Source organism: Roseomonas sp. CCTCC AB2023176 (genome assembly GCF_042259275.1).
Classification (GTDB): domain Bacteria; phylum Pseudomonadota; class Alphaproteobacteria; order Acetobacterales; family Acetobacteraceae; genus Roseomonas.
This window is the reverse complement of the sequence record NZ_CP170086.1, coordinates 3429104-3483850: the sequence shown is the minus strand read 5'-3', so window position 1 is coordinate 3483850 and position 54747 is coordinate 3429104. Positions and strand designations below refer to the sequence as shown.

At 72.1% G+C, this 54747-nt stretch carries 55 protein-coding genes, 3 tRNA genes, 1 pseudogene and 1 riboswitch (2 of these 60 only partly in view); of the genes and pseudogenes, 29 read left to right on the top strand and 30 right to left on the bottom strand.

Going from position 1 to position 54747, the window contains the following annotated elements; genetic code table 11:
* The 6 genes from ACE7GA_RS17435 to ACE7GA_RS17410 all read right to left on the bottom strand — a co-directional run.
* Nucleotides 1-257, bottom strand: partial view of a CpaE family protein gene (locus ACE7GA_RS17435; RefSeq protein ID WP_376089149.1) — the beginning only. 541 nt of this gene lie to the left of the window's left edge; only the first 257 of its 798 coding nucleotides appear in the window; its start codon is at nucleotides 255-257; the stop codon falls past the left edge of the window.
* A gap of 422 nt (nucleotides 258-679) precedes the next feature.
* Nucleotides 680-961, bottom strand: coding sequence for a hypothetical protein (locus tag ACE7GA_RS17430; RefSeq protein WP_376089146.1), 282 nt, complete (start codon nucleotides 959-961; stop codon nucleotides 680-682).
* 4 nt (nucleotides 962-965) lie between these two features.
* Nucleotides 966-2510 (bottom strand): type II and III secretion system protein family protein, encoded by a 1545-nt coding sequence (locus ACE7GA_RS17425; protein ID WP_376089143.1) that lies wholly within the window; start codon nucleotides 2508-2510, stop codon nucleotides 966-968.
* On the bottom strand, nucleotides 2507-3370 hold the full coding sequence (gene cpaB, locus ACE7GA_RS17420; RefSeq protein ID WP_376089140.1) for a Flp pilus assembly protein CpaB: 864 nt from the start codon (nucleotides 3368-3370) through the stop codon (nucleotides 2507-2509). Before cpaB ends, ACE7GA_RS17425 begins: the two co-directional genes overlap by 4 nt.
* Nucleotides 3371-3373: 3 nt before the next feature.
* On the bottom strand, nucleotides 3374-3865 hold the full coding sequence (locus ACE7GA_RS17415) for a prepilin peptidase (protein ID WP_376089137.1): 492 nt from the start codon (nucleotides 3863-3865) through the stop codon (nucleotides 3374-3376).
* Between the two features lie 104 nt (nucleotides 3866-3969).
* Nucleotides 3970-4158 carry a Flp family type IVb pilin gene (locus ACE7GA_RS17410; protein ID WP_376089134.1) on the bottom strand — a complete coding sequence of 63 codons (189 nt, stop codon included), beginning with the start codon at nucleotides 4156-4158 and terminating at the stop codon, nucleotides 3970-3972.
* A 291-nt stretch (nucleotides 4159-4449) separates the two neighbouring features.
* Here ACE7GA_RS17410 and ACE7GA_RS17405 point away from each other — a divergent pair, with 291 nt between their 5' ends.
* From ACE7GA_RS17405 to ACE7GA_RS17395, 3 genes are read left to right on the top strand one after another with little or no spacing between them, the layout of a single operon-like run.
* Complete coding sequence (locus ACE7GA_RS17405) at nucleotides 4450-5781, top strand: pilus assembly protein TadG-related protein (protein ID WP_376089131.1); 1332 nt, start codon at nucleotides 4450-4452, stop codon at nucleotides 5779-5781.
* 4 nt (nucleotides 5782-5785) lie between these two features.
* Nucleotides 5786-6190 (top strand): TadE/TadG family type IV pilus assembly protein, encoded by a 405-nt coding sequence (locus ACE7GA_RS17400; RefSeq protein ID WP_376089128.1) that lies wholly within the window; start codon nucleotides 5786-5788, stop codon nucleotides 6188-6190.
* Nucleotides 6191-6206: 16 nt separating this feature from the next.
* Entirely contained in the window at nucleotides 6207-6614 is a 408-nt protein-coding gene (locus ACE7GA_RS17395; protein ID WP_376089125.1) for a TadE/TadG family type IV pilus assembly protein, read from the top strand.
* A 126-nt stretch (nucleotides 6615-6740) separates the two neighbouring features.
* Here ACE7GA_RS17395 and ACE7GA_RS17390 read toward each other — a convergent pair whose 3' ends face one another.
* Nucleotides 6741-7733 (bottom strand): Gfo/Idh/MocA family protein, encoded by a 993-nt coding sequence (locus ACE7GA_RS17390; RefSeq protein WP_376089122.1) that lies wholly within the window; start codon nucleotides 7731-7733, stop codon nucleotides 6741-6743.
* Nucleotides 7734-8770: 1037 nt separating this feature from the next.
* Nucleotides 8771-9028, top strand: a riboswitch (cobalamin riboswitch).
* 64 nt (nucleotides 9029-9092) lie between these two features.
* Here ACE7GA_RS17390 and metE point away from each other — a divergent pair.
* Nucleotides 9093-11405, top strand: a complete 2313-nt coding sequence (gene metE, locus ACE7GA_RS17385; RefSeq protein ID WP_376089119.1) for a 5-methyltetrahydropteroyltriglutamate--homocysteine S-methyltransferase — start codon at nucleotides 9093-9095, stop codon at nucleotides 11403-11405.
* A gap of 60 nt (nucleotides 11406-11465) precedes the next feature.
* Here metE and ACE7GA_RS17380 read toward each other — a convergent pair whose 3' ends face one another.
* From ACE7GA_RS17380 to ACE7GA_RS17370, 3 genes are all read right to left on the bottom strand, one after another.
* Entirely contained in the window at nucleotides 11466-12134 is a 669-nt protein-coding gene (locus tag ACE7GA_RS17380; protein WP_376089116.1) for a transposase, read from the bottom strand.
* A gap of 253 nt (nucleotides 12135-12387) precedes the next feature.
* Nucleotides 12388-13398 (bottom strand): cysteine synthase A, encoded by a 1011-nt coding sequence (locus ACE7GA_RS17375; protein WP_376089113.1) that lies wholly within the window; start codon nucleotides 13396-13398, stop codon nucleotides 12388-12390.
* A gap of 103 nt (nucleotides 13399-13501) precedes the next feature.
* Complete coding sequence (locus ACE7GA_RS17370) at nucleotides 13502-14140, bottom strand: peroxiredoxin (protein WP_376089109.1); 639 nt, start codon at nucleotides 14138-14140, stop codon at nucleotides 13502-13504.
* A 125-nt stretch (nucleotides 14141-14265) separates the two neighbouring features.
* Between ACE7GA_RS17370 and ACE7GA_RS17365 the strand changes: the two genes are divergently transcribed.
* Nucleotides 14266-14844 (top strand): L-2-amino-thiazoline-4-carboxylic acid hydrolase, encoded by a 579-nt coding sequence (locus ACE7GA_RS17365; protein WP_376089106.1) that lies wholly within the window; start codon nucleotides 14266-14268, stop codon nucleotides 14842-14844.
* A 229-nt stretch (nucleotides 14845-15073) separates the two neighbouring features.
* Here the strand turns inward: ACE7GA_RS17365 and ACE7GA_RS17360 are convergent, their stop codons facing one another.
* Nucleotides 15074-16516 (bottom strand): D-amino acid dehydrogenase, encoded by a 1443-nt coding sequence (locus ACE7GA_RS17360; protein WP_376089103.1) that lies wholly within the window; start codon nucleotides 16514-16516, stop codon nucleotides 15074-15076.
* A gap of 145 nt (nucleotides 16517-16661) precedes the next feature.
* Here ACE7GA_RS17360 and ACE7GA_RS17355 point away from each other — a divergent pair, with 145 nt between their 5' ends.
* Together ACE7GA_RS17355 and ACE7GA_RS17350 are read left to right on the top strand one after the other, a co-directional pair.
* On the top strand, nucleotides 16662-17387 hold the full coding sequence (locus tag ACE7GA_RS17355; protein ID WP_376089100.1) for a Crp/Fnr family transcriptional regulator: 726 nt from the start codon (nucleotides 16662-16664) through the stop codon (nucleotides 17385-17387).
* 11 nt (nucleotides 17388-17398) lie between these two features.
* On the top strand, nucleotides 17399-18466 hold the full coding sequence (locus tag ACE7GA_RS17350; RefSeq protein WP_376089097.1) for a sensor histidine kinase: 1068 nt from the start codon (nucleotides 17399-17401) through the stop codon (nucleotides 18464-18466).
* Nucleotides 18467-18570: 104 nt separating this feature from the next.
* Here the strand turns inward: ACE7GA_RS17350 and ACE7GA_RS17345 are convergent, their stop codons facing one another.
* From ACE7GA_RS17345 to ACE7GA_RS17305, 9 genes are all read right to left on the bottom strand, one after another.
* Nucleotides 18571-19773 (bottom strand): HWE histidine kinase domain-containing protein, encoded by a 1203-nt coding sequence (locus ACE7GA_RS17345; RefSeq protein WP_376089094.1) that lies wholly within the window; start codon nucleotides 19771-19773, stop codon nucleotides 18571-18573.
* Nucleotides 19770-20579, bottom strand: coding sequence for a cache domain-containing protein (locus tag ACE7GA_RS17340; RefSeq protein ID WP_376089091.1), 810 nt, complete (start codon nucleotides 20577-20579; stop codon nucleotides 19770-19772). Before ACE7GA_RS17340 ends, ACE7GA_RS17345 begins: the two co-directional genes overlap by 4 nt.
* 1079 nt (nucleotides 20580-21658) lie before the next feature.
* Nucleotides 21659-21735: transfer RNA gene (locus tag ACE7GA_RS17335), tRNA-Met, on the bottom strand.
* A gap of 44 nt (nucleotides 21736-21779) precedes the next feature.
* Complete coding sequence (gene mnmA / locus ACE7GA_RS17330) at nucleotides 21780-22910, bottom strand: tRNA 2-thiouridine(34) synthase MnmA (protein ID WP_376089088.1); 1131 nt, start codon at nucleotides 22908-22910, stop codon at nucleotides 21780-21782.
* 2 nt (nucleotides 22911-22912) lie between these two features.
* Complete coding sequence (locus ACE7GA_RS17325; protein ID WP_376089085.1) at nucleotides 22913-23632, bottom strand: TenA family protein; 720 nt, start codon at nucleotides 23630-23632, stop codon at nucleotides 22913-22915.
* Nucleotides 23629-23958, bottom strand: coding sequence for a ferredoxin family 2Fe-2S iron-sulfur cluster binding protein (locus ACE7GA_RS17320; RefSeq protein WP_376089082.1), 330 nt, complete (start codon nucleotides 23956-23958; stop codon nucleotides 23629-23631). The genes ACE7GA_RS17325 and ACE7GA_RS17320 overlap by 4 nt, the downstream gene beginning before the upstream one ends.
* 45 nt (nucleotides 23959-24003) lie before the next feature.
* Nucleotides 24004-25221: a cysteine desulfurase family protein gene (locus tag ACE7GA_RS17315; protein ID WP_376089079.1), complete on the bottom strand. Its 1218-nt coding sequence runs from the start codon at nucleotides 25219-25221 to the stop codon at nucleotides 24004-24006.
* Nucleotides 25218-26318 carry a cysteine desulfurase family protein gene (locus ACE7GA_RS17310; protein WP_376089076.1) on the bottom strand — a complete coding sequence of 367 codons (1101 nt, stop codon included), beginning with the start codon at nucleotides 26316-26318 and terminating at the stop codon, nucleotides 25218-25220. The genes ACE7GA_RS17315 and ACE7GA_RS17310 overlap by 4 nt, the downstream gene beginning before the upstream one ends.
* Nucleotides 26315-26971 carry an Rrf2 family transcriptional regulator gene (locus ACE7GA_RS17305; protein WP_376089073.1) on the bottom strand — a complete coding sequence of 219 codons (657 nt, stop codon included), beginning with the start codon at nucleotides 26969-26971 and terminating at the stop codon, nucleotides 26315-26317. The genes ACE7GA_RS17310 and ACE7GA_RS17305 overlap by 4 nt, the downstream gene beginning before the upstream one ends.
* Before the next feature lie 319 nt (nucleotides 26972-27290).
* Between ACE7GA_RS17305 and ACE7GA_RS17300 the strand changes: the two genes are divergently transcribed.
* Nucleotides 27291-27959 carry an alpha/beta hydrolase gene (locus tag ACE7GA_RS17300; RefSeq protein WP_376089070.1) on the top strand — a complete coding sequence of 223 codons (669 nt, stop codon included), beginning with the start codon at nucleotides 27291-27293 and terminating at the stop codon, nucleotides 27957-27959.
* A 163-nt stretch (nucleotides 27960-28122) separates the two neighbouring features.
* Here the strand turns inward: ACE7GA_RS17300 and ACE7GA_RS17295 are convergent, their stop codons facing one another.
* Together ACE7GA_RS17295 and ACE7GA_RS17290 are read right to left on the bottom strand one after the other, a co-directional pair.
* Nucleotides 28123-28461 carry a hypothetical protein gene (locus ACE7GA_RS17295; RefSeq protein ID WP_376089067.1) on the bottom strand — a complete coding sequence of 113 codons (339 nt, stop codon included), beginning with the start codon at nucleotides 28459-28461 and terminating at the stop codon, nucleotides 28123-28125.
* Between the two features lie 72 nt (nucleotides 28462-28533).
* The gene (locus ACE7GA_RS17290; protein WP_376100332.1) at nucleotides 28534-29649 is read right to left on the bottom strand and encodes an anhydro-N-acetylmuramic acid kinase; all 1116 of its coding nucleotides are present in this window, start codon (nucleotides 29647-29649) and stop codon (nucleotides 28534-28536) included.
* A gap of 88 nt (nucleotides 29650-29737) precedes the next feature.
* Here ACE7GA_RS17290 and tyrS point away from each other — a divergent pair, with 88 nt between their 5' ends.
* Together tyrS and ACE7GA_RS17280 are read left to right on the top strand one after the other, a co-directional pair.
* The gene (gene tyrS, locus ACE7GA_RS17285; RefSeq protein WP_376089064.1) at nucleotides 29738-30961 is read left to right on the top strand and encodes a tyrosine--tRNA ligase; all 1224 of its coding nucleotides are present in this window, start codon (nucleotides 29738-29740) and stop codon (nucleotides 30959-30961) included.
* Nucleotides 30962-31078: 117 nt separating this feature from the next.
* Nucleotides 31079-31405 (top strand): NIPSNAP family protein, encoded by a 327-nt coding sequence (locus ACE7GA_RS17280; RefSeq protein WP_376089061.1) that lies wholly within the window; start codon nucleotides 31079-31081, stop codon nucleotides 31403-31405.
* A 6-nt stretch (nucleotides 31406-31411) separates the two neighbouring features.
* Here ACE7GA_RS17280 and ACE7GA_RS17275 read toward each other — a convergent pair.
* Nucleotides 31412-31486 (bottom strand) — tRNA-Val (locus tag ACE7GA_RS17275).
* 109 nt (nucleotides 31487-31595) lie between these two features.
* Here ACE7GA_RS17275 and ACE7GA_RS17270 point away from each other — a divergent pair.
* The 3 genes from ACE7GA_RS17270 to ACE7GA_RS17260 all read left to right on the top strand — a co-directional run bounded on the left by ACE7GA_RS17270 (nucleotide 31596) and on the right by ACE7GA_RS17260 (nucleotide 33981).
* A complete protein-coding gene (locus ACE7GA_RS17270; protein WP_376089058.1) occupies nucleotides 31596-32474 on the top strand; it encodes an N-formylglutamate amidohydrolase in 879 nt (292 codons plus the stop codon).
* Nucleotides 32475-32680: 206 nt separating this feature from the next.
* Nucleotides 32681-33463: a lytic transglycosylase domain-containing protein gene (locus ACE7GA_RS17265; protein ID WP_376089055.1), complete on the top strand. Its 783-nt coding sequence runs from the start codon at nucleotides 32681-32683 to the stop codon at nucleotides 33461-33463.
* A gap of 143 nt (nucleotides 33464-33606) precedes the next feature.
* Complete coding sequence (locus ACE7GA_RS17260) at nucleotides 33607-33981, top strand: cytochrome P450 (protein ID WP_376089052.1); 375 nt, start codon at nucleotides 33607-33609, stop codon at nucleotides 33979-33981.
* A gap of 6 nt (nucleotides 33982-33987) precedes the next feature.
* On the opposite strand, the gene ACE7GA_RS17255 is transcribed toward ACE7GA_RS17260, so the two are convergent.
* Nucleotides 33988-35439: an amidohydrolase family protein gene (locus ACE7GA_RS17255; RefSeq protein ID WP_376089049.1), complete on the bottom strand. Its 1452-nt coding sequence runs from the start codon at nucleotides 35437-35439 to the stop codon at nucleotides 33988-33990.
* Between the two features lie 285 nt (nucleotides 35440-35724).
* On the opposite strand from ACE7GA_RS17255, the gene ACE7GA_RS17250 reads away from it, so the two are divergent.
* Together ACE7GA_RS17250 and ACE7GA_RS17245 are read left to right on the top strand one after the other, a co-directional pair.
* Complete coding sequence (locus ACE7GA_RS17250; RefSeq protein ID WP_376089046.1) at nucleotides 35725-36015, top strand: hypothetical protein; 291 nt, start codon at nucleotides 35725-35727, stop codon at nucleotides 36013-36015.
* Between the two features lie 186 nt (nucleotides 36016-36201).
* Nucleotides 36202-37227: a hypothetical protein gene (locus ACE7GA_RS17245; RefSeq protein ID WP_376089042.1), complete on the top strand. Its 1026-nt coding sequence runs from the start codon at nucleotides 36202-36204 to the stop codon at nucleotides 37225-37227.
* Between the two features lie 68 nt (nucleotides 37228-37295).
* On the opposite strand, the gene ACE7GA_RS17240 is transcribed toward ACE7GA_RS17245, so the two are convergent.
* The 5 genes from ACE7GA_RS17240 to ACE7GA_RS17220 are packed head-to-tail and all read right to left on the bottom strand — an operon-like array spanning nucleotide 37296 to nucleotide 43339.
* Entirely contained in the window at nucleotides 37296-37817 is a 522-nt protein-coding gene (locus ACE7GA_RS17240) for a YaiI/YqxD family protein (RefSeq protein ID WP_376089039.1), read from the bottom strand.
* A 41-nt stretch (nucleotides 37818-37858) separates the two neighbouring features.
* Nucleotides 37859-39496 (bottom strand): hydantoinase B/oxoprolinase family protein, encoded by a 1638-nt coding sequence (locus ACE7GA_RS17235; RefSeq protein WP_376089036.1) that lies wholly within the window; start codon nucleotides 39494-39496, stop codon nucleotides 37859-37861.
* Complete coding sequence (locus tag ACE7GA_RS17230; protein WP_376089033.1) at nucleotides 39493-40446, bottom strand: hypothetical protein; 954 nt, start codon at nucleotides 40444-40446, stop codon at nucleotides 39493-39495. The genes ACE7GA_RS17235 and ACE7GA_RS17230 overlap by 4 nt, the downstream gene beginning before the upstream one ends.
* Before the next feature lie 11 nt (nucleotides 40447-40457).
* Complete coding sequence (locus ACE7GA_RS17225) at nucleotides 40458-42551, bottom strand: hydantoinase/oxoprolinase family protein (protein ID WP_376089030.1); 2094 nt, start codon at nucleotides 42549-42551, stop codon at nucleotides 40458-40460.
* A complete protein-coding gene (locus tag ACE7GA_RS17220; RefSeq protein ID WP_376089027.1) occupies nucleotides 42548-43339 on the bottom strand; it encodes an SDR family oxidoreductase in 792 nt (263 codons plus the stop codon). Before ACE7GA_RS17220 ends, ACE7GA_RS17225 begins: the two co-directional genes overlap by 4 nt.
* A 114-nt stretch (nucleotides 43340-43453) precedes the next feature.
* Between ACE7GA_RS17220 and ACE7GA_RS17215 the strand changes: the two genes are divergently transcribed.
* From ACE7GA_RS17215 to ACE7GA_RS17150, 14 genes and pseudogenes are all read left to right on the top strand, one after another.
* Complete coding sequence (locus tag ACE7GA_RS17215) at nucleotides 43454-44422, top strand: 2-hydroxyacid dehydrogenase (protein WP_376089024.1); 969 nt, start codon at nucleotides 43454-43456, stop codon at nucleotides 44420-44422.
* 57 nt (nucleotides 44423-44479) lie between these two features.
* Nucleotides 44480-44917: pseudogene (locus ACE7GA_RS17210) on the top strand (flavin reductase family protein); the annotation flags it as partial.
* Between the two features lie 280 nt (nucleotides 44918-45197).
* Entirely contained in the window at nucleotides 45198-46181 is a 984-nt protein-coding gene (locus ACE7GA_RS17205) for an ABC transporter permease (RefSeq protein WP_376089021.1), read from the top strand.
* Nucleotides 46178-46657, top strand: coding sequence for a hypothetical protein (locus ACE7GA_RS17200; RefSeq protein WP_376100577.1), 480 nt, complete (start codon nucleotides 46178-46180; stop codon nucleotides 46655-46657). Before ACE7GA_RS17205 ends, ACE7GA_RS17200 begins: the two co-directional genes overlap by 4 nt.
* Before the next feature lie 20 nt (nucleotides 46658-46677).
* A complete protein-coding gene (locus ACE7GA_RS17195) occupies nucleotides 46678-46881 on the top strand; it encodes a hypothetical protein (RefSeq protein ID WP_376089018.1) in 204 nt (67 codons plus the stop codon).
* The gene (locus ACE7GA_RS17190) at nucleotides 46878-47456 is read left to right on the top strand and encodes a nucleoside 2-deoxyribosyltransferase (protein ID WP_376089015.1); all 579 of its coding nucleotides are present in this window, start codon (nucleotides 46878-46880) and stop codon (nucleotides 47454-47456) included. Before ACE7GA_RS17195 ends, ACE7GA_RS17190 begins: the two co-directional genes overlap by 4 nt.
* A 93-nt stretch (nucleotides 47457-47549) precedes the next feature.
* A tRNA-Ser gene (locus tag ACE7GA_RS17185) sits at nucleotides 47550-47640 on the top strand.
* A gap of 43 nt (nucleotides 47641-47683) precedes the next feature.
* Nucleotides 47684-48718: a peptidoglycan-binding protein gene (locus tag ACE7GA_RS17180; protein ID WP_376089012.1), complete on the top strand. Its 1035-nt coding sequence runs from the start codon at nucleotides 47684-47686 to the stop codon at nucleotides 48716-48718.
* A 159-nt stretch (nucleotides 48719-48877) separates the two neighbouring features.
* Nucleotides 48878-49747, top strand: a complete 870-nt coding sequence (locus tag ACE7GA_RS17175; protein WP_376089010.1) for a DUF3365 domain-containing protein — start codon at nucleotides 48878-48880, stop codon at nucleotides 49745-49747.
* A gap of 22 nt (nucleotides 49748-49769) precedes the next feature.
* Nucleotides 49770-51122 (top strand): serine/threonine-protein kinase, encoded by a 1353-nt coding sequence (locus tag ACE7GA_RS17170; RefSeq protein WP_376089007.1) that lies wholly within the window; start codon nucleotides 49770-49772, stop codon nucleotides 51120-51122.
* A 99-nt stretch (nucleotides 51123-51221) separates the two neighbouring features.
* Nucleotides 51222-51593: a hypothetical protein gene (locus tag ACE7GA_RS17165; protein WP_376089004.1), complete on the top strand. Its 372-nt coding sequence runs from the start codon at nucleotides 51222-51224 to the stop codon at nucleotides 51591-51593.
* A gap of 21 nt (nucleotides 51594-51614) precedes the next feature.
* The gene (locus ACE7GA_RS17160) at nucleotides 51615-52106 is read left to right on the top strand and encodes a metallophosphoesterase family protein (protein ID WP_376089001.1); all 492 of its coding nucleotides are present in this window, start codon (nucleotides 51615-51617) and stop codon (nucleotides 52104-52106) included.
* Entirely contained in the window at nucleotides 52103-53860 is a 1758-nt protein-coding gene (locus ACE7GA_RS17155) for an ABC transporter transmembrane domain-containing protein (RefSeq protein ID WP_376088998.1), read from the top strand. The genes ACE7GA_RS17160 and ACE7GA_RS17155 overlap by 4 nt, the downstream gene beginning before the upstream one ends.
* Nucleotides 53861-54109: 249 nt before the next feature.
* A complete protein-coding gene (locus ACE7GA_RS17150) occupies nucleotides 54110-54571 on the top strand; it encodes a nuclear transport factor 2 family protein (RefSeq protein WP_376088995.1) in 462 nt (153 codons plus the stop codon).
* A 9-nt stretch (nucleotides 54572-54580) separates the two neighbouring features.
* Here ACE7GA_RS17150 and ACE7GA_RS17145 read toward each other — a convergent pair whose 3' ends face one another.
* Nucleotides 54581-54747, bottom strand: the 3' portion of a protein-coding gene (locus tag ACE7GA_RS17145) for a S1C family serine protease (RefSeq protein ID WP_376088992.1). 790 nt of this gene lie beyond the right edge of the window; 167 of the gene's 957 nt are visible here — the last part of the coding sequence; its start codon lies off the right edge, out of view; the stop codon is at nucleotides 54581-54583.

Here is a 54747-nt window from a genome sequence, read left to right as displayed (position 1 = left end):
CGCTCGAGGAAAAGCGCGTCCACCCGTTGCGGGTCCTCCAGCGCCACGCGGAGCCCGCTGCCGCACCGGACGCCGAGCATCACGCCGGCCGTGCCGCCGCGGAGGTGCAGGTCGAGGATGCCGACATGCGCGCGGCCGGCCTCGGCCAGCTGCAGTGCGAGGTTGATGGCGACCGTCGTCGTGCCGACGCCCCCCGCGCACCGGTGACGGCGATGACTCGTCCCCCCGCGCCTCGCCGGCAGACTTCGCGTCGCCAATCACGTGCGGCGCGAGGAAGCGCGCGACCGCGTCCTGCCGCAGCGGCTTGTAGAGGTATTCCGTCACCCCGGCCTCGTGGATGAGGCGGCGATAGAGCCCGAGGTCGAGCGACTCGCCGATGACGAGGACCCGGACATCCGGCGTGCAGACGCGTGCCAGGGAGTCGAGGGCGGCCAGCGGGTCGCCGATGCCCGCGATGTCAACGAGCAGGATCCTCGGCGTCGCCTCGTGCTCCAGCGCGCGCGCCGCGTCCCGTGCATTGCCGCGGCGCAGTTCCATTCCCGCGCCGAGGTCGAGCAGCCCGCCGCGGAGGGCCACCTCGCTCTCATCGTCCTGGACGAAGGCGAGGAAGGCGGCCCGCGGACCACCCGGGGGCGCCGCGACCCGTGTCACACCGGCCTCGGCCTCGATCAGCCGGGGATCAACGTGCATCGGGCGCCCCCGGCGGCGGCGTGGCCGTGTTGCCGCCGCGACCGGAGACTGCCGGCAGCGGTCGCAGCCGGTCCTGGTTCAGGCGCGTCACCGCGGCGGCGCCCGTGGTCCCGTTGCCGCCCGGCAGGACGGCCCCGTGCTGAAGGTCACCCGGGTTCGCCAGCATGGCCCGCAGGTTCACGTCGTTGATCCCGGTGGCCTGCCATGTCCCCGGGCGCGAAAAGTCGTCCGTGCAGGCGCCGAGCAGCGGCAGGAGCAGGAGCCAGCGCATGGCGTCAGTCCAGGATGAAGCCGGCATCGAGGCGCGCCCGGATCGGCTGCGCCGCGACGCCGCGCGCCACCTGCCGTCGGTTCAGGATCCGGTCGAGGTCCGAAGCGGGGCGAAGCCCGTCCGTCGGGGCCGCGAGTTCGCGCGGGTTGTCGGCGGGGCGCACGAGGTAGGGCGTGATGATGATGACCAGTTCGGTCTCGTCGCGCCGGAAGCGATCGGACCGGAACAGCGCGCCGAGGACCGGGAGGTCGGCGAGGCCGTTGACGCCGTTGTTCGTGCCCTGCGTGTTGCGTTGCAGCAGGCCGGCGATGGCGAAGCTCTGGCCGCTGCCGAGTTCGACGCTCGTCTCGGCCCGGCGGACCCGCAAGGCGGGGATGCGGACCACCCCGGAGCCGAGGGGGACGGAGATCGAGCCGTTGTCCGACAATTCGCTTACCTCCGGGCGGACCCGGAGGTTCAGCCGCTCGGGCCCCATCACCGTCGGGACGAAGGCGAGCGACACGCCGAACTGCTTGAACTCGATGGTAATGGAATTGCTGCTGTTGTTCGCGGCGACGGGAACGGGGAACTCGCCGCCGGCGAGGAAGCTCGCCACCTCGCCGGACTGCGCCGTGAGGTTCGGCTCCGCGAGGATGCTGATGAGCTGATCGGAGGCGAGCGCGTCGATCACGCCGTTGATGTCGAAGCGCGATGACCGGAGTGCGCCGGCGATGACGCCGCCCGCGGTCTGCCCCGAAAGCCCCTGCGTCAGCGCGGTCGCCGCGCTTGAGACGCCCGCGGTCTGCAGCCCCAGCACGAAGCTGCTGCCATCCGAGGCGAGGGCGCGCCAGTTGAAGCCGAGTTCCCGCGACACGGTTCGCGAGACCTCCGCGACCCGAACGCGCAGGTTGACCTGGATGGAAGAGAGGAGGCCAAGGTTGTTGATGACGCTTCCCTCGCCCGCCGCGGCCCGGGCGATCGCCTCGGCGCGCTGCGCATCCGCCGCACTCGGGACGTTGCCGGACAGGACGAAGCCGTTGCGGCCCGCAGCGGCAACGGTGACGCCCTCGGCGCCCCGCACCATGCGGCGGATCATGCTCTCCACGGCGGCGGCGGAGGGCGGCGCGGCCGGCGGGGTCGCGGGGGACGCGGCACCCGCATTGCTCGCGGCCGCCGCGAGGGCGCTCGGCGAGACCGTCACGTCGTACTGCGCGACCGGGGTCCCGTCCTCGGCGGTCGCCACCACCGTCGTGCGTCCCGCGGCGACGGCCATGAGGAAGAGGCTTGTCGGGGAGGCCGGCTGCACCCGCGCCACGCGCGGGTCGGCCGCCAGGACCGTGAGGGCGGGGCGGGGCAGGTTGACGAGGCGGCCCGTGCCCGCCTCCAGCGCCACCGGCGCCGGGATCACCGCGACCTGGGGGGCTGACGCCGGGACGGCTACGCGCTGCAGCTCGGGGAAGGGCGCGCGCGGCCCGGCTGGAACCGGCGGCAGGGCGGGCTGCGCGAGGGCCGCGCCGAGCGGCAGCACGGCGCTGGCCAAGGCGAGCGCCTGGCCAAGTCGAGCGTTCATCGGAACACCACCTCCCTGTTCTCCTCACCCTGGATGACGCGCATCCGGGCACCCTGCGACACGCTGGAATTGGCGAGGGCCTGGGACACGTCCGCACCGAAGACCGGCCCCGCCGCGACCGCATCCGGCGCCTGCGCCGCGACCAGGACCTCCATGGACCGCACCGTGATCGAGAGGCGCCCGAGGCGGCTGGCCACCGCCACCCGCTCCGCCTGCTCGGCCGTGACCTCCAGGGTGACGGTCCGCGCGATGCGGTTGACCGCGTCCGTGCCTGTCGCGCCCTGTGTGAAGGACTGGTCCACGGCAATCACGCGGGCGTCGGCGAGCACGGTCTCGCCCACCACGCGGCGGGACAGCGGCGCGTCGGAGGCGTTCAACTCCTGCGTCAGGATCACGTCGACCTGGTCGCCCGGCCAGATGAGTCCGGCCGTCCCGGTGACTGCGTCCACGCCGATCGAGATCGCGCGCCGGTCGGCCCGCAGCACGGCCGCGAGAAAACCGCGGTCGCGCGGGCGCAGCACGTCGCCCCTCGTTAGCGATGCGCCGGGATCGACGTAGCGCCGGAGGAGTGCGCCGCGCAGGTCGGCGCGACCGTCCTCGAGGACCGCGTCGAGGGGCACGAGGTCGGGTGAAACCTCGCGGACGACGAGGTCCTCGTCCTTCAGGAGGGTCCCTACCGGGAGCGCCCGTGCGGCGACGAGGACGCGGCGGCGTGCGGGGGGCGGCGCGGCCGGCGGCTCGGCGGCGGCGACCGGCTCGGCACGGCGCGGCTCGTTCGCGGCGAAAAGTTGAAGCCCGACCGCGCCGATGCCGATGGCGCTGGCGAGGAGCGAGAGCAGGATGAGGATACGAAGGTACATGGCTCAGCCCTTCGTCAGGATGGCGAGCGCCCCGCCGGCCGCGATCGCGAGCGCGTACGGAAGAGGTCCGCCGCGCCGCATGCGGCGGGCCTCGATCCCTGCGACGCGGCCGAGCAGGCCACCAGCTGGTGCGGGGACCGCGACACGTTCGCGCAGCGCGAGGTAGGCCAGCCCGATCAGGCCGCCCGAGATGGCAGTTGCGAGGAGGAAGTCCCAGACGACTTCGATCGGCAGTGCGGCGGTGACGGCGGCCGCCAGCTTCACGTCACCGCCGCCAAGCGCGCCGCGAACGCACAGCACGGCAAGGGCAGCGAAGATGGCGAGCGATGCGGACGCCGAGAGCAGGGCCTGCTCCCAGCCCCGCGGGGTCTGCAGGAGGACGGCGCAGCAGAGGATGGCAACGCTGATCCAGTCGGGGATCAGGCGCGTCGCGACGTCGCGCCACGCAGCGTAGGAGAGCAGCAGCAGGACCAGGCCTTCCGGTGCGTCGACCAAGGAACTCCTCCGCTGCGGGGGGGGCGACGAGGGCCGGCGACGTGCCGGCCCTGCATCGGCGATCGGGGCCCGCGGCCGGGTAGCCGGGCAATGGGCCGTGGCAGTCAGCCGGCGGTGCCGGTCAGGGTCAGCGCGTTGATTGCGCCCTCCAGCTTCGGCTTCAGCACGGCAGCAAGGCCGCCGACGGCGACGACGATGCCGGCCGCCAGAACGGCGTACTCGGCGGCCGTGACACCGCGACGGTCGTGGACCGCGGCGCCGACGATGGTCTTGATCTGCTTCAGGAGTACCATTGTCCGATCTTCCCCAAGGACGTGGACACATGGAGCGGCTGCCGCGTCACGATTGATGCCCGGGCTGATCACGCTGCGTTGCATCGCCCTTACCCCGTCGCGTGATCGCCGCTCCGTCGCCTGCTTCGAGCAGTGCGACGCTTTTTGATTAGGCCCATCGCGTCGCGAACGCATGCCGAGTTTCGTGCTGGACTGTCCGCACGTCCTGACGATCAGCCAGACATTCCCTGACATTTTGCCCACTACAATGGCGTGCCGTTTTCTCCGTAGTGGTTCCGCAAGGACCATGTCGTGAGCCGCGCCATCCGCCCCGGACCCGCACCGACGCGCCCCGCCCTGCCGGCGCGCCCGGCGGCCCTGCGGTTCGGCCGCCGGGGCAGTACCTCTGCCGCGGTGGCCGTCGCCCTCACGGTTCTCGTCGGCTCGACTGCCCTCGCGGTCGACGCGGTCCGCTGGTACCTCGCCCGGCGCAACGCCACGACGGCGGCCGACCTCGCGGCGCTTGCCGGATCCGCGGCGTGGGAAGCAGGACGCGACCCCGTCGCCAGCGGCGCCTCCGTGGCCGCGCGGAACGGCTTCGCCCAGGGTGGTGGCACGAGCGTCGTCGTGAATGCACCGCCCCGGTCGGGCACCTACGCGTCCGTCGCGGGGGCGGTGGAAGTCCTGGTCTCGCAGCCCCAGGCGAAGTCGCTTGCGGCCGTCATCATGGCAGGCGCGCCGACGATCCGGAGCCGCGCCGTCGCCACCGCGACGACGGATGAGGAGGTGTGCCTCCTTGCCCTCGGCGGGGGCCTCGAGCTCGGCGGCAACAGCACGGTCAACGCGCGGCGTTGCGCCCTGGCGAGCAACGCGGCCGCGCCGGGCGGGATCAGCGTGGTCGGTAGCGCCCGGGTGCGCGCGGCGATGCTGACGACGACCGGGACCTGCTCTGGCTGCGCGAGCGGCGATGTCTGGACCGACGACACGCGGACGCAGCGGCCGACAACGATCGGCAGCCGTCCCGTTCCGATCACCGATCCCTTCGCGTCGCTCCGTTCCTGGACGCCGTCGCCGCCGTCGGGCTGCGCCAACCTGAGCTTCCAAAGCCGGCGTCTCACGCTCTCTCCCGGTCAGTCCATCTGCTCGTCGCTGACGGTCGGCCCGAACGAGACCCTCACGCTGCAACCCGGCATCTACTACCTGCGGAACGCGGACCTGACTGTGCAGGGGCGGATCGACGGCAATGGCGTGACGATGGTCCTGACCGGCGACCCCGACCGCGTTGGCACGATCCGGATCAACGCGCAGAGCACCGGGACGCTCAGGGGCCCGGCCAGTTCGCTCATCCCCGGCCATCCCGAGGCGGCCGGCCTCGTCCTGTACCGGGACGCGCGCGCCACGAACAACGGGCCGCAGAAGGAGGTTCAGTTGAACGGTGGCTCGACGATGGACATCATCGGCGGCGTGTACCTCCCGACCTCCGACGTCGTCGTGAACGGGAACAGTGCGATGGGATCGACCTGCTTCGCCATCATCGGCTACCGGCTCTCGCTCTCCGGGTCCTCCGACACGATGGTGGACGTCTCGGGATGCGCGGGGTTCACGCCGTACCCCCGCATCCGCACGGTCCGACTGGTGGAGTAGGCCGATGCGTTTCTCGGACCAACGCGGCGTTGGTGCGATGGAGTTCGCCGTCGTAGCGCCCGTGCTACTGATTCTCATGGCGGCGGCGCACGACGTGGCGACGGCTGCCGCGGCCTCGATGCGGCTCGAAGCGGCTGTCCGGATCGGCGCGCAGCGGGCACTGGCGGGCCCTGGCGACACCGACGCCATCCGCGATGCCATCGTCACGGCGGCGCCCGGCCTCTCGACGGCGCAGGTCTCCACGCCCGCCCTGGCCTGCGAATGCGCGGGCGCCGGCGCCACTTGCGGGGCGGCCTGCCCGTCGGGTGAGCGACGCTTCCTCACGCTCAGCGCGCGGCAGACCCTCTCGCCGCTGCTGTTCCGCCGCTTTGGCGAAGCCTCCGGCAATGCTGTCGTCCAGGTCCGCTGACCCGAGGCGCAGCCGCATGCGGGTCGGCCGGCACGGCACCGTCACGGCGGAGTTCGCGCTGATGCTGACCGGGCTGCTGCTACTGCTCTCTGGGATCGTGGAAGCGGGCCGCTATTTCCTGACACTCGGCTCCGTCCGGACCGCCACGGCGGACGCCGCTAGGCTTGCGGTGATCCGCGGGTCGGCGAACATGGTCGCGGGCAACGCGCCCTGCGCCGGCCTGTCGGGCTCGCTCGCCCCGGCGACGTTCGGCGCACCTGCCATCATTGCCCAGCAGCTTTCCGCCACCCTGTCCGGCTGCACGACGACGGGCGGGGTGACGCGCGTGACCGTCACGCTGTCCTACGCCTATGGGCGCATGTTGCCGCTGGTGCCGCTCGGGCCGGCGCGGATCAGCGACAGCACGGTCGCGGTCTTCTACTAGGCCCTGCGCCGAAACACTGAGATTCGCAGGACCTGTTCCGCCCATATCCCCGACCCGCCAGGAAGACTGGGTAGCCGAGGTTGGGCTTCCATTGAACCCTGACAGGTCTGCGTCGGAAGCGGAGTATCAGAAGGAGTTGCCGGCGAGGATGGCCTCGACCACCTCCTGCACCTCCAGCGCCTCGCGCAGCGTCGCGAGGTCCTGCGGCGCACCGCGAGTCATGGCCGCGACCTTGTCGAGCTGGCGGCGGAGAACGAGCGGCCGCATGCGCTCGTTCGGCAGCGCGTCCGGCGCAGGTTTCCAACTGCCGCCCTCGCGTCGCTCGGCCACCGACCAGTCCCGCAGGCGGATCGCGCCCGCCGTGCCGGAGAGGGTCCAGGCGTTGGTATCATCCCGATCCGTTCCTCCGACCCGGCCCTGAAGCGTGACAGGCAGCGGGCCGGCGGTCAGCCGCGCGATGATCGCCGTCTCCGCGCCCTCTCCGGCGGGGTATTCCGCCCGGGCCTCCTCCAGCCGGATCGGGCCGAGCAGGCGGCGGGTCAGGAAGAGGAAGTGCGACACGACCTCCCGCGTGAAGCCGCCCTCGGTGCGGCGGGACAGCCACGCCGCGGCATCGCGCTGCCAGCCGCGCGGCCACGCCGCGAAGCCGACTTCGATGTCGAGCGTAGCCTCCTCGCCCGGCACTCCGCCGTCGCGCCACGCGCGGAGCTGCTCGACGGCAAGGGAGGAGGCCATCGGGAAGTTCACCGCGGCCCGCGCGCCCTTGGCTTCCGCCCACGCGACGAAGTCCCGGGCCGCCCGCGTGTCGTGCGACAGCGGCTTTTCCAGGAACACGGCGCGGCCGGCGTCGAGGGCGGCGCGAGCGAGCGGGAGATGGGCCGCCGGCGGTGCGGCAACGTAGAGGCAGTCGCAGGCCCCGATCACCGCTTCGGCCGAGCCAAGCATGGGCACCACGCCTGTCACGTCAGCGAGCCGCGCGGCCGTCGCGGGCGAGGGGTCCCACACCGCGGCGGGGCGTAGCACGCCGGGGTCGTGGTCCAGCGCCGCGCGCAGCAAGCGCTCCCCCATGATCCCGAAGCCGACGATGCCGAGCCGAACCGCGCCGGAGCCGTTCTGCACTGTCCGTGCCTTCCCCTTCACTGCCGCGCGCCTTCTGCAACGCGGCGCGCGGCGGCGCCAGACGCGGCGGTCCGGGGTTCCTTGCGACCCGGGCGCGCGGAGAGCGTATGCCCCGTCGCCCTCTCAAGCGGAGTCTTGGTTAAGCAGAAACAGGTTTGAGCAGGGATTGGCGGTCTTGCGCGCCCGCGTCGCGGCAGGTCCCCGAAGCTGTCGGCCTTCGATCGCCCCCATGACGACGACACCGGGTGTGAAACCGCAAGTCCGGGCGTGGCCGAAGGCGGCCCTGCCGGGTGTTGGCGACCCAAGGCGGAACGCGGAACTCCTCGGTCGGCCCCGACGCGTCGGCGCATTCGGCGCCGGAAGTAGCCGCGAGGAGCGTCAGCGGTCGCAGGAGCCAGCGCGACGTCGAGGTGGTGGATGGGCGGCTCCGCGATGATCAGCCGCTCCTCCCCCGCGATGAAGGGCCGCCGCACCGGGGCAGGCCGATGCCCGTCCGAACCGGGCAGGAAGCCGCTGGACCGGTGCAAGATGGAGAAGAAGGTCGGCGTGTCGATCCGCCCGTGCGACACATGCCTCGCGCCCATGCCCCATCATCCTGGCGCAGGCCCAGGGTTCGGCTTGGAGAGACTTCAGGAGAGCGGGTCCCGCCTCCGTCGGCATCGCGATCGCGACAGGCGCCCCGCCGCTTCCAACGCGACGGAAAGGCGTTCGCGAGCACGGGCCGCAGCAGGATCCGGTTCGGGGGCGCGTCGCAGGTCAGCGCGGCCGTGACGTCCTCCTGCCCGCACCCGCTGCGCGACCGCGGGGCCATGTTCCGCCGATCGCGAGCATGAGGTTCGGCAGCCCCGGCCCCAGCACCGCGAAGGCGGCCATCGCGCAGACACCAGTAAGGCCGTTCCGGCGCGCGTTCAGCGCAGGGCGACCTGCCGCACGTCTCCGGCAGGGTCGTCCCGCGCGGGAAGGTCGCAGCAGGGCGTGGCCGCGCCTGCGGCGCGTACCGTCGGAAGACACATCTTGCTCCCACACAAGATATAAATATATCCTTATGATGCGTTGGTCCCGCGCGAGCGGGCGAAGAGGGAACGCCGTGCGGGGCGGGCCGGGGATTGTCCGGTCCACCCCTAGTCGGCGGCTGCCCCAGCAACTGTCGGCGGGAAGCCGCCGGCTCGTCCGTCCCCCGTCCGGGGGGCGGCCCACTGCGCGGCCAGCCGCGCGGGAAGGGAGGGCCGGCGACGAGGGGCGGCAACGCCCGGCACCCGCAAGCCAGGAGACCTGCCGACGCCGTGCACCCTGCCCGAGGCAGGGGCGCGCCACCCCGAACGGCCGGGCTGGGTGCACCGGGCGTAGGAGATCCGTGCGATGACGATCGCCGCGAACCTCGGCTGGCCCCGCATCGGGCCGCGCCGCGAACTCAAGACCGCCCTCGAGGCCCATTGGGCGGGGGATACGGCGGAGGCCGACCTCCTCACTACCGCTGCCGCACTCCGCGCGGGAGCGCGGGCGACCCAGGCGGGCCTGGGGATCGGTCACGTTCCCTCGGGCGACTTCGCCCTCTACGACCATGTCCTGGAGACGGCGCTCGCCTTCGGACTGATCCCGGACGGCTATGGCTGGTCCGGCGAGGGGCCTGCCTCGCTCACCACGCTCTTCGCGCTCGCGCGCGGGGCCCGCGGATCGGAGATCGAGCACGCGGCGGGCGTCGCCCCGGACGCCCCCGCGCTCGAGATGACGAAGTGGTTCGACACGAACTATCACTACCTCGTCCCCCGGCTGTCCGACGCGACGAAACCGCGCCTCCTCGAGAACCGATGGGCCGCAGCGGCCCGCGAGGGGCTGGCGGAGGGCTGCCGGACGCGCCCCGTGCTCCTCGGCCCGGTGTCGCTCCTCCTCCTCTCGAAGCGGGGGGACGGCGGTGATCCGCTCGACCTCCTGCCGCGGCTCCTGCCGGCCTACGCCGAGGCGCTGCGCGGCCTGGCCGAGGCCGGCGCGACATGGGCTCAGGTGGACGAGCCCTGCCTCGTCACGGAACTGTCGTCGCGCGCGGGGGAAGCCTATGGCGTCGCCTTCGACGCGCTGGCGACGGCGGCGCCGGGTTTGCAGATCCTGCTTGCGACCTATTTCGGTGGTCTTCGGGAGAACCTCGGGCTCATCGCCTCGCTCCCCGTCGCGGGCCTGCATCTCGACCTCGTCCGCGCGCCGGACGGCCTCGACGCCGCGCTGGAGGCCTGGCCGACCGGGCGCTGGCTCTCGCTCGGGCTCGTGGACGGCCGCAACGTCTGGCGGACGGATCTCCGCGCGGCGCTCAAGACGCTGCAACGCGCGGCGCCGGGGCGAGAGCGGCGGCTGATGGTCGCCCCGTCCTGCTCGCTCCTCCACATCCCGCTCTCCCTCGCGGGCGAGACGGCGCTGGATCCCGCCCTGCGGCAACGCCTCGCCTTCGCGCGGGAGAAGCTCGCGGAGGTGCGGACGCTCGCGCGCGCGCTCGACGAGGGCGAGGGCGCCGTGGGTGCGGCGCTCGCCGAGAGCGATGCCGTGCGGCGGGAGGTCGCAGCGGATGCCCGGCTGCGCGACCCCGCCGTCGCCGCCCGGCTCGCGGCGGTGACGCCGGACATGGAGCAGCGCCGATCCCCCTACCCCGTCCGCGCCACCGCGCAGCAGGCCCGCTTGAACCTCCCGGCCCTGCCGGTGACGACCATCGGTTCCCTCCCCCAGACGGCGGAGGTGCGGCGCCTGCGCGCCGGGCTCGCCCGCGGCGCGCTGACCGGCGCCGCCTACGACGCGGAGATCCGGCGCCTGACGGCCGAGGCGGTCGCGTGGCAGGACGCGGTCGGCGTGGACGTGCCGGTGCACGGCGAGTTCGAGCGCAACGACATGGTGAAGTACTTCGGCGAACGCCTGTCCGGCTTCGCCTTCACGAAGGGGGGCTGGGTGCAGTCCTACGGCTCCCGCTGCGTCGCACCGCCGATCGTCTGGGCCGACGTCACGCGCCCGGCGCCGATGACCGTGGAGATGGCGGCCTATGCCGGGTCGCTCACCCCGCGCCCGATGAAGGGAATGCTCACCGGGCCGGTGACGATGCTGCAGTGGTCCTTCGTCCGCGACGACCAGCCGCGCGAGACCACGTGCCGCCAGATCGCGCTCGCCCTCCGCGACGAGGTGCAGGACCTCGAGGCGGCGGGCATCGCGATCATCCAGGTGGACGAGCCCGCCTTCCGGGAGGGCCTGCCGCTCCGCGCCGCCGATCGTGACGACTATCTCCGCTGGGCCGTCGCCTGCTTCCGGCTCGCGACCTCCCCCGTGCGCGACGACACGGCGATCCACACCCACATGTGCTACGCGGAGTTCGGGGACGTGATCGGCGCGATCGCGGCGATGGATGCCGACGCGATCTCGATCGAGACGGCGCGGAGCGGGATGGGGCTGCTGCGTGCCTTCGAGGTCTTCGACTACCCGAACGAGATCGGGCCTGGCGTGTGGGACATCCATGCGCCCCGTGTGCCGTCGGTCGACGAGATGGTCCGGCTTGCCCGGCAGGCGACCGAACGGATCCCGCTGCGGCGGCTCTGGCTCAACCCCGATTGCGGCTGCAAGACGCGGGGGTGGGGAGAGGTCCGTCCCGCCGTCGAGAACCTCGTCGCCGCGGCACGTCAGCTCAGGGCGGAACTCGCCTGACGCGGACGGGGCCGTCCTCCACGGGCGGCCCCTCCGGCGAGGCGGACGGCGGCACGGCACTCAACCCCCGCGCCCCCCCCGAGCGGTCACGCGGGGATGCTGCGCGACCGGATCGACGGGACGCCCATGCGTCTTTCGGCTGACCGGCGACGGTGCGGCTGCCGATGGGAGGCAAGTGGACGTGGTAGCGCTGTTCGGTCGCCCGGCGTGGCTGCGGCGATGGTCCCCGCTCCATCGCTTCCACGGCAGGCGGCCGGGGTGCCCCAAGGCGCGTAGCGTCTCGTCCCGCCCGGACGCTGCGGCGGTTCGCCTACTCCACCGCTTGCCGCTCCGTCGCCGGGGGCACGACCAGATCGGCCTGTCGTTGCCCTCTGCGTCGATTATCAGGTGGAGCTTGCGCCAGACCCGGCGCCCCGCGGCCGCGTGTTTGCTCACCTTCCACTTGCCCTCACCCAGCACCTTCAGCCGCTTGCGGTCGATGACACGGTGCAAATGCCCACCCCGGCCGCGGCAGGGAACCGTGATCGTGAGGCTCCTCTGCTGCCGTGGGAGCGCGCGGTAGAGCGGCGCCGGCTCGTCGAGACCCGCCAGCCGGATGAGGCTCCCCGCCATGCCCTGTGCGTCTCGCAGCGGCGGCTGGTAGAGCAACTCTCCGCGTCGGCGCCGCCTGGATCGCCGCGTCCACGAAAACCCCGGGACGGCCACGTCGGCCCGCACCTGCCGATGCATGCCAGGCCAGATGGCGCGATAGCCTTGCGGTCAGGTCACCGCGCACGACCAGCCCTCGGTCGTATTCTCGCCAGTTCCTCGCCTGGTCGAGAGCCTTCGGGCATCCGCCCTTGGTCACTGCCTTGCCCATCCAGGACCACCCGCGAGGCTGATGCAACAAGGCCGCCTCTTCGTGACGCAGGCAGGCTTCGGAAAGCGCGAACGCGTTCTCGCGCGGGTGACAGCCGATCTGCTGCGGCCGAGACGGTAACCTTCAAGTCCTGATCCAACTCGGAACCGGCAGGCCTTTCTCCCGCAGGAAGTCGGGGTTGAAGAGCTTCGACTGGTAGCGGGCTCCACCGTCGCAAAGGATCGTCACGACGGTGTGGCCGGGGCCGAGTCGCTTCGCGACGGCGACCGCGGCAGCGACGTTGATGCCGGCGGAGCCGCCGACGCTGATGCCTTCCTCGGACAGGAGTTCGAAGACGTATTTCAGCGCGTCCTCGTCCGAGACGCGGACGGCGTCGTCGATGTGCGGGCGCGCGGGTTCGAGGTTGGCCGGGACCTTCGAGGCCTGGCCGATGCCTTCGGTGATGGAATTGCCCTCGGCCTTCACTTCGCCGGTCGTCGCCCAGGCGTACATGCCACTGCCGTGCGGGTCGGCGAGGACGATCCGGACCTTCGGACTGCGGGCCTTCAGCGCGGCGGCGACGCCGGCGAGCGTGCCGCCGGTGCCGCAGGCGCAGGTGAAGGCGTCCACGCGGCCGTTCGTCTGGTTCCAGATCTCGGGGCCGGTGGTGGCTTCGTGGACCGCGCGGTTGGCTGGGTTGCCGAACTGGTCGGCCCAGATCGTCGGACCTTTCGCCGATTCCTCCTCGGCGATGCGCCGGGAGAAGTTGGTGTAGTGGTCGGGGGACGAGAGCGGGGCGGGCTTCACCAGACGGAGGTCGGCGCCGATCATGCGGAGGTAGTCGAGTTTCTCGCGGCTCTGCGTTTCCGGCACGACGATGATGCTGCGCCAGCCCCGCGCGTTCGCGGCGAGCGCCAGGCCGATGCCTGTGTTGCCCGCGGTGCCTTCGACGACAGTTCCGGGCTGCCAGGGCGTGAGGACGCCTCGCGCCACGGCGTCGCCGAGGATGCCGATGGCGGCGCGGTCCTTCACGGACCCGCCGGGGTTCATGAACTCGGCCTTGCCGAGGATCTCGCAGCCCGTCTCCTCGGAGGCACGGCGGAGGCGGATCAGCGGGGTGTTGCCGACGGCAGCCCAGAAATCCTGCGCGATCACTCTGGCGTTTCCACTCTGTCGTTTTCCGATCCGTGTTGGCGGGGGTCCGGCGCGGTGCCGCGCGGGGTGCGCCGCGGCCCCTGCAAGGCCGCGGCGCGGGGCGTCAGCCCGGCTGGTTGATGTCGACCCAGCGCAGGTAAGGCTTCTCGGCATGGAAGCCCTGGGGGAACTGCTTCTTCGCGTCCTCGTCGGACATGGAGGCAAGGACGATCGCGCGATCGCCGGGCTTCCAGTTCACGGGCGTCGCGACCTTGTGGCGGTCGGTGGTCTGGAGGCTGTCGATGACGCGGAGGACCTCGTCGAAGTTCCGGCCGGTGCTCGGCGGGTAGATCAGCATCAGGCGGATCTTCTTGTTGGGGTCGATGACGTAGACGGTGCGGACGGTGACGGAGGGATCGGCCTCCGGATGGATCATCCCGTAGAGGGTCGCGACCTTGCGGTCGGGGTCGGCGATCATCGGGAAGTTCACGGCGGTGCCCTGGGTTTCCTCGATGTCGCGGTTCCAGCCCTCGTGCCGGTCCAGCGCGTCCACGGACAGGCCGATGACCTTCACGCCGCGGCGGTCGAATTCGGGCTTCAGCTTGGCGGTGTAGCCGAGTTCGGTCGTGCAGACCGGGGTGTAGTCCTTCGGGTGGGAGAAGATGACGCCCCACGAAGCGCCAAGCCATTCGTGGAAGCGGATGGGGCCCTGGGTGGTCTCCGCCTCGAAGTCCGGGGCGATCTGGCCGAGTTGGAGCATCATGCGCGTTTTCCTCGTGGTTTCGTGGATTACACGGACTTAGCACGGGCTGGGGCTCGCTTCACCCCCGGGCGGCGCGGGCCTGCCGCGCTGGACGGGCGGGCCGCTCGCGACGGATCATGGATCGCATGGACGACATCGCGCCAGAGACGGGTTCGGCTTCGGAATGGCGGGAGGTGCCCTCCCCTGCCCTGCCCGCGCGGGAGCCGTCCGCCGAGGAGCGGGCCGCGCGGCTAGCGGCGGAGCTGGACGCGGCCTTCAAGGCTCGGGCGCGGCTGTACCGGGATCTGCTGGTGACGCTGGAGGAGGCGGTGGGGGCGGCGGAGGCGGAGCGGTTGCTGGGGCTGGCGATCCGGCGGCGGGGGGATGCGGCGGGGGCGGCACTCTTCGCGGCCATGGGCGACGCGGGGCCAGCGGCGGTGGTGGAGCGGTTCCTGACGGTCGCGAGCCCGGACTGGGGGCGGCTGTTCCCGCACGCCGTCTCGCGGCGCGGGGATGGCGGCGTGCGGGTCACCGTGCGGCGCTGCCCGCTGAAGGAGGCCTGGGTGGAGGATGGGTTGGCGCCGGCGGAGATCGCGCGGCTCTGCCGGATCGCGGGCGAGGCGGATCACGGGGTCTTCGGTCGGGCGGGGTGCGGGTTCTCGGCGGAGACCTGGGCACCAGGACGTCAGGGATGCTGCGTGCTGACCTTCACGTCGCACGGGTGACGCGGGGCGGCCGCGTCCTGCCGATCGTCGCCGGCGCCGGGTGGCGCCGGTTCCGGCTGGGTTTTCCCCGGGCGGTCCTGGCGATGGCGCAGGTGCTTCAACGACCAGGGGCGCTGCGGGGATGAGGCGGGCGAGCAGGCGCTGGTCGAGGGTGCGGGCTCGGCCTGGGGGTTCCGGCGCTGCTGTGCCTCATCGCCGGAAGCGTGCTGCCCGTCCGCGCGCGGCGTCGTCAGGCGTAGCGGTCGAGGGAGAGGTCGCCGGATTCGATCTCGGTCGGGTGGCCGGAGACGATGTCGGCGATGAGGCGGCCTGAGCCGCAGGCCATCGTCCATCCCAGCGTGCCGTGGCCGGTGTTCGTGTAGAGGTTCGCGACCTTCGTGCGGCCGATGATCGGCGTGCCGTCGGGGGTCATGGGTCGCAGGCCGGTCCAGAAGGCGGCGGCGGGGATGTCGCCGCCGTCGGGGAACAGGTCGCCGACGGAGAAGGCGAGGGTTTCGCGACGCGGGCGGCGGAGGCTGTCGGAAAAACCGGCGATCTCGGCGGTGCCGCCTACCCTGATCCGGTCACCGAGGCGGGTGATGGCGATCTTGTAGGTCTCGTCCATCACCGTGGAGACAGGGGCCGCGTCGGGGTCCGTGATGGGGAGCGTGAGGGAATAGCCCTTTACGGGCTGGACCGGCAGGTCGAGGCCGAGGGGGCGCAGCAGAGCCGGCGTGTGGGAGCCGAGGGCGGCGAGGTAGACGTCCGCGGTCATCGGGCCTTGGTCCGTTTCGACCGACGTGATGCGGCCCGCTTCCTCGCGCAGCGCGTTGATGGTGACGCCCTGGCGGAAGGTGACGCCGTCCTCGGCGCAGCGGCGGGCCAGTTCGTTCGTGAACTTGAAGGCGTCGCCGGTCTCGTCGGTGGGCAGGCAAAGGCCGCCGACGAACTTTTCGCGTACGCGGGCCAGGGCGGGTTCGGTCGCGATGCAGCCCGCTGGGTCCAGGACGTCGAAGGGCACGCCGTACTGGCGCAGGACGTCGATGTCGCCGCCGATCTTGTCCAGCTGCTGCTGCGTGCGGAAGAGCTGGAGCGTGCCGCCGGCGCCGTGGTCGAACTGGATGCCGGTGGCCTGTCTCAGCACGCCGAGGGATTCGCGGCTGTATTCGGCGATGCGGACCATGCGCGCCTTGTTGCGGGCATAGGCACGCGAGGTGCAGTTCATCGCCATCTGCCAGAGCCAGCCCCACATCAGCGGCTCCGGCTGCGGCCAGAAGACGAACGGGCGGTGGTGCATCAGCAGCCACTTCACCGCCTTCAGCGGCACCCCAGGGCCGGCCCAGGGCGAGGAGTAGCCATAGGAGAGCTGGCCGGCATTCGCGAAGGAGGTTTCCCGCGCAGGTTCGGGCTGCCGGTCAACAACTGTTACATCGTGGCCGGCACGGCTGAGGTACCAGGCGGAGGTGACGCCGACGACGCCGCTGCCGAGGACGATGACCTTCACGCACTCTCTCCCGGGGAAGATGCCGGGGATGCCCGTTCCAACCTGGAGGGGCAAGCGGTCAGCGCGTTCCGTGCAGCGGACCGTGTTCCGCGTCCGTTCACGTGTCTTTGACCCGAAACAGCCAACAATATCGCGGGCGGCGCAAGCTCTGTCGGGAACCGGACAGACACAATTGAAGCGGAATGACATTTTCGTGCGCCGCCCGAGTGCCGGGGGTGCTGGGCGGCCGCGTCCGGGAGGACGCGTGAGGGGAGCGTGAGTGCCTGTACCACCTAAGTCCATCAGTGCCGCGGCGGTACGTCCGGCGAGGGCGGAGTCGGTCGCCCGCGGCATCGTGGGAAACCGTCTGCTCGCCTCGTTGCGGCCGCTCGACCGCGCCTTGCTGGAGCCGTACCTGGAGCCGGTGCTGCTGACGAAGGGGCAGGTCCTCTTCGCGCCGGGCGACGACGTGCGGACGACGCATTTCCCGAGCATCACCACGATGGCCTCCCTCGTCATCGGGACGAATGACGGGCGCGCGGCGGAGGCGGCGACGATCGGGCGGGAGGGCGCCATCGGCGGCATCATCTCCTCCGGCCACAAGCCGGCCTTCGCGCAGGCGGAGGTGGTTCTGCCGGGACCGGCGCTCGCAATCGACATCGGGCGGCTGGAGGAGGCGAAGGAGCGGTCGCCCTCGATCCGCGACCTCTTCGCGCGCTACGCCGACGCGCTGCTGGCGCAGGTCATGCAGTCCGTCGCCTGCAACGCGCTGCATCCGCTGCACGCGCGCTGCTGCCGGTGGCTGCTGACCACGCAGGACCGGTCGGACAGCCCGGACATCGCGCTGACGCAAGAGGTGCTGGCGGAGATGCTCGGCGTGCAGCGGACGACGGTCTCGACCGTCGTGGGCGCGCTGCGGGACCGCGGGCTTATCCGCTACGCGCGGGGCCAGGTGACGATCCTGGACCGGCCGCGGCTCGAGGCCGCGGCGTGCGAATGCTACGGCGCGGTGCGGTCGCATTTCGAGCGCGTGCTGCCGGAGATCAAGCCGCAGGAGATCATCGTGGACCCGGGCGGCTGAGGACCGGCGCGTTGGATCCGACACTCATCGCGGGCGCACCGCCCGCGACGCTCGGCGGCATGGACGAGGCGCGGCTGCGCGCCGTCCTCGACACCATGCCGCAGATGGTCTGGTCCACGCGGCCCGACGGCTTCCATGACTACTACAACGCACGCTGGTACGACTTCACCGGCGTCCCGCACGGTTCGACCGACGGCGAGGCGTGGAACGGAATGTTCCATCCGGATGACCAGGCTCGGGCCTGGGAGCTGTGGCAGCGCTCGCTCGAGACGGGCGATCCCTACGAGGTGGAGTACCGGCTGCGGCGGCGCGACGGCGCCTATCGCTGGACGCTCGGGCGCGCCCTGCCGATCCGCGAAGCGGAGGGGCGGATCGAGCGGTGGTTCGGGACCTGCACGGACATCCACGACCTGAAGGTCGCGGAGGAGCAGCGCGAACTGGTGTCGCGGGAGCTGTCGCACCGCATCAAGAACATCTTCGCGGTGGTGACGAGCCTGATTTCGCTGACCTCGCGCCGCGCGGACGGGGCGGCGCGCGACTATGCGGAACGGCTGCGGGCGCGGATCGAATCGCTCGCGGCGGCGCATGAATACGTGCGGCCACACAGCGCGGGGTCGCGCCCCGATCCGGTGCAGGAGACGGTGCAGGGGCTGCTGCACACGCTGCTCAGCCCCTACGAGGCGCCCGGTCAGGTTCCGGGCCGAGGCTCGGGACCGGCTTCGGGCCGGCCGCGCTTCACGGTGACGGGGGCGGATGCGGAAATCGGTCCGCGGGCGGCAACGGCGCTGGCGCTGATCTTCCACGAACTCGCGACGAACGCGGTGAAGTACGGCGCGCTCTCGGTGCCCGAGGGGCGCGTGGAGGTGCTGCTCGAGGACACGCCGGGCGCGATGCTGCGGATGACCTGGCGGGAGGCCGGCGGGCCGGTCGTCGAGGGGGCGCCGTCGCGGCAGGGCTTCGGGACGCAGCTGGCGCGGCGCAGCGCCGAGGCGCAGCTGGGCGCGGTGATCAGCCACGACTGGCAGCGCGAAGGACTGGTCCTCAGCCTCGCCGCGGAACGCGACGCGCTGCGGCGTTGACCAAGGGGGCGTTGACCAAGGGGGCGTCGACCGGGGGCTCTGAGTGGGGGGCGCCGACGGGCAGGGTCGCTGATTGCCACGGGCGGCGACGGGCCGGGCGTCCGTCAGGCCGGGACAAGGGCGGGCGGTGCCGTCGCGATCCGCGCCAGCGGCAGGTCGGCCCGCCAGGACAGGCCTTCCGCCCCCCATTCGGCGTGGGCGAGGCCGCCGAGCTGGCGGGCGACGGTGGCATCGAGCAGGCGCGTGCCGAAGCCTGCACCGCGCGGCGCCGCGGCGGGCGGGCCGCCGCGTTCGGCCCAGGACAGGAGGAGGCGGTCCTCCTCCACCCTCCAGCGCAGGGTCACGCGGCCGTCTGGGACGGAGAGTGCGCCGTGCTTGCCGGCATTCGTCGCGAGCTCGTGCAGAATCATCGAGATCGGCAGGACGGCGAGCGGCTGGATCTTCAGGTCAGGGCCGTCCGTCAGGATCCGGTCGCCCGGCGCGCCGGCGCCGCGGAAGGGCGCGAGGGCGTCGCGGGCGAGGGCGGTGAGGGAGACGGCGGACCAACCGCCGGCGGAGAGCGTGCCCATGGCCGTCGCGAGGGCGGCAAGGCGGCCGTCCACGGCCTCGACGAATTCCGGCATGGTGGGCGCGCGGGTCAGGCGCAGCGCGGCGCGGGCCGCGGCGAGCGCGTTCTTCGCGCGGTGGTTGACCTCGTGCATCAGGAGGTCGCGGCGGGACTCCGCCTCGCGCTGCGCGCTGATGTCCTCGACCATCACGGCGATGCGTCCAGGCTCTCCGGGAAGCGGGGCGGAGTGGACCCGCACGGGGATTCGGGCGCCGTCGGGGAGGAGGTATTCCTTCTCGTAGGGGTCCCACCAGCCGCGGGCGCGGGCCTGTTCCAGGGCGCGCTGGTCGGCGGGCAGGTGGTCGGGCGGGGTGACGTCGCGCCAGGTCCCGGCGGGGCCGCCATGCGGGGCGCGGGTGCGGCCCGTCATCTCCAGCAGGCGGTCGTTGATCAGGAGCGTCTCGCCGGTGCGGAGGTCGTAGACACTCATGCCGAAGGCGCCGCTCTCGAAGACGCCGCGGAAGCGCGCCTCGGCGGCGCGGCGCGCCGTCTCGGCCTGCAGGGCGGCGGCGGTGCGGGCAGCGCGGCGGGCCTGGCGCAGCGCGAAGAGGGCAACGAGGACGAGCGCCAGGGCGCCGGGGCCGAGCCAGAACAGGCCGGCGCGGACGCGTCCGCCCCAGCCCGCGCGGATGGTGTCTAGCGGGCGGCCGACGAGGGCGTAGATCGGGTAGCCCTCCAGGCGCCGCGCCGCGAAGATCACGGGCTGGCCGGTCGAGGTGTTGGCCCCGCGGTAGATCGCGCGCTCGACGCCCGTGCCGATGAGGGTGCGGAAGCCGGCATTGGGGGGAGCTCGCGCGGCGGGACCTGCGTCAGGCCGCCGCGGAGGGCGAGGAGCGCGCCGTCTCCCCGGATCAGGGCAAGGATGTCGGTCGGGTCTGCGGCAAGGCGAGAGAGGCCCGTGGCGAACTCGTTCGGGTTGACCGCGACGCTGATGATTCCCGGCGGATCGGCCCCGGCCTGGCGGCGGATGCTGACGCTGAAGAAAAGCGCCCCGCCCCGGAGGGCGCGATAGATCGCGCTGACGAAGGGCTCGGGCGTCGCGGGGTTGGCGAGGGCGCGGACCCATTCGCGGTCCGACGCGTCGAGGTCGGGCGGGATCGGGAAGATGATGTCGGAAACGAGCGGGCGCCCCGCTCCGGACAGGACGAAGGTGGACTGCGTGCCGGCCGGGCGGAACGCGCGGTCGCGGAGGTCGCGGTGCAGCGCGCCCTCCTGCGCACGGATTTCCGCCTCGGTCAGGCCGCGGAGGCGGTCGCCGGCGAGCGCGGCAGACAGGCGGTGCGAGTCGAGGACGCGGATCGCGTATTCCGCGGCGGCGTCGGCCGAGCGCTCAAGCGCGGCCGTCGTGTCGGCAACGGCGCCGCGCCAGGCCAGCCAGGCGGCGACGATGCCCGCGAGGACCGGGACGAGGATGGCGGCGCCGAGCACGAGGAGGAGCGACCGCGGCGTGGCCGGGCGCCATGTCGGCTGGTCGTCCTGCGGGGCGGGGGCCAACGGGCCGGTCACGGGAAAGGGGAACCTCCGGCGGCATCGTGGCCTGGACCGGCGTTTGCCGGAAGGGCGGCCCGGCGTGGCCGCTCCATCGGGCGTCGCCGTCCCCGGGGAGCCGTTCGGGATGGCGGGGCCGGTACGGGGACTTCGGCGGACGGTGGCCAGGGCAGGCCGCGGGCGCCGCTGCGGGGCCCGCGCATCCGGGCGCCAATCGGGCGCCGATCGGGCGCCGGTCGGGTGGCGGGCGCGGCGGCCGGGCCCGGTTCCGGCGGAAACGGGGCCGCCCGCCAGGGTCACTCGACTTGCCGGACGGGGTGACGGGAGAGTCGGCGGGCGGCCCAGGACGCGGCTCGAGGCAAGGCTGCCGCAACACCGCCGTAACGAGCCTGCCGCGCGGGAGTTGCAGGCGCGAACCAAAGCGGCATGGCCGGCGCCTGCGGTCGGTCACGTGCCGAGGGCGGCGCGCGACGGTGACGCGGGGGCGCGGGCGCAGGCCGGAGGGCAAGGTATGTCGCGCTGCCTCTGATCGGGCCAGCGACGCCGCGCGAGCGGTAGCGAGGGACGTGCCTATCGAACGCATAGACAGGGCGCCGTAGCGCGGACCGTTGCCGGCCCGGCATGATCCGGCATCCAAGGAGCAACACCGATGCGTGCATCACCCGTCGTAACCTCCGCCCTGCGCGTGCGCGCAAGCGGGTCCGTCATCGGGGGCGTCCGGAATCGCGGCGTCGCGTCACGCCATGCCGGGCGACGCTGAGCCGGCGGCCAAGGAAACGGATGCGTCCGATGCTCCCCGATAGCGATGGTCCTGCGGACCGCTCGACGGACGCCGCGATGCGGGCGGCCGCAATGGAGGTGGCCTTGCCCGCCACGGTCGGCCAGGTGCAGTTGCTGCACCACTGGCGAAAGCTGAGCCCGGATCAGCGGACGCGGCTACTCTCCCTCGCCCGCGAAATGTCGAAGAGCGGGCACGGCCAACAGCACGGATCGGGAGCCCCGCGCCGATCATCGGGCGAGGTTCCTGCGGGCCGGCAGCCGGCGACGCGACCGGAGATAACGGCCTGCGGAATGGATGCTGCTGAATGGAGTGTCGATGGTAGCGGCGGGCGGACTTGAACCGCCGACCCCGGCATTATGAGTGCCGTGCTCTAACCAGCTGAGCTACACCGCCACACGCCTGGGCGACGATCACGCGGGATCGTCGGGGTCGCGGAACTAGGCTGCCGGGTGGGCGGCGTCAATCCCGGTGTGTGTCCTGGCCCGGGGGTGTCGCGCCGCGCGGATGAAGCCGCCGGCAAGGACACGTTCGCCGTCGTAGAGGACGCAGCCCTGGCCGGGTGCTGCGACGACCGGCGCATCGGGGGTGACGGTCAGGGTCTCGCTGGCCGGGTGCCATGCGGCAGTGACGGGCTGCGGGGTTTCGCGCGCGCGGAACTTGGCCTGGCAGCGCAGGGGCGCGGTGGGCGGCGTCGTCAGCCAGTTCACGTCGGTGACGGGGACCTCGGCCACGGCGATGTGCCTCGCAGGCGCGACAACGATGCGGCGGCGGGCGGCGTCGAGCGCGGCGACGCGGAGGCGGGATTCGGGCTCCGGCGCGTTGGGGAGGCCGAGGCCCCTGCCCTGCCCGACCGTGTAGCGCGCGAGGCCGGCGTGGCGGCCGAGGACCTGTCCCGAGAGGTCCACGATCTCGCCGGGTTCGGCGGCATCGGGGCGGATCTTCATGACGAGGTCGGCGTAGGAGCCGGCCGGGACGAAGCAGATGTCCTGGCTGTCGGGCTTCTCCGCGACCGTCAGGCCGAAGCGGGCGGCGTGTGCGCGGACCGTCGCCTTGTCCGGCATGTCGCCGAGGGGGAAGCGGGCGAAGGCCAACTGGTCCCGGGTCGTGGCGAAGAGGAAGTAGGACTGGTCGCGCGCGGGGTCGGCGGCGCGGTGGAGCTCGGGGCCGTCGGGGCCGTCCAGGCGGCGGGCGTAGTGGCCGGTGGCGAGCGCCTCGCATCCCAGGTCCTGGGCGAGTTCGACGAGGTCCTGGAACTTCACGGTCTGGTTGCAACGGACGCAAGGGATCGGCGTCTCGCCGCGGGCGTAGGTGTCGGCGAAGTCCTGGATGACGGCGTTCCTGAAGCGCGTCTCGCGGTCCAGGACGTAGTGCGGAATGCCAAGGCGGTCCGCGACGTCGCGGGCATCGTGGATGTCCTGTCCGGCGCAGCAGGCGCCCTTCTTCGCCACGGCGGCGCCGTGGTCGTAGAGCTGGAGCGTGGCGCCGATCACGTCGTGCCCGGCCTCATGCAGCAGGCCGGCGACGACGCTGCTGTCCACGCCCCCCGACATGGCCACGAGGATCCTCATGGCTACGGCGCCATCGCGGGCGCGAGATTCGGTGTCACCTCGCGCGCGGCGTTCAGGCCCATCTGCCAGAAATCGGCTTCGAGACGGGCGCCCTGGGCGAACAGGCGGGTGAGCGCGGGGAGGCGGGACATGCCGCCATGGGTTTCGCCAAGCGCGTCGAGGCGGGCGGCGGAGGCGCGGGCGACGGACTGGTATTCCTCGCCGGCGTACATCGCGATCCAGGATTCGTAGGGGTTGCCGGAACGCACGCGGGAGGGGTGGGCCTCAATGCGGTTCGCGATCTCGCCATAGCCGATCGTGCAGGGGGAGAGAGCGACCTCGAGGTCGAGGATGTCCCCGGTGTAGCCGGCATCCATGACCCAGCGGGTGTAGGAGACGGTTTCGGGTGCCTCGGGTTCGGCGAGGATCGCGGCCTCGTCCAGGCCCCAGTCGCGGCAGTAGTCGAGGTGCAGGCGCGTCTCGCCGAGGATCGCCTGCACAACGCCCGCCTTCTCGCGCATCGCGGCGAGGGATTCAGCCTTCACGACGGCCAGCGCCTCGGCGCGCGCGAACTGGACGAGGAACAGATAGTCCTGGACCAGGTAGCGCCGGAAGGCGGCAAGCGGCAGCGTGCCGTCGGCGAGGCCCTGCACGAAGGAATGCCAACAATACGCCTCCCACTCCGCCGCGGCGACGTCGCGGAGGGTGCGGTACAGGCCGCCGTCCTTGCCGTAGGGCATCATCCGCCGGCGTTGCGCGTCCCGGCGGGCAGCTTCACGACAAGGCCGTCGAGGGCCTCGGTCATGATGAGCTGGCAGCCGAGGCGCGACGTCTCCTGCAGGTCGAAGGCGAGGTCGAGCATGTCCTCCTCGTCCTCGGTCGGTTCGTTCAGGCGGTCGAACCAGCCCTGGTCCACGATGACGTGGCAGGTGGAGCAGGCGAGGCTGCCCTCGCACGCGCCTTCGATGTCCACGCCGTGGCGGTGCGCGATCTCCAGGACGGAGAGGCCCATCGGGGCTTCCACCTCGCGGCGCGTGCCGTCGCGCTCGACGAAGGTCATCTTGGGCATCGGGGTCTCCTGAAGGGGCGTCGCGCGCGGGGTGGTGCGGCCGGGTCAGGCGGCGGCCGGGTGCGGCGCCTCCGAGAGGGCGGCGTGCCAGGCGCGGGCCAGTTCCGCGGCGGCGCGGTCCACGTCGGCGGGCGAGGTAAAGCGGCCGATGCCGATCCGCAAGGTCGCGCGGGCCTCGTGCTCCGGCAGGCCGAGGGCGCGCAGGACGTAGGAAGGCTCGACGGAGGCGGAGGAGCAAGCGGAGCCGGTGGAGACGCAGACGCCGGGGGCCGCGGCCATGATGCGCTGGGCGTCCACGGAGCCGGGGAAGGTAAGGTTCAGGTTGCCGGGGACGCGGTTCTCCGCATGGCCGTTGAGGCGGACACCCGGGACGGCCGCGGTCAGGGCTTCGACGAAACGGTCGCGCTGGCCGCGGATGCGCCCTTCGTCCAGCAGGGCTTCAAGGCGGGCGATCCGCGCGGCCTCGCCGAAGCCGACGACGAGCGGCGCGGGCAGCGTGCCGGAGCGGAGGCCGCGTTCCTGCCCGCCGCCGGAGAGGAGCGGGGAGAGGCGGACCCGAGGGCGGCGGCGGACATAGAGGGCGCCGATCCCCTTCGGCCCGTACATCTTGTGGGCCGAGAGGGAGACGAGGTCGAGGCGCATCTCCTCCACGTCCAGCGGGACGCGGCCGGCGGCCTGGGCGGCGTCGGTGTGGAAGAGGGCGCCGTGTTCGCGGGCGAGGGCAGCGAGGGCGGCGACGTCCTGGATGACGCCGGTCTCGTTGTTCACGGCCATGGCGGAGACGAGGAGGGTCGGCACCTCCAGCGCCTCGCGGAGGGTGGCAGGGTCGAGGAGGCCGTCGGCGGCGACGGGGAGGAAGACCGGGTCGAATCCCTCGGCCGCGAGGTCGCGCACGGATTCCAGGACGCATTTGTGCTCGGTCGCGACCGTGACGATGCGGCGGCGCCCGTCTCCGGCGGCGCGGGCGAAGCGCTCATCACCATGGGTGCGCGCGAAGCGCGCGACGCCCTTGATAGCCAGGTTGTTGGCCTCGGTGGCGCCTGAGGTCAGGATGATCTCGCGGGAATCGGCGCCGATCAGGGCGGCGATATCGCGGCGGGCGGATTCGACGGCTTCCTCGGCGGCGCGGCCCATGGCGTGCTCGACGCTCGCGGGATTCGAGAAATTCTCCTCCCACCACGGGCGCATGGCGGCAAGGACCCGCGGGTCGGGCGGGGTGGTCGCGTGGTTGTCGAGATAGATCGGGCGGTTGGGTGCCGTCATCCAACCAAGGTGGCGTGCCGCGCTGTGCGCTTCGAGAGTTGTTCGCGCATGGCCGCATGCGCAGCGACGAAGAGGTCGGCGGAGTCGTCCGGGGCGTTCCAGGGAAAGGAGACGCGGATGGCACAGGCGGCGCCCTCGCCGAAGCCCATGGCGTCGAGGACGGGGGAGCGGGCGACCTTGCCGGAGGAGCAGGCGGCGCCGGCGGAGACGCGGAAGCCCAGCAGGTCGAGGGCGATGACCTGGGTCTCGGCGGGGATACCGGGGAGGATGAGGCAGGCCGTGTTGGGCAGGCGCGGGGCACCGGCGCCGGCGACCGGGAGGCCGAGCGTGCGCTCGATCGCGTCGCGGAGCGGGGCGAGGCGGGTGGCGCGGGCGGGGTCGGCGGCTTCGGCAGCGGCGCCCATGCCGGCGATCGCGGGCAGCGGTTCGGTGCCGCCTCGGCGTCCCCGTTCCTGGCCGCCGCCGCGGATCAGGGGGGCGAGGTCGAGGCCGGGGCGGAGGAGGAGGGCGCCTGCGCCCTTGGGGCCGCCGAGCTTGTGGCCGGAGAGGGCGATCGTATCGGCCCCGACCCGCGGAAGGGGAATGCGTCCCGCGGCCTGGACGGCGTCGAGGTGCAGGAGGGCGCCGTGGCGGCGGCAGAGGTCGGCCGCTTCCTCGACAGGGTGGATCACGCCGGTCTCGTTGTTCGCGACCATGAGGCAGAGGAGGGCGGGCGGGCCCGCCGCCAGCCTCCGGTCGAGGGCGACGAGGTCAAGGGTGCCGTCCGGGTGCACGGGGATGCGGATGGCCCCCTCCTCCGCCGCGGCGATGACGGCGGGGTGCTCGGTGGCGCCGATCAGGATCCGGCGGCCGGGGGAGAGGGCGGCCATGGCGAGCGCGTTCGACTCGGTGCCGCCGGAGGTCAGGACGACGTCGCGCGGGTTGGCGCCGGCGAGCGCGGCGACTTGCGCCCGGGCGCGTTCGAGGATGCGGCGGGCCGCGCGGCCGTCAGCGTGGACGGAGGATGGGTTGCCTGGGAGATCGAGGGCCTCGAGCGCGGCGGCGCGCGCCTCAGGGCGCAGGGGCTCCGTGGCGTTGGCGTCCAGGTAGAGGGTCACGGGAGGGCGCGATGCGGCACCGGCTCCGCCGCGAGAGCGCCGGGGCTGCGTTCCGGCGGGGCAGCGGCCGCTTGCCGTGCGGCGTGGGCGGGCGGCGCCGGGGCGCGTGCAGTCGCGGCGGGGGTCGCCCGGGCGGCGGCGGCCGGGGCGGCGGCGCCGTGCGGGGTCGGTGCTGCGGCTTGGGCCGGCGCGGTCTCATCGGGCGCGGCAGGGGCACGGGCCCGGCCGGCGACGCGGCCGGCGGCGACTTCGGCGAGGGTGACGGCGGAGAGGAAGAGGCGGATCTGCTCACCGAGCTCTGCCCAGAGTGCGTCGGCGGGGCCGCCCGTGTCCGAACCCTCCGGCGGCATGGGTTCGTCCACGGCCTCGACCACCTGGGCGATGGTGATGCGCTCGGCGGGCGGACCGAGGCGGTAGCCACCGCCGGGGCCGCGGGCCGACTCGACGAGGCCGGCGCGGCGGAGGCGGCCGAAGAGCTGTTCGAGGTAGGCGACGGAGAGCATCTGCGCCGCAGCGATCTCCCCGAGGGTGATCAGGCCGCCGTCGGGGCCACGTCGGGCAAGCTCGACGAGGGCGAGGACGGCGTAGCGGGAGCGGGTGGAGAGGCGCATGTCAGGCTCCGCCGGTAGGCCGACGCGGGCAGTGTGGCTCATTCCACACGAAAAGGTGAGCCGGTGACATGATTTGGTTATGAATCCCGAGACCCGCGCCCTATATTTGAGCGCGCTCCCCGGCGGAAAGGCCGCAGGGAGCGAAAACGGCAGCGACGGAGCGGGACCGGGGAAGACGGGGTCCGAGACCGACGCGCGGGACCCTGAAAGGGGCCGGCGCGCGATCCACGGCCTGTTGTCCCCCGTCCCGCCTCCGCCGGATGACCGGCGCGGTTCACATTGGCGGGGCGTGCCCTGATGGTCCAGTGACCAGGGGATCCGGCCCGCCGCAACGATGCCCCGAACGGGGCAGAAGGTGACGATGCCCGAGGTGATGTTCGCAGGCCCGGATGGGCGGCTCGAGGGGCGCTACCACCACAGCAAGCAGCCGGGCGCGCCGACCGCGCTCATCTTGCATCCGCATCCGCTGCACGGCGGGACCATGAACAACCGCGTGGTGCACGCGCTGTTCGAGCGGTACAAGGCGATGGGCTTCTCGACGCTGCGCTTCAACTTCCGTGGGGTTGGCAAGTCGCAGGGCCGCTACGACGGCGGGATTGGCGAGATCTCCGACGCGACGGCTGCGCTCGACTTCCTCCAGGCGGTGAACCCGGGCGCGTCGATGCTGTGGGTCGCGGGCTATTCCTTCGGCGCCTATGTTGGCATGCAGGTGCTGATGAGGCGGCCGGAGATGGGTGGGTTCGTGTCCATCTCCGCGCCGGCGTCGCATTACGATTTCGGGTTCCTCGCGCCCTGCCCGTGCTCCGGCCTGATCCTGCACGGCGAGGCGGATGAGCTCGTGCCGGAGGCGTCGGTGCGGAAGCTCGTGGACAAGCTGAACACGCAGAAGGGCGTCACCATCGACTACCGCGTGATGGAAGGCGCGGGGCACGTCTTCACGCCGGAGCAGACGGAGCGCGTGGCCGATGCGGCGCAGGACCACGTGACGACGGTGCTGAACCGGCAGCGCATGGCGATGGCGGCGGACTGATCGGTCCGCGCTTTCGGGCGGCTTGGGGGAGCGGCGTGCCGGGAGGCGCGCCGCCCTTTCCGTTTCGGCGGCGCGGCGTGCTCAGGCGCCAACGGCGGACGCGCCCCGGTCCGCTGTCGCACGCTCCCGGATCGTGCGCCCCGTACGGAGCGAGGCGCCGGCCTCAGGGCCGGTAGACCGACAACTCAGCATAGACGTGCGCGTCCTGGCCCTTCGCCGCAGCCGTGAGGGGCGCGAACCAGTCGAGCGATTCCTTCAGGGCTGCCGGATCCTCGAAGAGGGCCTTGGACGCGACGGGGTCCCATTGCGAGTAGCTCGTCACCCGCAGGCCATCGAGGCTGCGGTGGATCGTCGAGGTCAGGTGGCCTGCCATGCGACCGCCGTAGAGCTCGAGGCCCTTCAGGAGGCCGTCATAGACCGCCTGCTGGGTCCCCGGCTCCGTGTGGTAAGTGTGGATCATGGTCAGGACGCCGGCATCCGGCGCGATGGTCACGGTGGTCATGGGCGATCCCCTCGCAGCGCACGCAGCACCAGCTGATCGTAACGCCCGTTAAGGGTTACGGGCCAGGCCGGTCTACAGCAAGGCGCCGACGAGCCGGCCGCCGCACATCGGGGCGGGGACGCCCGTCGTGCTCGGGAAGGTCGTCGGCAGGCGGCGCGCGACGCGGGCGGCGAGGACGCCGAAGGCCTGGGCCTCGAGGGCGTCGCCGTCCCAGCCCGCCACCTCGACATGGCGGACGGGGGCGTCGAGGGCGGAGGCGAGGGCGCGCATGAGGGCCGGGTTGCGGCGGCCGCCGCCGGCGACGAGCCACTGCATCGGCGGTTCGGGGAAATGGCGGGACGCGGCGGCGACGCAGACGGCGCAGAAGGCGGCGAGCGTCGCGGCGCCGTCGGCGGGGGAGAGGTCGCCGGCGCCGGCCTCTCGCAGGGCCGCCGTGAAGTCCAGGCGGTCAAGGGACTTCGGCGGCGGCGCGTCGAGGTAGGGGTGCGCCATGAGGCGCGAGAGGACGGCGCCGCAGGCGCTGCCGGAAAGGGCGAGGCGGCCGTCGCGGTCGTAATCCTCGCCGGTCGAGCGGCGGGCCCAGTCGTCGAGCGGGCCGTTGGCGGGACCGGTGTCGAAGGCGATGAGTTCGCCGGAGTGACCGTCCCCCGGGCCGACGAACGTGACGTTGGCGACGCCGCCGAGGTTGAGGATGGCGACGGGCTTGGGGAGGTTGCGGCAGAGGACGGCGTGGAAGATCGGGACCAGCGGGGCCCCCTGCCCTCCTGCCGCGACGTCGGCGCTGCGGAAGTCCCAGGCGACCTCGATGCCGGTCATGCGGGCGAGGAGGCCGGCGTCGCCGATCTGCCACGTGAAGCCGCGGCGGTTGGTGCCCACGGCCGGCGATGACGCGGGGCGGTGCAGGATCGTCTGGCCATGGAAGCCGATGAGGTCGGCGGCGACGTTGAGCGCGGCGACGGCCTCGGCGTGGCGTTCGGTCAGGCGGCGCGCGCAGTCCGCGACGAAAGGGTCGTCGGCGTCGAGGCCGGGGGCGGCGTCCAGCAGCGAGCGGAGGTCGCGGCGCAGCGACGGGGCATAGGGGAGCGTCACGGTCGGGCCGAAGCGGGCGATGTTCTCGCCGTCCGTCTCGACATAGGCGGCGTCCACCCCGTCGAGCGAGGTGCCGCTCATCAGCCCGATGGTTCGCAGCATGCCCATTCTAGCGATCCTGGTGGCGTGCTAGGGCCCGGGGCTTCCCGGCGCAAGGCCGGGGCCAAGGGTGCTTGAGCAGCGGGTGATGGACGACTTCCTGACGGCGGCGCGCGAGCGCGGATTCATTCATCAGGTCACGGACGAGGCGGCACTAGCCGCGCGGCTGCGGCAGGGCGTGCTGCCCGCCTATATCGGCTTCGACTGCACGGCGGACAGCCTGCATGTCGGATCGCTCGTCCAGATCATGATCCTGCGGCTGTGGCAGCGCTGCGGGCACAAGCCGGTCGTGCTGATGGGCGGCGGGACGACGAAGGTCGGCGACCCGTCCTTCCGCGACGAGGCGCGGCCGCTGCTGACGGACGAGCAGATTGAGCGGAACAAGGCGGGCATCCTGAAGGTCTTCGAGACCTTCCTGACCTTCGGCGAGGGGGCGGCGGATGCGGTGATGCTCGACAACGCGGCCTGGCTCGATGAACTGCGCTACGTGCCGTTCCTGCGCGAGGTCGGGCGGCATTTCAGCGTGAACCGCATGCTGACGATGGAGAGCGTGCGGCAGCGGCTGGAGCGCGACCAGCCGTTCAGTTTCCTCGAGTTCAACTACATGCTGCTGCAGTCCTACGACTTCCTGGAGCTGCGCCGGCGGCACGGCGTCGCGTTGCAGATGGGCGGCAGCGACCAGTGGGGGAACATCGTGATGGGGGCGGATCTGATCCGCCGCATGGACGGGGCGGAGGCCTGGGGGCTGACGACGCCGCTGATCACGACGTCCTCCGGCGCGAAGATGGGGAAGACGGCGTCCGGCGCGGTGTGGCTGAACGCGGCGCGGGTCAGTCCCTACGGCTACTGGCAGTTCTGGCGGAACGCGGAGGACGCGGATGTCGGGCGCTTCCTCGCGCTGTTCACGGACATGCCCATGGAGGAGGTGCGGCGTTACGCGGCGCTCGGTGGCGCGGAGGTGAACGAGGCGAAGAAGGTGCTGGCGACCGAGGCGACGGCGCTGCTGCACGGGCGTGCGGCCGCCGAGGCGGCGGCGGAGACGGCGCGGACGACCTTCGAGCAGGGGATGGCGGCGGAGACCTTGCCGTCCATCGGTGCGGCGCTACCGGCTTCGGTGCTGGACCTGGCGGTGGCTGCGGGCTTCGCGACGAGCAAGGCGGAAGCGCGACGTCTGGTGGGGAATGGCGGGTTGCGGCTGAACGATGCGGCCGTGAGCGACATCACTGCGCAGGTAACGGACGCGGACCTGCGGGACGGGGCGGCGAAGCTATCGGCGGGGAAGAAGCGGCACGTACTGGTACGGGCGGGCTGACATCCGTCGCGGGCCCGGGGCGGTTGTCCCAGGCCGCGGGGCGCGTCACGCTTCCGGCGTCGCGCGCCCGCGACCTTCGCGGCCTGGCCGCCGGTCCGGCGCGCCCGGGGGGACCGCATGATCCACGAACTGCGAATCTATCATTGCGTGCCGGGACGGCTGCCGGACCTGCTGCGGCGCTTCGAGACGGTGACCCTGGGCATTTGGGAGCGCCACGGCATCCGACAGGCGGGGTTCTGGACGGTCGCCGTCGGGCCGTCGAACCAGGACCTGTATTACCTGCTGGAATGGGAGTCGCTTGCGGAACGGGAGCGGAAGTGGGGCGCCTTCGCGAGCGACCCGGAATGGCTGGCGAGGCGGGCGGAAACCGAGCGGGACGGCGCGATCGTTGCGTCGGTCGAGAACATGATCCTCGCGCCGACGGCATTCTCGTCGGTCAAGTGAGGAGGATGGTGGGCGCGAGAGGGATTGAACCTCTGACCTTCCCCGTGTCAGGGGGACGCTCTCCCGCTGAGCTACGCGCCCATCCGGTCGCGGGGTCGCCCGTTTAGCCCGCGACTTCGGGCGCGACAAGGGCGGGCGATGCACGCGGTGACGTGACACCGCGGCGCCGCTGTGGTGTTGGGGAAGTCGGATGGACCTGCCCCCGGAGATGCCCTCGACGCGCGAGGCGCCGTTCCTGTTGAGCCGCCCCGCGCGGCAGCGGGCGCCGATCGTGCTGGCCTCCCCGCATTCCGGCCGGAACTACCCGGCGGACTTCGTGGCGGAGAGCCGGCTGGACCCGCTGACGCTGCGGCGGAGCGAGGACTCCTTCGTGGAGGAGCTCTTCTCCTCGGGGCCGGAGCGGGGCATCCCGCTGCTGGCCGCGACCTTTCCGCGCGTCTACCTCGACGTGAACCGGGAGCCCTGGGAACTGGACCCCGCGATGTTCGACGGGCCGCTGCCGGATTGGGTGAACTCGGCCTCGCCGCGGGTCGGGGCGGGGTTGGGGACGATCGCGCGGGTCGTGGCGAGCGGCGAAGCGGTGTACCGGCGCCGGCTGCCGTTCGAGGCTGCGGCGGAGCGGGTGCGGGACCTTTGGCAGCCCTATCACGAGGCGCTGGCGGGGCTGATCCGGGAGACGGTGGAGGCCTTCGGGGTCTGCCTCCTGCTGGATTGCCATTCCATGCCGTCGCTGCCCGGGGAGCGGGGGCCGCGGGCCGTGGACATGATCCTTGGCGACGCGCACGGGACGGCGGCGGCGCCGCGCGCCACGCGGATGGTCGAGGAGGGGCTGTCGGACCTCGGCTACCGCGTCCGACGGAACGATCCCTATGCCGGGGGGTACGTCACGCGACACTACGGGCGGCCGCGGGACCGGGTGCATGCGGTGCAGATCGAGGTGGCGCGGGGCCTCTACATGGACGAGCGGCACATCGAGCGGCTGCCGGCCGCGATGGCGTCGCTCCGCCGGGATCTGGATACCCTGTTGGAGCGCCTGGCGGCCTCGGACTGGAGCTTCCTGCGAGGCTGAGCCCTAGTCGGGGAGCGGAAAAAAAGAGGCGGTGCCTTGCGGCACCGCCGAGTTTAGGGAGGAAACGTCCAAGAATGCAGCGAGGGACGAACCCGTCGCTGCGATGCACAAATTAGGTGGGAGCAGTGGCGTTTGCAAGCGCTTTCTGCTGCGCCGCAACATGACATGGCATCGGCGCGTGGCATGGGACTTGAGCAGGGCGGGGCATGCTGCGGTTGCTCGCCCTCATGCTGCTCTCGGCCGGACCGGTCATGGGACAGGTGCTCCCCTCCCCCGCCAACCCGTCGCCGATCGCGCGCTGCCGGGCTGCAATCGCGACTGCCGAGCGGGAGGCGGGGATCCCGGCCGGGTTGCTCCAGGCGATCGGGCGGGTGGAGTCCGGGCGGACCGACCCCGCGACGGGTGAGGCGGGGCCCTGGCCCTGGACGGTGAACGTGGAGGGGGCCGGCCGATTTTTCCCCTCGGCAGTGGAAGCGATTGCCCATGTACGGCAAGCCCGGGCAAGCGGCGCGCGGTCGATGGATGTGGGGTGCATGCAGATCAACCTGCTGCACCATCCCAACGCCTTCGCATCCCTTGAGGACGGCTTCGATCCGCTCGCCAACGCCCGCTATGCCGCACGCTTCCTGAAGGAGCTGCACGGGGAGCGGGGGGAATGGATGGCGGCGGCGGGGAACTACCACAGCCGCACGCCCGAGCGGGCGGAGGCCTATCGGAACGCGGTGGCGTCGCGGCTGCCGGAGGAGCAGGCGCGGGCTGGGTCGGCGCCGGGATGGAACGCCGGCTGGGCGCGGCTGGCGGCGGCGCCGGTCACGCCGCCCGTGGCGGGTTTTGGGAGCATCCGCGGGGCCGCCGCGCCGGTGATCCTGCGCAACCCCGGATCGAGCGGGGGCGGTACGACGGGACGGGACCTCGATTCGTATCGGGCGATGGCGATCCCGCTCACGGCGCGGACGCCGGTGGCGCGGCTGCTCGGGGGGCGTGGGTAGTCGCCGGGAGCGGGCCGGCCGGTGTGCGACACGCCGGGGAAGCAGGATGTCTGGGCCTGGGACGCCGCCCCGACGTTGCACGCCGTGGTCCCGATATTGGGTGGAGGCGGGCAACCCACCTCCGCTGGCCCGACGGACGCGACGTGGCCTGGGAAGGCGGAACGATGCGGGCGGGGACGGGGGTGCTGATCCTCGCGCCGTTCTTCCATCGTGACCGGGAGAGGCTGGCGCAGGCGGACCAGTTCCTGCCTGAGGCCTGGCTGGAGGCAGACCCGCCGGACCCCGGGTTCATGCCGTTCAGCGGGGGACCGGCGGCCTGTCCGGGGCGGGACCTCGTCCTGACCGTCGGCAGCGCGATGATCGGCGCGCTGCTGTCGCATGTCGAAGGGCTGGAGCGGCCCACGCTTTCCGAGGGGGCGCCCCTACCGGCGCAGTTGAATCCCTTCGCGCTGCGGTTCCGGCTATGCGGCGACGCGAGGCCGCGGCCCGCCCGCGTCGCGCAGGCGGGCGCCGTGTGACCCGCGCTACTTCCCGCGCGTGACGAGACGCCCCGGCTTCTCACCCGTCGCACCCTTGGCCGCGGCATAGGTCGGGATGCCGTTGCACCAGACTTCCTCGATGCCCTCGCTCACCTGCTTCGGGTCCTCGAAGGTCGCGCGGTCGCGGACGGTGTGGGGGTCGAAGAGGACGACGTCGGCATAGGCGCCTTCGCGCAACACGCCGCGATCCACCATGCCGAAGACCTCGGCCGCGCGGCCCGTCATCTTGTGGACGGCGGTCTCGAGGTCGAAGAGGCGGACGTCGCGGACGTAGTGGCCGAGCACGCGGGGGAAGGTGCCCCAGAGGCGCGGATGCGGGTGCGCATCGTGCGGGATGCCGTCGGAACCGATGACGGACATCGGGTGCGCCATGATGCGACGCACGTCCTCCTCATCCATCTGGAAGGTGATCTGGCCCGCGGGGAGGAGGCGGGAGGCCGCGGTCTTGATGTCGGTGTTCCAGCCGCGGGCGACCTCGCGAAGGTACTTGCCGGCCATCTCGGGGTGCGGGATGGACCAGGTGATCATGACCTCCACGTCGTCCCGCAGCTTGTCGGGCATGAGGACGGTCGAGCCGGCGGGGTACGGGTAGACGTCGAAGGCAACGTCCTGCGTACGCGCGTATTCGGCGATGAGCGGGAGCGTCTGCGTGGAGCGGCCGTAGTTCTCGGGCATGCTGCACTTGTGGTGGGAGATGTGGACGGGCACGCCGACGCGCTTGCCGATCTTCGTCGTCTCCTCGATCGAGGCGAGGATCCTGTCCGCCTCGTCTCGCATATGCGTGCAGTAGAGGCCACCGAACGGGCGGATGGCTTCGGCGACCGCGATGACTTCTTCCGTCGTCGCCTGGGCGTTGGGGGGATAGTAGAGGCCGGTGGAGAAGCCGGAGGCGCCTTCGGCCATGCTCTGCCGCACGCGGTCGTGCATGCGGGCGATCTCCGCGTCGCACGCGGGGCGGTACACATCCCCGTCCATGGCTTCGACACGGAGCGTCTGGTGGCCGACGAAGGCGTAGGTGTTGACCTCCGTGCCCTTGCTCTTCAGCGCGTGGGCGTAGTCACCGAAGGAGTCGAAGGTCCACCAGGTCTCGTCGCCCAGCAGGTCGAGCGGCGGGATGGGTCGGCCGGTCCGGCGCAGCGGAGCAAGCGAGACGCCGCAATTCCCGACGACGACCGTGGTGACGCCCTGGCTCAGCTTGCAGAGCGTGCATTCGGGGCCGCAGAGGACCGCGCGGTCGTCATGCGTGTGGCTGTCGATGAAGCCGGGGGCGACGGCCTTGCCGGTCGCGATTACCTCCCGGTCCGCGGAGGCGGCGCCGAGGTCGCCGATGCCGACGATGCGGTCGCCGCGGAGGCCGACGTCGCCGACGCGGCGCGGGGCGCCGGTGCCGTCGAAGATGGTGGCGTCGCGGATGATCGTGTCGCAGCGCAAGGCCATGCCGGCTTCCCTTCGCCGCGCCGGTCGGGATGGCGCGGGCGCCCGATCATGGACCCCCGCCCCGCGGATCGGAAGGTGGGCTTGCATCGCACGTCACGCGACGATGGATGGCGGCATGTTGCGGCGGGTGACGGCCAAGACACGTTCGCGGGACATGGCGGGATCCGGCATTCGCCCCGGGCCGTGCAGGCATGCCCGGCCGCCGTTCGCGCGGGGTGGGGCGGCGACACATGTCCACGCAGCGCCGGGACAAGGTGCCTCGACGATCCATAAGGACCGATCGTCATGAATTCGCTGATCCGCACGGCCTTCCTCGCCGCCGCCCTCGTGGGTGGTGCGGGCTCCGCCATGGCCCATGGCGCCGCGAAGACGGCGACCTCCGAAGCGCCGCCGTCATCGTCGCCCGCCGTCGCGGCGGCGCCGATCGACGTCACGTCGGTGCTGACGCCGCGGCTGACCGGCGGGAGCGGCCCCTCCTGGACGAGTGAGGTGCCGCCGGCGGTCGCGAGCGCGGGCGTTCCCGTCGGTGATGACGGGATCGACGTTTCGAGCCACCGCCACCACAACCGGGGCTGACCCGGCGCCGCACGGCCTGCACCGCGCGGCTCGCACGCTGCGCGAGGCGGACGGGTGTGGGCCGGGCAACGCGCCGGCGCCTCGCCGCGTTGGGCGGGCGTGCACGATATCCTTCCCGTTTCTTCCCGGCTTTTCGTTCCGGCCGAACCCGGTTCGAACCGGCCCGGCGCCGCCCCGCAGGATCACGTGCTTAACGCGACTGCCGCACGGGCGCTGTTCCGGGCCGGCACCGCGTCCTTCGACGCGGATCGCGCGCCGCTCGTGCTCTGTCATCACGACGCGGACGGTCTGGCTGCCGGCGCGATCCTCGCGCGGGCCTTTCCGGGTGCAGCGACCCGCGTCATCGGGCGCGGCGAAGGAGCCTGGACCGATGCGACCGCGGCGGAGGTCCAGGCGCGGGCCCCGGGCGGTCTGCTGGTGACGGACCTGGGCACGCGGGGCGATGCGATCGCGGCGGGCGTGCCGACCGTGATCCTCGATCACCACGTGCCGGTGTCCGATGCGCCGCCGACGGCGGGCGTGACGGTCATCGCCGGCCATGAGGTCGTGCCGCAGCCCTGTTCGGCGCTGATCGCACACTGGTGCTGCGGGGATGATGATCCCTGGCTCGCGGCGATCGGGCTGATCGGCGATTTCGGGGAGAAGGTACCCTTTCCGGAGATCGGCGACGCGAAGAAGCGTCACGGGGCGGGCGTAATGAAGGAGGCGGTGTCGCTGCTGAACGCGCCGAGGCGGTCGGCCTCCGGCGACGCGTCGCCGGCGCTGGCGCTGCTGCTGCGGGTGGATTCGCCGCGACAGGTCGTGGACGGGTCGCGGCCGGAGACGGCGCTGCTGACAGCGGCGCGCGAGGAGGTGCGCGCGGCGCTGGAGGCCGGTCGGAAGGTCGGGCCGAAGGTCGCGGGGGACTTGGCGCTGATCCGGCTGGATTCGGCGTGCCAGATCCACCCCCTCGTCGCGCAGTCCTGGGTGACGCGGTTGCGGGGAAAGGTCGTGATCTGCGCGAACAGCGGGTATCGCGCGGGTTGGGTGCATTTCGCGGCGCGGTCGTCGGACGGGCGGGACCTCATCGCCTTCCTGCGGGAGCGGGCGCCGGACTTCGTCGGCGAGGATTTCGCGCAGGGGCATGCGCGGGCAACGGGCGGGATGCTGCGAGCGGAGGATTGGGGGCGGTTCGAGGCGGCGATGGGGTTCGGGGAGAAGCGGGCGGCGTGACCGTTGGGCGCTGACGGGGCGTGTCGGGAGCCGGCATCGGCCGTCGTTGCGCGTCGGCGGGAGGCCGCTCAGAAACCGCCGGGCGGAATTCGGAAGGCCTGTGCGGCGGGGCGCGCGGCGGCATCGAGCGCCGCGTCGAGGGCGACGAGGAAGCGCGATCGATCGTTGCCCGTGAAGGACGCGTTGCGGGTTTCCAGGCCGGTCTCTCGCAGATGGCGGGACACTTCCCGGCCCGCGAGGGCGGAGCCGATGTTCTCCTGCGTCCAGGGATGGCCCTTCGGGGAGATCGCGCGGGCGCCCTTCGCCAGGCAGCGTGAGGCCAGCGGGATGTCGGCGGTGACGCAGACATCGAGCGGCGCGATGTTGTCGGCAATGTAGTCGTCGGCGGCGTCGGCACCGGCTTCCACGATCACGCGGCGGATGCGCGGGTGGTCGGGCAGGCGCACGCCGCGGGCGCCGTTGGAGACGACGTGGACGATGAGGTTGCGGCGCTCGGCGACGCGGAAGACTTCGTCGCGAACGGGACAGGCGTCGCCATCGACCCAGATTTCGGTCATCGCGCGCCCCGGCGCTTCGGCATCAGGTCGCATCCCCGCGCGTCACCGTCATCGCACGTCCTTCCGCGTCCGGATCATCGTGTGACGAGGGCGTCGGCGCGGTCGCGCTCGGCCAGGTTGGGGTCGCGTTCCGCAGGCTCGCCCATGCCGCCGCCGCCCGGTAGGAGGAGGCGCAGGCGCTTGCCCTTCGGGATCACCTGGTAGCCCTTCGTGCGCAGCGGCGTGCCGTCGGTCAGGCCGACCCAGCCGGGGGCGCCGTCGCCGCCGCCGTCGCGGCCGCGCGGCGGGTTGGCGACGCGGTCGAAAATGGCGTTGATGGCGAATTCCGCGTCGTTCTTCGCGCCGACTTCCATGATCTGGCCGAAGCCGCCGCGGGTCCGGCCAGCGCCCGCGCTGTCGGGGCGGAGTTCCTTCTTCCAGAAGATGACGGGGGCGACGTTCTCCGTAGCCTCGACGGGCATCGTCCGGACGCCGGAGGGGAAGGCGGTGCCGTCCAGGCCGTCCTGCGTCGGGCGGGCGCCGGTGCCGCCGGAGTTGAAGGTGATGACCTCGAAGTCGGGGAGTTCGGCGTTCGCGCCGCTGACCTGGCCACCGCCGCGGAGGGGCGGGTTCCAAAGGCATGAGGAGCCTTCGGCGGCGACGCGGCCGGGGACGACCTGGTGCAGGCAGCCCATCATGAGGTCGGGGAGGAGTTGCCCGACGACGTGGCGGACGGAGACGGGGAAGGGGCGCGGCGCGTTGAGGATGCAGCCTTCCGGGATCTGCATGCGGAAAGGCAGCAGGGAGGCCCAGTTGTTCGGGACTTCCGGCGCGACGACGACCTTGATGCCGAAGCAGGAGTAGGCGCGGCAATAAGCGGCGGGGACGTTGATGCCGCGGCCGCTCAGGCCCGACGTGCCGGCGAAGTCCACGGTGATCTCGTCGGCGCCGATCGTCATGGCGGCGCGGAGGGTGACGGGGGCCTCGTAGCCGTCGCTGTTGATGGACGCCGCGTAGGTGCCGCGCGGGAGGGCGGCTATGGCGGCTTTCGTGGCGTTGAGGCTGGCGTCGAAGATGTGGGCGGCGAGGTCGTCGAGCGCGTCCATCCCGTACTCGTCCATCATCGCGACGAGGCGGCGGGCGCCGGCGTCGTTGCAGGCGCAGAGGGAGTAGACGTCGCCTTCCAGTTCCGCGGGCGTGCGCGTGCCGGCGCGGAGGATGTCGAAGAAGGTGTCGTTCGCGACTCCTTCGGAGAAGCACTTCACGATGGGGATGTAGAGGCCTTCCTCGAAGACCGAGCGGCCCTCGGGGCCCATGCCGAGGCCGCCGACGTCGATGACGTGGGCGGTGTTGGCGAGCAGGCCGACGATGCGGCCGTTCCGGAAGGCGGGGGTGACGACGGTGAGGTCGTGCAGATGCCCCGTGCCGAGCCAGGGGTCGTTGGTGATGTAGTGGTCGCCGGGACGCATGGTGTGGGCTGGGAACTTCGCGAGGAAGTGGCCGACGGATTCGGCCATGGAATTGACGTGGCCCGGGGTGCCTGTGACGGCCTGGGCGAGCATGCGGCCCTGGATGTCGAAGACGCCCGCCGACAGGTCGCCCGCTTCGCGCACCGTGGTGGAGAAGGCGGTGCGGATCATGATCTGCGCCTGCTCCTCCACGACCGCAATGAGGCGGTTCCATTGGATCTGGCGTTGGATGGCGGAGAGGGCGGATGACGCAGGCTCATTCATTCCTGCTTTCCCTCCTCAAGGGCCTCACGGAGTTCTTCAACACGCAAAGGTGGCGCTACTCTATGAAGCATTCGATGACAATTCGAGCAGACCCCAACCAGCGATCTTATATCGGTCTCGTCACCCTCTGCCATACCGGCAATGGGGCGCGTATGGTGAGCTTCAATGTAGCCACGCCCGATAAGACCGTAAGCTTCTTCGAAGTCAAAACTGCACACGCAGCACGCCCAAGATTTCAGGCTAGCCTTGAATCGTTTGGTCAGATGGGGATCTCTCTCGCGCTGTAGGTGCATACGCATGATCTTGCGGCCTTCCGGACTGCTGAGGCTTGCAAGGTCTGCATCCTCCACGCGATCGTCCGAAGCCTTGAGATCGGAGTCACTTGGTTCAGAAGGCCCAGTCCTGCTCAAGGCCGCCCCGAGCAGTCCATTGGCATCCCTGTAGGCCGAGGCGGAAAGCTTATCAGGGTGGATTCGCGCTGTCTGGCCGCGCGGATTAAGCCGAGCACCGTAACCGACGCTCGCACAGAATTCAGGCCAGGGTAGAATCGAGGCGCCCCCTTCCAGGAATATGATCAGGGGAAAGCGTGCCTCACCCCACAACTTTTCAGACAGGGCCCGACCGTCGCACCTGGGTATGCCGATCACACGTCCAGCGTACCCAAAGCGACCTTCAGGTCCGACAGTTCGGAGCAGTAAGAATACATCACCGACTTGCACTTGCCGCATGACGGCTTGTGCGCCAGCCGGTACCCCCCAAATCTGAAATCCGAATGGACTCGCTTTACCACATTCAGCGGCGAGCTCTCGTTTTTCGACTGTTGTTAATGGCAGATATTTGGAGATGTCAGGCAACTGGAAGCGGCGAACTTGACCGCCCTCACCAAAGAGAGATTTGGGAAAGTCGCGTTCACTGCCTATTTCACCAACGTGTTGGTAGAAGGCCTGCATCTGGTTCCCGCTCACACTCCGGTTACATGTTTGAGGTCGAGGTACCCCAGTCCGTCCATGCGGCAGCGCCATCCCGGGCCGACTAGGGTGCTCGTCTCCGTTTCGGCGATGATGCAAGGTCCGGTCACCTCTGCGCCAGACGCGAAAACCGAACGGTCGTAGACGGGCCAGTCGGCGACCTCGCCGCGCGCGGTGTCGCGGACCGGCTGGTGGCGAATGGGGGTTGGGGCGGGCGCATCGGTGGCATCGGCGGCGTGTTCCACGGCGTCCACCTCGGTCGCGGCGGTGACGGCGAAGGAGAGGATTTCCACGTCGCTGCCGGGCACCGGGCGGTCGTAGAAGGTGGCGTAGGCCGTGTCGTAGGCGGCGCGGATCGCGGCGACGTCCTCGTCTGACAAAACGTGCACCTGCAGTTCGACCGCGATCTCGTGGCCCTGGCCGACGTAGCGCATGTAGGCGATGCGGCGTTCGACCAGGGGGGCACCGAAACTGCCGAGTTCGACGGTGCGGCGGGCCTCGGCGGACATGTCGGCCAGCAACGCGTTGACGGCAGCGCGGTCGAACTTCGAAAAGCGCTGGTATAGGGACCTCACGACCTCGTAGCCGACGGGGGCGCGGAGGAAGCCGATGGCGCTGCCCACGCCGGCGCCGGATGGGACCAGCAGGCGCGTGACGCCGATCTTCTCCGCCACGCGGTAGCCGTGGACGGGGCCGCCGCCGCCGAAGGCGATGATGGCGCGGCCGTCATAGGACTTCCCGCTCTCGATCGCGTGGACGCGGGCGGCATTGGCCATGTTCTCGTCCACGACTTCCACGACGCCGAGGGCGGCCATCTCGGGTTCGAGGCCGAGGGGGGAGAGGGCGTTGTCCATCGCGTCGCGCGCGGGCTCGGGGTGCAGGCGCAGCGTGCCGCCGGCGAAGGCCGCGGGGTCGTAGCGGCCGAGGAGGAGGTTGGCGTCGGTCACCGCGGGCTTCGTGCCGCCGCGGCCGTAGCAGGCGGGTCCCGGGTCGGCGCCGGCGCTCTCGGGGCCCACCTGGATGCGGTTCAGGGCGTCGAGGGAGGCGATGGAGCCGCCGCCGGCGCCGATTTCCACCATCTCGATGACGGGGATGCGGAGGGGGAGGCCGGAGCCCTTCCGAAAGCGGCCGACGCGCGCGACCTCGAAGGTGCGGGCGGTCTGGGGGGTGTAGTCGTCGATGAGGCAGACCTTCGCCGTCGTGCCGCCCATGTCGAAGGAGAGGACCTTCGACCAGCCTTTCTGGCGCGCGACGTGGGCGGAGAAGATGGCGCCGCCGGCGGGGCCGGATTCGACCAGGCGAATTGGAAACCGGGCGGCCGTCTCGAGCGTCGTCAGGCCACCGCCGGACAGCATGAGGAACAGCGGGCAGTGAAGGCCCGCGTCGCGAAGGCCGTCGCGCAGGCGGTGCAGGTAGCCGGACATCAGCGGCTGCACGTAGGCGTTGGCCACGGTGGTGGAGAAGCGTTCCCATTCCCGCATCTCCGGCGAGACCTCGCTGGAGAGGGAGACGGGCAGGCCGGGCCATTCGGCGCGCACGATCTCGGCGGCCCGGCGTTCGTGGACGGGGTTCACGAAGGCGTGGAGGAAGCCGATCGCCAGGCTCTCGATGCCCTCGGCCCGCAGGGTCGCGATGGCGGCGCGGACGGCGGCTTCGTCCAGCGGCAGCAGGACCTTCCCTTCGTTGTCCAGGCGCTCCGGCACGGTCAGGCGCCAGCGGCGGGGGACGAGGGGCTGCGGCAGGGTGATGTTCAGGTCGTACTGGTCGTAGCGGCTCTCGTTGCCGAGGGCGAGAACATCGCGGAAGCCTTCGGTCGTCAGCAGCGCGGTGCGGGCGCCCTTGCGCTCGATGACCGCGTTGGTGGCGAGCGTCGTGCCGTGTATGAAGATCGCGACGTCGGCGGGGGTCAGGCCGGCCTTGGCGAGGACCTGGGCGATGCCGTCCAGCACCCCCTGTTCCGGCGCGGCGGGCGTCGTCAGGACCTTGGCGGTCCAGCGATCGAGACCGCCGTGCTCGTCGGGGCGCTCGAGGGCGAGGTCGGTGAAGGTGCCGCCGATATCGGCGGCGAGGCGCGCGGTCGGGGTCAACCGACGCTCCGCACGGCGCCGCCGTCCACGCGGGTGACGGTGCCCGTGACGTAGGCCGCATGGTCGGAGGCAAGGAAGGCGGCCATCGCGCCGAACTCGTCGGGACGGCCCTGACGCCGGGCGGGGATGGACCGGTCGCGCTCGGCCTCGACCTCCGCAAGCGGGCGACCGGACTTGTCGGCGGCGGCGCGGGCGGTCTGCGCCGTCCGGTCCGTCGCGATGGAGCCGGGGGCCAGGATGTTCACGGTGACGCCGTCAGGCGCGACCTGTTCGGACAGGGTCTTGGTCCAGCCGACGATCGCGGCGCGCAGCACGTTGGAGAGCGCGATGTTGGGGATGGGCTGGATCATGCCGGTGGAGCCGACGGCGATGATGCGCCCCCACTTTCGTTCCCGCATCCCGGGCAGCAGGCGGTTGGCGAGGCGGATGGGGGAGAGGACGATCTGCGGGAACCAGGCGCGCAGCAGGTCGTCGGTGATGTCGAGCGCCGTGCCGGTCGGCGGGCCGCCGTGGTTGAGGACGAGGATGTCCACGCCGCCGAGGGCGGCGACGGCGGAGTCGGCGAGGCGGTCCATGCTGTCGCCGTCGGCGACGTCGGCGGCGAAGGCATGGGCCTGGGGGGCGCCGAGGGTGCGGATGGAGTCCAAGACGGGCGCCAGGCGCCCGGGGTCGCGGCCGGAGATGGCGAGGGCGGCGCCCTCACGCGCCAGGGCCTCCGCCGTGGCGCGCCCGAGGCCCTTGGAGGCGCCCATCACCAGGGCGCGGCGGCCGCGGAGACCCAGGTCCATGCTCGACTTCCCCCTTCGATGCGGGCGGGAACCTGACCGCCCTCCCCTGCCCTGTCCAGACGCCCGGCGGCGGGGCCCTCGCCATCGCGAGGGGGCCGGGGCATGTTCGGGCGCATGGCGAAGCCGACGATCCTGATCACCCGCGCGCTGCCCGAGGCCGTGGAGGCGCGGGCGGCGCGCGACTACGACGTGCGGCACCTGCCGGGGCCGGACGTCACGGCCTCCGCCGCCGCGATCCTGGAGCATGCGGCGGGGTGCGATGGCGTTCTCTGCGCGGCGGGGGACGGGTTCACGGCAGAAACCTTCGCGCGGCTGCCTGATTCGGTGCGGATCGTCGCGACGTTCTCGGTGGGGACGGATCACCTGGCGCTGGATGCGGCGCGAGCGCGCGGGATCGCGGTGACGAACACGCCGGACGTGCTGAGCGTCGCGACGGCGGAGATCGCGATGATGCTGATCCTGATGTGCGCGCGGCGCGCAGGGGAATCGGAACGGCTGCTGCGGGCGCGGCAGTGGGAGGGTTGGGCGCCGACGCAGTTGATGGGGGTCACGCTCGAGGGGAAGCGGCTCGGCGTGCTGGGGATGGGGCGGATCGGGCAGGTGCTCGCGCGGATGGCGCGGGGCTTCGGGATGCGGGTGCATTACCGCAACCGGACGCGGCTGCCGCCGGGAGAGGAGATGGGGGCGACCTATCACGGGGACGATGACGGGTTCCTCGCGTCCTGCGACGTGCTGTCCATGCACATCCCGGGGGGGGAGGCGACGAAGCACTGGCTGAATGCGCAGCGGATCGCACGACTGCCGGCCGGGGCGATCGTGGTGAATACGGGCCGCGGGACGACGGTGGATGACGCGGCGCTCTGCGATGCGCTGCGGTCGGGGCATCTGCGCGCGGCGGGGCTGGACGTCTTTGCGGGGGAGCCGCGGATCTTCGAGGGCTACTACGACGCGCCGAACGTGACGCCGCTGCCGCACTTGGGGTCGGCGACGGTCGAGACGCGGGACGCGATGGGGTTCCGCTGCCTCGAAAACCTGGATGCCGTGCTGCTGCGGAGTGCGGAGCCTCCGCACCGCGTGGCGTGACGCACTGTTCCGCTTCCGCGTCATCCGACGCGTTCCGCCGACCGAGGGTTGCCTGACATGCTCTTCGACTTCGAGACGATGTCGCTGCGGGACCGCTACAAGCTGGTGGTTGCGAGCGTCGTCCCGCGTCCCATCGCCTGGATGGTGACGCGCGACGCGGAGGGGGTGACGAATGCGGCGCCGTTCTCCTTCTTCAACGTGTTCTCGGACGATCCGGTGGTGGTGGGGATCGGCGTCGGGCCGCGGGGGCCGGGCGGGTCGGACAGCCCGCTGAAGAAGGACACCATGGCGAACGTCATTGCCACGGGGGAGTTCGTCGTGAACCTCGTCAGCGAGGCGACGGCGGAGGCGATGAACGTCACGGCCGCCGACTTCCCGCCGGGGACGGACGAAATCGCCAGGGCGGGGCTGACCACCGCGCCCTGCGCGCGGATAGCGACGCCGCGGATCGCGGAGAGCCCCGTCGCGCTGGAATGCGTGACGCACCAGATCGTGCCGATCGGGCACCACAACCTCGTCCTCGGGCGGGTCGTCGCGGTGCATATCCATGACGATTGCATGCTCGACATGGGGCGGCTGCACGTGGACACGCCGCGCCTCGGGCTGATCGGGCGGATGCATGGCAGCGGGTGGTATGCGCGGACGACGGATCGGTTCGACATGCCGCGTGTCGGGACGGACGGGGCGCGGCTGACACGAGGCTCCCCGGGGGGTAGGGCGGGTGGCCCCGCGCCGCGCGGGGTGCTAGGACCCGCTGCGAAGCATTCTCAACCGCATGTCCGTCACAACCCTCCCCCAGGTCGCCGCGCGGGACCGGGCGCCGCCGCGGCGCCGCCGGCCGCTTTGGGCATTGGCCGCCTTCCCGGCGGCGGCGCTGGTCGCGGCGCCGGTCCTGTCCGTCCTCGGGACAGCGATCGCGCCGGCGGACGCGACGTGGCGGCACATCGTCCATACGACGTTGCCGGACTACCTCCTGAACTCGTTGCTCTTGGCACTGCTGGTGGGGCTGATGACCGCGAGCGCGGGGGCGATCGCGGCCTGGCTCGTCACAGCCTGCCGTTTCCCGGGGCGACGGGTGCTGGAGGTGGCGCTGCTGCTGCCGATGGCCATGCCTGCCTATGTCTGCGGCTACACCTATACTTGGCTGCTGGACGTGGCGGGGCCGGCCCAGACGCTGTTCCGGGACGTGACGGGGCTGCAATGGGGTCAGTACCCGTTCCCGGAGATCCGGTCGCTGCCGGGCGCAGCGGTGGTCCTGGCGATGGTGCTGTACCCTTACGTCTATCTGCTATGCCGCGCGGCCTTCATGCAGCAATCGGTCTGCCTGCTGGAGGTGTCGCGGACGCTCGGGCACGGGCTGCCGCGGACCTTCCTGCACGTGGCGCTGCCGCTGGCGCGTCCGGCGCTGGCGGGCGGCGTGGCGCTGGTGCTGATGGAGACGCTCGCGGATTTCGGCACGGTGCAGCACTTCGCGGTGCGGACCTTCACGACGGGAATCTACGAGGCTTGGTTCGGGATGGCGGACCGCGTCGCGGCGAGCCAGTTGGCAGCCTGCCTGATGGGCGTCGTCGCGCTGCTGCTGGTGCTGGAACGGCTGTCGCGCGGCGGCCGGCGCTACCACCCGATGACCACGCGGCATCCGCCGCTGCGCCCGGTCACGCTGCGGGGGTTCAAGGCGGCGGCGGCGTCGCTGGCCTGCGCGATGCCGGTGCTGCTGGGCTTCGTGATCCCGGCGGGGGGCTGCTGTGGCTGGCGGTGACGTCGGGCGATCCGCTGACGCCGCATCGCTTCGTGCCCTATGCTTTGAATTCGCTGACGCTGGCCACGATCGCAGCGGCGATCGCGACGGGGCTGGCAGCGCTGATCGCCTGGGGGCTGCGGCTCTACCCCTCGAAACCGGCGGCCGTCGCGGGGCGGGCGGCGGCGCTGGGCTACGCCGTGCCGGGGTCGGTGATCGCGGTGGGGACGCTCGTGCCCTTCGGGCTGCTGGATAACGCGCTGGATTCCTGGCTGCGGGCGCGGTTCGGGGTGTCGTCGGGGCTGCTGCTGTCTGGGACAATGGTGGCGCTGCTCTTCGCCTACGTCGTGCGGTTTCTCGCGGTGGGGATGGCCTCCGTCGAAAGCGGGCTATCGCGGATCCGGCCGTCCCTCGCGGGCGCGGCGCGGACGCTGGGTGCCTCGAGCGCGGAATCGGTGCGGCGGGTCGAGTTGCCGCTGGCGCGGGGGCGCTGCTGACGGCCTTCCTGCTGGTCTTCGTGGACACGATGAAGGAGCTGCCGGCGACGCTGATCGTGCGGCCCTTCGACCTCGACACGCTGGCGGTGCGGGTGGCGAATCTCGCGTCGGACGAGCGTTTGGCGGAGGCGAGCACGGCGGCGCTGCTGATCGTGGTCGTTGGCCTGCTGCCCGTGGTGGCGCTGGTACGGACGATGAAACAGGGGGTGGGGCAGCGCGGATGACGATCCGGATCTACCTGGCGGGCCCCGAGGTTTTCCTCGCCGATGCCGTGGCGGCGGGCGAGGCGAAGAAGGCGGTCTGCGCGCGGCATGGCGCGGTCGGGGTCTTCCCGCTCGATCCGATCGATAGCGCGTTGGCCGACGCGCAGGCGGACCGGTGGTACGCGATCTACCTGCGTAACGAGGCGCATATCCGGTCCTGCGACGCGCTGGTCGCGAACCTCACGCCATTCCGGGGGCCGTCGGGGGATGCAGGGACCGTCTACGAGTTGGGCTTCATGCGCGCGCTCGGGCGGCCGGTCGCCGCCTATTCGACCGTCGCGGCGCCCTTCACGGAGCGGACACGCGCCTTCCTGGGTGACGCCGCGCGGCGTCGCGCGGACGGAGAATGGGAGGATGCGGAGGGGCTCTCCCTCGAGTCCTTCGGGCTGACGGACAACCTCATGCTCGACGGCGGGGTCAGGGCTTCGGGCGGGATCGTGGCCGTGCGGGACGTGCCGGACGCCGCGCGCTGGACGGACCTGGCGGCCTTCGAGGAGGCCGTGCGCGCCATCGTCGCGGCTTGTGCGCACGGTTGAGGCGTGAGGCGTGAGGCGTCTAGCCCGTTCGCCCCAAGCGCCGGTCCGGCGGGGTTGATGCGGCGGGGCGACCGGGCTATGGCCGCGCTCCCCGGACAGGTGGCCGAGCGGTCGAAGGCGCGCGCCTGGAAAGTGCGTATACGTCAAAAGCGTATCGTGGGTTCGAATCCCACCCTGTCCGCCACTCCCCTTCCCCGTCTACAGGCACTGCTGAAGGCACTGCGGCGATGAACTGGGCGAGGCGGTCGTGCCGGGTCCGTGCGGGCCGCTGGTGCGTGGCGTGGGTGTTCCTGGCGGCGCTGTGTGCCGGCGCCGCGCCTGCGAGGGCGGCGCGGGTCGCGCTGGTCATCGGGAATGGGGCCTACGACGCGCCGCTGCTCTCGCCCCTGCTTGGATGTCCCGCGTCGGCGCGGGCGGTCGGGGCAGCGCTCCGAAACCTCGGCTACGAGGTCGTCGAGCGCGTCGATGCGGGGCGTGGGGCGATGGATGCGGCCATCACGTCCTTTACCGGGCGGCTGCGGGCGGAGGAGGGGTCGGTCGCCGTGGCCTACGTCTGCGGCCACGTCGTGACCTCGGGCGGGCGGCCCTTCCTGCTGCCGGCCGGCGCGACGCTCGCGCGCGAGACGGACGTGCTGACGCAGGGCGTGCTGGCGCGCGGGCTCGTGGACGCGGCGACGCGCACGGGGGCGCGGGGGGCGCTGCTGGCGCTCGACGCAGGCTCGGCCTCGGCTCCGGATTTGAGGGCGCTGGCGGAGCTCGGCGCGGGCCGGGTGGTGCTGGCCAGCGCGACGCCGCCCGCGGCCGAGGGCGTGACGCCGCTGGCCGCGTTGTTGCAGAGGGCGTTGGCGGGCCCCTCGGTGCCGCTCGACGGCCTGGTCGCCGCGCTGCGGGGCGGCGGGGGCCAGGTGGCCGGCACGGCGCCGGCCGGGGTGGACCTCGGGACGGCGCCGACGGCGGCCGCGCCTCCGACTGCCGCGCCGACACCCGTCGTGCCGCCACCCCGCGCATCAGCCCCGCCCGTTGCGATGCCCGCGGCGCCGGCGGCCGCGATGCCGGAGGAGGCGCGGATGACGCCGGCCGACCGGCGCCGCGTCCAGGCTGCGCTCGCGAGCCTCGGCTACTACGCGGGCACGGCGGACGGGGTGTTCGGTGCGGAGACCCGCGCGGCGATCCGGCGGTTCCAGTTCGAGATCGGCGAGGACCGGACGGGGATGCTGACGGCCGCGCAGGCAACGCGGTTGGCGCGGACGCCGCCGCGATAGGGCGGATCTTCACGCACCGGGCGCGCCGGCATGCGCGACGAACTTGAGCGGCGCGTTGGCGATCGGCCGGCGTGACGATCCGCGATCCATGCAGGCGCCACACCCCGGAGACGCCGTCTCGCCCCCGCGCTACAAGGCTCGCGGGACGGGGATCTGGTGATGGGACTGCGGGTGAAGTTCAACCTCGTGATGCTGGCGGCACTGCTCGTCGGCCTCGGGGTGGCGGCGTATTTCGCGAAGGATGCGGCGGAGGAAACGGCGCGGGCGGGCGTACGGCAGGAGGCGACGCTGCTGATGCAGCAGGCCATCGCCGTACGTGGCTACACCGCCGGGGAGATCACGCCGCTGCTGGCCGAGCAGAGCGCCGCACGCTTCCTGCCGCACACCATCCCGTCCTTCGCGGCGCAGACGGTCCTGCGGGGCATGCAGCGCGACTTCCCCGAATACGCCTATAAGGAAGCGGCGCTGAATGCCACCAACCCCGCGGACCGCGCGACGGATTGGGAAGCCGACATCATCAACGCCTTCCGCCGCGACGCCGCGCAGCGCGACTACGTGGGGGAGCGCGAGACGCCGCACGGTCCCGTGCTGACCTATGCGCGGCCGATCCGCATCGCCGATCCGGGGTGCCTCACCTGCCATTCCACGCCGGCCGCGGCGCCGGCCTCGATGGTCGAGCTCTACGGGACGGCGAACGGGTTCGGCTGGAACCTGAACGAGGTGATCGGCGCGCAACTCGTCACCGTACCGATGAGCGTCGCGCTGACGCGCGCGCGGGACCAGCTCGGCGACCTGCTGACGGGGCTCGGCATCACCTTCGTCGGCATGCTGCTGCTTTTGAACCTGCTGCTGCACTACGCCGTGATCCTGCCGGTGCAGCGCATGACCGCCTCGGCCGAGCGGGCGGCGGCGGGAGAACTGGAAGGGCCGGAACTGCCGGCGGGACGCGACGAGCTCGGCTCGCTCGCGCGGTCCTTCAACCTCATGCGCCGGAGCCTCGTGAAGGCGATGCGAATGCTCGAGGCCTGAGAGGCAACTTGGGGGAGCGGCCTTGAACGAGGTCATCCCGGAGCGCATCGGGCGCTACGTCGTGCGCGGCGTCGCGGGGCGTGGGGCGATGGGCGTCATCCTGCGAGCGCACGACCCGGAGCTGGACCGGGACGTAGCGGTGAAGCTCGTCGCGACCTCGCTCCTGGCAGGCGCCGACGCGTCGGATTACCTTGACCGGTTCCGGCGGGAGGCGCGGGCAGCGGGGCGCTGCGCGCATTCCGGGATCGTGGCGGTCCACGACTTCGGCGTGCAGGACGGGCAGCCCTACCTCGCGATGGAGTACGTGGACGGGACGAGCCTGCAGGCCGAGATCGCGGCGGGGCGCCGGTTCTCGCCGGAGGAGGCGGTCGCAATCGCCGTCCAGGTGCTCGACGCGCTGGGCTGCGCGCATGCGGCGGGGGTGGTGCACCGCGACGTCAAGCCGGCGAATATCCTGCTGCTGCCCGGGCTGCGGGTGAAGGTGACGGATTTCGGCATCGCGCGGGTCGCGGACTCCGACCTGACGCGGGCCGGGGACATGATCGGCACGCCGAGCTACATGTCGCCGGAGGCCTGCCTCGGGCGGACGGTGGAGGCGCGATCCGATCTCTTCTCCGCCGGTGTCGTGCTGCACGAGTTGCTGTCGGGCGGGCGTACCTTCGCGGGCGGCGGCATGCTGGAGGTGGTGCGGCGCGTGATCGAGGCGCCACCGCCCGCCCTGCCCGCCGCGATCGCGGAAGCCTATCCTGCGCTGCCGGCGGTCGTACTGCGCGCGCTCGCCAAGGCTCCGGAAGACCGCTTCGCCGACGCGTCCGCGATGGCCGCTGCCCTGCGTTCCGGCGTGCAAGACGGGCGCGCACCGGCGGGGGATGACCCGACGATGGTGGCCGCGCCTGCCGCGTCACGGCCCGGGTTCGGCGCAAGACCGAATCATTCGTCTGACTCCGCATCCGGCCTCGCGCTCGCGCCCGACGACGTCTCGCGGCTTGAGCGGCTGCTGGCGGAGCATGTGGGGCCCATCGCCGGGATGCTCGTGCGAAGCGCGGTGCGACGGCACGGGACGCGGCAGGACGGGCTCGAGGCCCTGCTCGCCCATGTGGGCGACGCGGAAGGGCGGGAGCGACTGCGGCAGGCCTGGCCCGGGGCGGGTCAGGTGGCCGAGGCTGATGCATCCGCACCGCCCGTCGCCGCGCCGCCGCAGGAACTCGCCCGCATCCGTGCGGCGTTGGCGCCGGTCGTCGGGCCGATCGCCGGCATGATCGTCAAGCGCGAAGCGGCCGGGGGCGCGGGGGCGGAGGAGCTCTGGCGCCGGGTCGCGGTACATATCGATGATCCGCGCGAGCGGGCCGCCTTTCTCGCCCGGCGGAACGGTTAGGCGAGGGCCGAAATCGGAGTTGCCGGCCCCCGCGCGGACTGCCAGGATCACGCAGTCGTGATCTCGTCGCCCTAGAGTGGCTTCCGGAGTTTGCCCGCCTTGTCCGACACCGCCCCGCGCTCCCCGCTCGGTGACCTCTTCGGCCTCACGGCGATCGCGGAACATCCGGACGCGATCCTGCTCGGCGCGATCGAGCGGTACCTGCACTTGCGGGACAGCCAGATGCGGCGGGTCGAGCGGCGCGGGAACGCCGTTCCCTCCGCCGCCGGCGAGAGCTGGCGCGAGATGGACGCGCTGGAGGCGGAGATCGGGCGCATCCCGGCCTGCACGGCACTCGGTGCGCGGGCGAAGCTGGAACTGGCGCTGGACCTGATGCCGAAGGGCGGGGCGGCCTACGCGATCCCGACCTCCGCGCTGCGGGACTACCTTGCGGCGATGGATGCCGAAGGGGTTTCCCCCGGCAAGGGCTGACCACGCCCCCATATGCGGGGGATGGCGATCTTCTTTACGGCGGACACGCATTTCGGCCATGGCAGCCTGCGCGGGCTGCTGGGACGGCCGTTCCCGGACACGCGGGCGATGGATGAGGGGCTGGTTGAGGCCTGGAACGAGACCGTCGGGCCGGGGGACGAGGTCTGGCACCTCGGCGACTTCGCGGTGGGACATCGCGATCCGGCGGCTGTGCTGGCGCGCCTGAACGGGACGAAGCGGTTGGTCGCCGGGAACAATGATCCGCCGGCGATCCGCGCGCTGGCCGGCTGGGCGGAAGTCTGCGAGTTCCGGGAGATCGAGGCGGAGGGGCAGGCGCTCGTGCTCTGCCATTATCCGCTGCGATCCTGGCGGCGCGGGGCGCTGAACCTGCACGGGCATTCGCACGGGCGGCTGAAGCCGCTGCCGCGGCAATACGACGTCGGCGTGGATGCGCGGGGGTATCGGCCGGTGCGGGTGTCGGAGTTGCGTCTGGTGCGGGCGGTGGCGGCATGAGGCGGCTGCCGGCGCTGCGGTTGCTGCTGCCGCTACTGCGGCCCTACGCACCGCAGGCCATCGGCGCGGGCGTCGCGCTGGGCGTCGCGGCGGGGCTGGTGCTGCTGCTGGGCCAGGGGCTGCGGCACATCGTGGATGACGGGTTCGCCGGCGGCCCCGGTTCGTCCGGAAGCACGTCGCTGGACGGTGCGGCGCTCGCGATGCTCGCGGTCGTCGTGCTTCTCGGGGTCAGCACGGCGGCGCGGTACATGCTGGTGTCCTGGCTCGGGGAGCGGGTATCGGCGGACCTGCGGGAACGGGTCTTTTCCCAGGCGCTGCGGCTGCCGCCGTCCTTCTACGAGACGCGGCGGACGGGGGACGTGCTGACGCTGCTGACGGCGGATGTCGAGGTGCTGCGGAACCTCGTGGGCTCCGCGGTGTCGCAGTGGCTGCGGTCCTTCGTGACGGCGCTCGGGGCGCTGGTGATGCTCGTCGTCACGTCCCCGCTGCTGGCGCTGCTGGTCGTCGGCGTGACGCCGTTGGTCGTGCTGCCGCTGGTGTTGTTCGGGCGGCGGGAACGGGTGCTGAGCCGGGTGGCACAGGAGCGCGTGGCGGACCTCGGGGCGCGGGCGGAGGGTGCGCTGAACGCGGTCTCGACCGTGCAGGCCTTCACGGCGGAGCGGGCGGAGGTCTCGCGCTACGGGGACGCGGCGTCCGCGAGCGTCGCGGCGGCGCTGGCGCGGGTGCGGGTGCGCGCGGTGCTGATCCTTTCGGTCATCCTGCTGGGGTTCGGGGCGATCACCCTGTCGCTCTGGGTCGGGGGGCGGGAGGTGATCGCCGGGCGGCTGACGGGCGGCGAGTTGTCGGCCTTCGTGTTCTACGCGGTGCTCGTCGCGACCTCGGTGACCACGCTTTCGGAGCTGTGGGGCGAGGTGCAGCGGGCCGCCGGCGGGGCGGAGCGGCTCGGCGAGTTCCTGGAGGAGGTGCCGGCAATCCGGCCGCCGGAGCAGCCGTTGCCGCTGCCGGCCGTGGTGCGCGGGCGGAGCGGGCGGCTGGTCTTCGACGACGTGCGGTTCCGCTATCCGGCGCGGCCCGACCGTTCGGCGCTGGATGGCGTGTCGGTCCGGGTCGAGCCGGGGGAGACGGTCGCGCTGGTCGGGCCGTCCGGCGCGGGGAAGACGACGCTGTTCCAACTCGCGCTGCGCTTCCACGACCCGGAGTCCGGGCGGGTGACGCTGGACGGCGTGGACCTGCGCAACGCCGAGCCAGAGGCGGTGCGGGCGCGGATCGGGCTGGTCGCGCAGGAGCCCGTGGTCTTCGGGGCGAGTGCCGCGGACAACATCCGCTACGGCCGGCCCGGGGCGACGGACGAGGAGGTCCGGGCGGCGGTGCAGGCGGCGGATGCGGGTTTCCTGCTGGACCTGCCGCAGGGGTTGGACAGTTTCCTCGGCGAGAAGGGGGTGCGGCTGTCCGGCGGGCAACGGCAACGGCTGGCGATCGCGCGCGCCGTGCTGCGGGACGCGCCGGTGCTGCTGCTGGACGAGGCGACGAGCGCGCTGGACGCGGAGAGCGAGGCGGCGGTGCAGGCCGCGCTCGGGCGCTTGGCGGAAGGGCGGGCGGTGCTGGTGATCGCGCACCGGTTGGCGACGGTGCGGCGGGCCGACCGGATCGTGGTACTGGAGGAGGGGCGGATCGTCGCCGAGGGGACGCATGACGCGCTCGTGCGCGAGGGCGGGCTCTACGCGCGTCTGGCGCGGCTGCAATTCGCGGCGTGAGGGCGGCCCGTCGCTGGGGCGCTTCACGCGGGCCGGGCGAGGATGAACCCTGGGGACCCGACGCGTTACCGGCCTCGCTGGTCGGTGTCAGGGCTCTCGAACCGTCGCCCTGGGAGCAGTCCCATCGTACTGGCTGCAATCCTGCCGCAGCGTCACGAGGGTGGTAACGTAGAACGGCGTCGGACCACCCCGCGTGGACAAGCCGTCAGGGCAATGCGAGCGTTCGGGAAGCATGAGGACGGTTGGGTCATGATGCGTCGGATGCTGCTCGGGTTGGCCGTCGCGGCGGGTGTCGCTGGACCGGCGGCCGCGCAGTCGGAAGCGGCGCTGAACGATTTTCTCACCGGCTTCCTGGCGGATTTCGAGAACCTGGATTGGCAGCGTTTCCGGGCGCGCTTCTCCGATGATTCCACCGTGTTCTTCCCTCCCCAGTACGGGGCAGCACGGGCGACGGGGCGGGCGGAGACCGACCCGGCCTGGCTGCGGACTTTCGAGGTGATCCGCTCAGGCTCGGGGCGTACGGCGGCGCCGTTCATGCGGCTGCTGCCGCAGGACCTGCTGGTGCAGGAGATGCCCGGGGCAGCCGTGGTCACCTTCGCCCTCGGCGGTGGCGTGGCGCCGCTAGGTCGCCGGACGCTCGTTCTCCGGCGCGAGGCGGAAGGCTGGCGCATCGTTCACCTGCATGGCTCGACGATCCCGCCGGGGCGGTGACCGTCCGGCTCAGCGCCGCTCCGTCGGGGTGACGTCCAGCGTCCGCAGGCGCGCGTCGGAGATCACGGAGAGTGACACGCTTCGGCCGATGCGGTCGGCGTTCAGCAGGCGTACGAGGTCGTCCACGCCGGTGACGGGGTGGCCGTCGAGGGCGACGATCATGTCGCCCTCGCGCA

Coding starts and splice junctions, on each gene's coding strand:
- ACE7GA_RS17155 (WP_376088998.1), top strand. CDS start 52,103: ATGAGGCGGCTGCCGGCGCTGCGGTTGCTGCTGCCGCTACTGCGGCCC.
- ACE7GA_RS17425 (WP_376089143.1), bottom strand. CDS start 2,510: ATGAACGCTCGACTTGGCCAGGCGCTCGCCTTGGCCAGCGCCGTGCTG.
- ACE7GA_RS17410 (WP_376089134.1), bottom strand. CDS start 4,158: ATGGTACTCCTGAAGCAGATCAAGACCATCGTCGGCGCCGCGGTCCAC.
- ACE7GA_RS17215 (WP_376089024.1), top strand. CDS start 43,454: ATGGCGAAGCCGACGATCCTGATCACCCGCGCGCTGCCCGAGGCCGTG.
- ACE7GA_RS17180 (WP_376089012.1), top strand. CDS start 47,684: ATGAACTGGGCGAGGCGGTCGTGCCGGGTCCGTGCGGGCCGCTGGTGC.
- ACE7GA_RS17280 (WP_376089061.1), top strand. CDS start 31,079: ATGATCCACGAACTGCGAATCTATCATTGCGTGCCGGGACGGCTGCCG.
- ACE7GA_RS17395 (WP_376089125.1), top strand. CDS start 6,207: ATGCGGGTCGGCCGGCACGGCACCGTCACGGCGGAGTTCGCGCTGATG.
- ACE7GA_RS17370 (WP_376089109.1), bottom strand. CDS start 14,140: ATGATGCTCCAACTCGGCCAGATCGCCCCGGACTTCGAGGCGGAGACC.
- ACE7GA_RS17250 (WP_376089046.1), top strand. CDS start 35,725: ATGAATTCGCTGATCCGCACGGCCTTCCTCGCCGCCGCCCTCGTGGGT.
- ACE7GA_RS17220 (WP_376089027.1), bottom strand. CDS start 43,339: ATGGACCTGGGTCTCCGCGGCCGCCGCGCCCTGGTGATGGGCGCCTCC.
- ACE7GA_RS17235 (WP_376089036.1), bottom strand. CDS start 39,496: ATGAATGAGCCTGCGTCATCCGCCCTCTCCGCCATCCAACGCCAGATC.
- ACE7GA_RS17255 (WP_376089049.1), bottom strand. CDS start 35,439: ATGGCCTTGCGCTGCGACACGATCATCCGCGACGCCACCATCTTCGAC.
- ACE7GA_RS17400 (WP_376089128.1), top strand. CDS start 5,786: ATGCGTTTCTCGGACCAACGCGGCGTTGGTGCGATGGAGTTCGCCGTC.
- ACE7GA_RS17380 (WP_376089116.1), bottom strand. CDS start 12,134: ATGCATCGGCAGGTGCGGGCCGACGTGGCCGTCCCGGGGTTTTCGTGG.
- ACE7GA_RS17365 (WP_376089106.1), top strand. CDS start 14,266: ATGGACGACATCGCGCCAGAGACGGGTTCGGCTTCGGAATGGCGGGAG.
- ACE7GA_RS17240 (WP_376089039.1), bottom strand. CDS start 37,817: ATGCGACCTGATGCCGAAGCGCCGGGGCGCGCGATGACCGAAATCTGG.
- tyrS (WP_376089064.1), top strand. CDS start 29,738: ATGGACGACTTCCTGACGGCGGCGCGCGAGCGCGGATTCATTCATCAG.
- ACE7GA_RS17300 (WP_376089070.1), top strand. CDS start 27,291: ATGCCCGAGGTGATGTTCGCAGGCCCGGATGGGCGGCTCGAGGGGCGC.
- ACE7GA_RS17150 (WP_376088995.1), top strand. CDS start 54,110: ATGATGCGTCGGATGCTGCTCGGGTTGGCCGTCGCGGCGGGTGTCGCT.
- ACE7GA_RS17270 (WP_376089058.1), top strand. CDS start 31,596: ATGGACCTGCCCCCGGAGATGCCCTCGACGCGCGAGGCGCCGTTCCTG.
- ACE7GA_RS17205 (WP_376089021.1), top strand. CDS start 45,198: ATGTCCGTCACAACCCTCCCCCAGGTCGCCGCGCGGGACCGGGCGCCG.
- metE (WP_376089119.1), top strand. CDS start 9,093: ATGACGATCGCCGCGAACCTCGGCTGGCCCCGCATCGGGCCGCGCCGC.
- mnmA (WP_376089088.1), bottom strand. CDS start 22,910: ATGAGGATCCTCGTGGCCATGTCGGGGGGCGTGGACAGCAGCGTCGTC.
- ACE7GA_RS17315 (WP_376089079.1), bottom strand. CDS start 25,221: ATGACGGCACCCAACCGCCCGATCTATCTCGACAACCACGCGACCACC.
- ACE7GA_RS17265 (WP_376089055.1), top strand. CDS start 32,681: ATGCTGCGGTTGCTCGCCCTCATGCTGCTCTCGGCCGGACCGGTCATG.
- cpaB (WP_376089140.1), bottom strand. CDS start 3,370: ATGTACCTTCGTATCCTCATCCTGCTCTCGCTCCTCGCCAGCGCCATC.
- ACE7GA_RS17230 (WP_376089033.1), bottom strand. CDS start 40,446: ATGCAGGCCTTCTACCAACACGTTGGTGAAATAGGCAGTGAACGCGAC.
- ACE7GA_RS17295 (WP_376089067.1), bottom strand. CDS start 28,461: ATGACCACCGTGACCATCGCGCCGGATGCCGGCGTCCTGACCATGATC.
- ACE7GA_RS17320 (WP_376089082.1), bottom strand. CDS start 23,958: ATGCCCAAGATGACCTTCGTCGAGCGCGACGGCACGCGCCGCGAGGTG.
- ACE7GA_RS17430 (WP_376089146.1), bottom strand. CDS start 961: ATGCGCTGGCTCCTGCTCCTGCCGCTGCTCGGCGCCTGCACGGACGAC.
- ACE7GA_RS17360 (WP_376089103.1), bottom strand. CDS start 16,516: ATGTCATTCCGCTTCAATTGTGTCTGTCCGGTTCCCGACAGAGCTTGC.
- ACE7GA_RS17160 (WP_376089001.1), top strand. CDS start 51,615: ATGGCGATCTTCTTTACGGCGGACACGCATTTCGGCCATGGCAGCCTG.
- ACE7GA_RS17175 (WP_376089010.1), top strand. CDS start 48,878: ATGGGACTGCGGGTGAAGTTCAACCTCGTGATGCTGGCGGCACTGCTC.
- ACE7GA_RS17325 (WP_376089085.1), bottom strand. CDS start 23,632: ATGATGCCCTACGGCAAGGACGGCGGCCTGTACCGCACCCTCCGCGAC.
- ACE7GA_RS17190 (WP_376089015.1), top strand. CDS start 46,878: ATGACGATCCGGATCTACCTGGCGGGCCCCGAGGTTTTCCTCGCCGAT.
- ACE7GA_RS17305 (WP_376089073.1), bottom strand. CDS start 26,971: ATGAGCCACACTGCCCGCGTCGGCCTACCGGCGGAGCCTGACATGCGC.